We start from the raw sequence: 47,159 nt of genomic DNA, 5'->3' as shown, positions 1-47,159 counted from the left end.
ATAGTGGGACATTTTGATTTGTGTTCTCTTGAGACATTATCATTTACGTTTAACAGTGAATTATGATGAAATTAACTACTAATCTTAAATATCTCGTTACTAAAACTATTAAAATAGGTGCTAAGCTAAAAAATTTATGCTAAACTATGGTGGACAACAAAAAGGAGGTACTTTATGGCTATTAATATCCAAACTCCAAATGGAGAGATATCCTTAGAAAATGAAGTGATTGCAACCATTGTCGGTGCAGCAGTTACTGACAACTACGGTGTTGTAGGAATGGTAAGTAAACATTTCTTCCGTGATAATTTAACAGACATTCTTAAGAAAGAAAACTATTCACGTGGTGTTTTAATTTCTCAAGAAGGAGACAATATTTCAGTAGATGTCTATATTGTCGTTTCTTACGGGACAAAAATCTCTGTGATTTGTCAAAATATTCAACAAGCTGTTAAATACAATGTCGAGCAACTCTTGGGCTTTGAATTGGACTTTGTTCATGTCCATGTCCAGGGTGTGACTATCGACTAGGATCGTTTAGGAGGTAAAGTGTGGAACTGAAAACAATCAAAGCATCTGACTTTAAACAGATGTTTATAGCAGGTGCCGAGCGCCTGGCTGAAAATGTTGACTTAGTGAATTCGTTAAATGTCTTTCCCGTGCCTGATGGAGATACAGGAACTAATATGAATATGACTTTCCAATCAGGTGTTGAGAATATGCGTAATTCTACTAGTCATCATGTTGGAGAATTAGCAAATGCCGTGGCCAAAGGACTGTTAATGGGGGCTCGAGGAAATTCAGGCGTTATCTTGTCGCAAGTTTTCCGTGGCTTCTCAATGGCAATTAAAGATTGTGAAGAATTAAATGCCAAAGACTTTGCTAAGGCTTTTATTGGTGGTGTGGAATCAGCTTATAAGGCAGTGATGAAGCCAGTTGAAGGAACTATTTTAACTGTTGCTAGAGAATCTGCTGTAAAAGGTGAACAAGAAGCTAAGCAAACAGAAGACATCATACAAGTGATGCGCACGATCGTAGCAGAGGCAAAAGAATCATTGGATCGAACACCTGAATTACTACCAGTTTTAAAACAGGTGGGTGTAGTCGATTCGGGTGGTAAGGGGCTTTTATGTATCTATGAAGGCTTCCTTGCCAATCTTTCAGGGGAAGTCATTATCGATGAAGTTGAAGACCAATCTAATGACCATGCCCACGCAATCTTCGAAGAAATGAATGAACACCCAATGTCTATGGATGAGATTACCTATGGTTTCTGTACCGAAATTATGGTAAGAATTGGACAAGGACAGACTGTTAAGAAAGCTTTTGATTATGAAGAGTTTAGACAAACGCTTGATAAAAAAGGTGATTCTTTGCTGGTTGTTGCCGATGATGAAATTGTTAAGGTCCACATCCATACGGAAGATCCAGGCGAGATTATGCAATTGGGTCAAGAATTTGGTGAGTTAATTAAAATTAAAGTCGATAATATGCGTGAGCAAGTTAGAGACTTAGAAGACAAAGAGACTACGCTGCGTCAACAAGCTGTCCCTCAAACTCAAGAAGATTACGCAGTGATTGCTGTAGCTTCAGGTAAAGGCTTGACAGAGCTCTTCCATTCTATTGGAGTAAAGGAAGTCCTTTCTGGAGGTCAGACAATGAATCCTTCTACCGAAGACTTCATTAAAGCAATCGAGCGAGTTAACGCCAAAAATATTATCTTGTTACCGAATAATAAGAATATTATTATGGCGGCTCAACAAGCGGCTGAAGTCAGTGAAGTACCAACGGTAGTTGTGGGCACAAAGTCAATCACCCAAGGAATCTCAGCCATGTTGATGTATGATCCTTCAGTTGCCATTGAAGAGAACAGACTAGCTATGGAAGAGTATGCGCTAAGCGTTGCTTCTGGACAAATTACTCATGCTATTCGAGATACAGAAATTAATGGCCTATCCATTAAAGAAAACGATTTTATGGGTATTTTAGATGGCGATATAATCTTAACCCACACTGATTTAAAAGAAACTCTGATCCAATTGGTTAATCGAATGGTGGATGAATCAAGTGAGTTAGTAACGGTTATTATTGGCGAAGAGGGTGATCATTCATTAGCCCAAGAAGTTGCTGACCATTTTGAACAAACTAACTCTGAGATAGAATTTGAACTTATTCAAGGAGACCAACCAGTCTACAATTATTTTGTAACGGTGGATTAGATTGTTAGAAAATAGCTGATCACCACTTAGTTTCTAGGTGGTGATTTATTTTTTTGCTCAAAGAGGAGGAAGAAGATGGGAAAGTCTTGGTTAGATCCTATCGATCAGCTCAAAGGTGTTGGCCCCAAGACCAGTCTTTTATTTAAACAATTAGGAATTGAAACAGTAAAGGATTTAATGTTTCATTTTCCATTTCGTTTTGAGGATATCCAAGCACGCCAGTTAGAAACTATTCTTGACCAGGAAAAAGTTGTCTTGATGGGAAAAGTTGTTAGTCCAGCTGTGGTCAACTATTTTGGTAGAAAGAAAAGTCGCTTAAGTTTTAAATTGGCTGTAGATGGCCATCAAGTGATAACCGTCTCTTTTTTTAACCAGCCCTACTTAAAGAAACAAATTGAATTAGGTCAAACGCGAGCTATCTATGGTAAATGGCAAGAAAGTAACCAGTCGCTAATGGCCATGAAATTAATTAATCCGTCAGCAGGTGAGGACTATGCACCCATTTACCATACTAGCAAGGGACTGAGTCAGGGCCAGATTGTCAAAGCCATCAAGCAAGCCTTTGTTGATTATCAAGAAAGTATTGAAGAAATCATTCCGACTTATTTAAATCAACAATTTAACTTAATAAATCTGAAGGAAGCACTTTGGGCCATGCATTTTCCTAAGCAAGATAATGCGAAAAGACAGGCCCAGCGAAAGATCATCTTCCAGGAGTTCTTTCTTTACCAATGGCGCTTACAAAGCGCCAAATTTAACCGCTTAAAAACTAAGGGTATTCAAATCCACTATCAAGTTGAAGAATTACGACAAATTATCCAAAGCATCCCTTTTGAATTAACGGATTCACAAAAAAAAGCGGTTAATGAAATTTGCCGCGATCTTTTATCACCTTATCCAATGAACCGTTTATTGCAAGGAGATGTAGGTAGCGGTAAGACCTTAGTTGCCTTCTTGACCATGATTGCTAGTGTGCAAGCAGGTTACCAAACAGCCTTGATGGTTCCAACAGAAATATTAGCTCAGCAGCATTATCAATCTTTTAATCAATATTTTGAAAAGAGTGGTTTTCATGCAGAAATATTAACTTCTGAGAGGCAAGTTTCAGAAAAAAAAGCTGTTTTACAAGGTCTAAAAACAGGACGTATCCGATTGATTATCGGTACCCATGCTTTAATTCAAGAGGGAGTAGATTTTAAATCACTCGGCTATATCGTTATAGATGAGCAACACCGCTTTGGTGTTGGCCAAAGACAGAACTTATTAGAAAAAGGTCTGGCTGGTCAAGAAGCTAATGTCCTGCAAATGACAGCAACTCCCATACCCAGAAGTTTGGCTCAGACCCTTTATGCCGACCTTTGCGTCTCAACCATGGAAGGTCTACCGCGTGGAAGGATTGAAATTAAGACACAAGCCGTTAGTGATAAGCACATTGCCACAGTCTATGACCGTATGCAAAAAGAATTAGATAAGGGTCATCAAATCTATTATGTATTGCCTTTAATTGAAGCCAGTGAATTTATGGAACAAGTTGAAAATGTACAAGAGACTTGTCAACGTTTAAGAGAAAAATTTCCACGAGTTACAATCGATAGTTTGCATGGTCAATTGAGTAAAGAAGAACAAAAAGAAGTGATGAAAGCTTTTAAGGCTCAAGCAATTCAAATTTTAGTAGCAACCACTATGGTTGAAGTCGGTGTGGATGTACCGAATGCAACGGTCATGGTCATTCAATCAGCCGAACGTTTTGGTTTAGCCCAGCTCCATCAGTTAAGAGGGCGGGTAGGGCGAAGCCCATTACCCTCTTACTGCTTTTTAATTGCCAACCCAACGACCCAACAAGGAAAAGAACGTCTGATTAAGATGGTCGAAAGTCAAGATGGCTTTGAACTATCAAAAGCGGATATGGAAATTCGTGGCATGGGAGATGTCCTAGGACGAAATCAAAGTGGAATTGCCCAATTTACATATGGACATCCCTTACAAGACGAAGCCATTATGACAGCGGCTTATCAAGCAGTCGACCATTTAATGAGACAACCAGATATAGTGACTGAGAAAGAAACAAAAACAATTGAAAAGTATACCCAATTAATTAAATTAGAAATTTAGGAGTGGAATTTATGATTAAAATAGCGATTGATGCAATGGGTGGCGACAATGCACCACAAGCCGTATTTGACGGAGTTCTAAGAGCCTTAGATGCTTATAAGGACATCGAAATTCATCTTTATGGCGACGAGAAAGCCCTTAAAAATCTTCCGGATATGTTTGATGACCGTTTAATCCGAATACCGACTACTGAGGTTATCAAAGGAGAAGATGAACCGGTAAAAGCTGTTCGTCGCAAGAAAGATGCTTCAATGGTGGTTGCTGCCAAGGCGGTAAGAGAAGGTAAAGCAGATGTACTGCTTTCGGCTGGGAATACAGGCGCCTTATTAACAACCGGCTTATTGGTGGTTGGTAGAATTAAAGGTGTCGATCGACCGGGATTGATGCCGGTCATCCCAACCATTAATGAGAAATCTCCTCATTTAATTTTAATGGATGCCGGAGCCAATGCGGAATCAAAAGCAGAGCACCTCTTACAATATGCTCAACTAGCTAGCTATTATGCTGAGAGTGTTTTAAAAATAGAGCAAGCAAGAGTAGGGCTTGTTAATAATGGAACAGAGGCTGGTAAGGGAGATGAATTACGTAAACAAGCTTACCAACTCCTCAATCAAGCGAGTAGTTTAAATTTTGTAGGCAATATTGAAGCCAAAGATCTTTTAAATGGGCAGGTAGATATTGCGGTGACAGATGGCTTTACCGGTAATGCTATCCTAAAAACATTGGAAGGAAGCCTAAAATCCATCTTCAAATTACTCAAACGAACTCTAAGTGAGAGTAGTATCACCAATAAAATTGGTGGCCTTCTCATTAAACCCTCATTAAAAAAGATGGCTGAAAATTTTGATGATAGCAAGCAAGGAGGAGCGGTCCTTTTAGGGGTTAAAAAGCCAGTAATTAAAGCGCATGGATCAGCAGATGACATCGCCATTTATCATGCTATTCGACAAGCTCGTGAAATCGTTTTATCAGGTTTTTCCGAAGAAATAAGCACTTTTTTTGAAAATAGTGACAAAAATGATAGACAGATTAGAAAATAATCGTTATTATAATATAACCAGCATTGTGGTATAACTTTTTAATTAAGGAGTGGAAAATTTGAAGACAGAAACATTTGAAAAAGTTAAAACTTTATTAGTAGAGCATTTTGATCTTACTGAAGATCAAGTAACTGAAAATCTAACCTTTGAAGACCTAGGCGCCGATTCTTTAGATATGGTGGAATTCGTGATGGGGATTGAGGAAGAATTTGATATAGAATTCGAAGATGAAAAAATTGAAAATCTCTCAGATATTAAGGACGCCGTTTCTTATATCGACCAATTACGATCAGAAAAATAAATGGATGTCATAGTCATTGATAAAGGAGGCCTCAAATGGAATCAAAAGAGATATTATTAGAAGTGAAAGATTTGCACACTGGTTTTCGCATTAAAGACCAGTATTTCGATGCTGTCGATGGGGTTTCTTTTACCCTAGCGCGTAATGAAAAGTTAGCCATTGTTGGGGAGTCAGGCTGTGGAAAATCAACCCTGGCCACTTCAATCATAGGTTTACACAATCGCATGAATACAAAAATTACCGGGGAAATTAATTACAAGGGTGATAATCTCGTTAATTATGATGAATCAGATTATGACAAAATTCGCGGGAATGATATTGGCATGATCTTCCAAGACCCTTTAGCGTCATTAAACCCTTTAATGACAGTAGGTGAGCAGATTGAAGAAGCTTTGTATTATCATACCAAGTTAGATGGACAACAACGAACTCAGCGCGTACTTGAATTACTCGACCAAGTAGGTATTGAAAACCCTCAAAGAATGGCCAAGCAATATCCACATGAATTATCAGGTGGAATGCGTCAGAGAGTAATCATTGCCATTGCATTATCTTGTAAACCACCAATAATTATTGCAGATGAGCCGACAACTGCTTTAGATGTAACTATTCAAGCACAAATTTTGGATCTTTTGAATGAAATTCAAGAGGAAACCGAATCAGGAATTATTTTGATTACTCACGATTTAGGAGTAGTTGCAGAGACGGCTGATCGAGTAGCAGTTATGTATGCAGGACAATTTGTTGAAGTTGCAAGTGTCGAAGAACTCTTCAATGATCCGAGACATCCTTATACCCGCTCACTCTTAAAGTCCATTCCGCAATCCAATGATTTAGTTGATGAAAAGGGCGATCTACATGTAATACATGGGGTTGTACCTCCATTAAACCGTTTAGAACGCAAAGGCTGTCGTTTTGCTCCTCGTATTCCTTGGATTCCTGAAGAACATCATGAAGAGCATCCAGTTCTCCATGAAGTAAAACCAGAACATTGGGTACGTTGTACTTGTCATGAACACTTTTATTTCACTGAGGAGGTGGACTAATGTCAGAATTTCTTACAATTGAAAACTTAAAGGTTCACTATCCAATTCGATCCGGCTTCTTTAACCGTATCACTGACCATGTCTACGCAGTGGATGGTGTGGACTTAAGCTTTGAGGCAGGAAAAACTTATGGCCTGGTGGGTGAATCAGGCTCAGGTAAATCAACTATTGGAAAAGCTATTATCGGTTTAGAAAAATTGACCGAGGGTAAAATTATCTATGAAGGGGAAGACGTTTCGAATGCTGCATCCAGTCGCAGGTCAAATTATCGGCGCAATGTTCAGATGATCTTCCAAGATTCATATTCTTCTTTTAATCCGAAGAAGAGGATTCTAGATATTATGGCGGAGCCCTTGCGTAATTTCACCCATTTAACGATTGAAGAAGAAAAGAGAAAAGCAAGTGAACTCTTAGAAATAGTCGGTTTGACTTCAGAAGCTTTAGTCAAGTATCCGCATGAATTTTCAGGAGGACAAAGACAAAGAATCGGGGTAGCTAGAGCTGTTGCGCTGAACCCTAAATTAGTCATTGCTGACGAACCAGTTTCAGCTTTAGACTTATCGGTTCAAGCTCAAGTCTTAAACTTTATGAAACGTATTCAAGAAGAATTTAATGTTTCTTACTTGTTTATTTCGCATGATTTAGGCGTGGTGAAACACATGTCTGACGAATTGGCCATTATGTATCGTGGAAGATTTACTGAATATGGCTCTAATTATGAAATTTATAAAAATCCTCAACACATATATACTAAAAGGCTTTTATCAGCTATACCGCATGTTGATCCAAACAATCGAAGAGAGCACCATATAGAGCGTCTCCGAGTGGAGAAAGAATATCATGAAAATGCCAGTCAATATTTTGAGGAAAGCGGACGGGTCTATGATCTGAAGAAGATTAATGATCACCACCAAGTGGCTTTAAAAGAAGTCGGCTTTGCTCAAAGAGAGGAAGTGAAATAAATGTGGAAGACGATTTTAAGAAGGGTCATTTTAATGATTCCTCAAATTTTTCTTTTAAGTATCATTGTCTTTGTTTTGGCTGCTTTGATGCCAGGGGATGCGTTGACGGGTTTACAAGATCCAAATGTGGACCCTGCTCAAATAGCAGCCATGCGGGAGCAACTAGGACTAGATAAACCGTGGCCAGAGCGCTATGTTGATTGGATTACTGGTATCTTTCAAGGTGATTGGGGACGGTCTTGGCATCACCGTCAACCGACTCTAAAGATTATTGGTCAAAGAGTTTGGCCCACCTTACAATTATCTTTATTAACAGTGATCATTTCGTACGGAATCGCTTTACCATTAGGTCTGTTTTCTGGTCGTTATCAAAATTCCGTTTTTGATAAAACCGTTAACTTATATACCTTTGTAACTTATGCTATTCCATCTTTCGTATTGGGTTTATTTATGATTTGGTTATTTGGTTATATTCTTGGCTGGTTCCCTACAACTGGAACAGTAGACCCGGGTCTTGAGCCTGGAACGCTTGATTTTGCTTTGTCAAGATTTAAACACATTATTTTACCAGCTATTACAATGGCACTTTTATCAACAACCTCTACTATTCAATACTTAAGAACAGGAGTCATTGATGCTAAAACGGAAGATTATGTTCGCACAGCTAAGGCTAAAGGCGTTCCAGAAAATGTTGTTTATCGCAAGCACATCTTCCGGAATTCAATCCTACCAATTGCTGCCTTTTTAGGCTTTACCATCACTGGTTTGTTAGGCGGATCTGTCTTCACTGAGACAGTCTTTAATTATCCAGGAATGGGAAAATTATTTGTCGAATCAATCGCTTTACGTGATTTTTCTGTAATGATAGCTATTACATTGATCTACGGATTTACAACCCTTTTAGGTTCGTTATTATCAGACATCATTATGGTTTTTGTTGACCCTAGAATTCGAATTAAATAGGAGGTGGAATAATGGCTGAAAATAATACACAGGTAACAGTAAATGAAGAACTATTGCAAGACCAAGTTTCCACTCCACCGATGGGTTGGGAAGTTATTCGTCGAGAGTTTGCACGTGATAAAATTGCTGTTTTATCATTAATTCTTTTATTAATTATTGTCGTAGCGGCGGTCTTATCAGCATTCTTTATTGATTCCGATGCTGCAGGCATAGTTAATATTTTTGACCGCTTTACACCGCCAGGAGAAAAAGGCTATCTTTTAGGTACCGATGAGGGTGGAAAAGGCATTTTTGAACAGCTTTTACTAGGAACAAAAAATTCCTTAATTATCGCTTGGGCTGTCACTATATTAACAGCAGGTTTTGGGACGATTATTGGTTTGATTGCCGGTTATTATGGGGGTCGAGTGGATGATTTTATTATGCGTGTGGTAGACTTTTTAATCGTTTTACCGAGAATCATGATTATTATTGCGGTCGTAACAATCGTTAAACGCTTCGACCCTTGGACTTTGATTTGGATTATATCTTTATTTGGTTGGATGGGGCAGACCCGTTTGATTCGAACGGCTTCTTTATCAGAAGCATCCAAGGATTATATCAAGGCATCAAAAACCATGGGGACTAGAGATTGGAAAATTATGCTCGGCTCCTTATTACCGAATCTTTCTTCGCTAATGATCACCAACTTAACTCTATCCTTTGCTGGTAATATCGGTTTAGAAACAGGACTTTCTTTCTTGGGCTTTGGTTTGCCTGTTGGAACGCCTTCTTTAGGAACGCTAATTGGTTACGCTAGAACACCAGATATTATTGAAAATAAATGGTGGGTTTGGTTGCCAGCTGCCTTGTTAGTATTGATCATGATGTTATCAATTAACTATATCGGACAGGCTTTCCAACGTGTAGCAGATTCAAAACAAAGAAGAGGATAAAAATTTTAAGAGCTTTACCCTTTATTTACTTTAGCGTTAAGCGATGAGTAAGAAGTGGGGCTCTTTTTTTATGAGAAAATTTTAATCTTACAGAAAAGTTTTCGTTTTGAAATTTTATTATATCTTGTAAGTGCTAAATAAAAATCAAAAGATTTTTCTGCTAGAAATTACTAGTTGGGTCATAAGCTTTAAAATAATGAAAAGACATTTTCATGAAAAACCTTTAAGACAAGTGAGCTTTGGAAACTTTTCATAAATAAACCCCTAATAAAGCTTGTTTTTATTAGAAAAAGATAAAAATATTAAAAAAAAATTAGAAAAGACTTGATTTAATCATATAATTTCTATATGATAGGATTATCACATTTAGAGGAGGCTTAGTATGAGAAAATCATTAGAAAAACATCTTATACAGTTTATGACAACAATGACAATCGGTTCCTTGGTATTGAGTTCCCTACCTATGGTCCAAGCTGAGGAAGCAGATGGAGAAGGAGCCCCCGCACCGGACATTTCGACTTCTGTAGAGCATGAAGGTGAAGTCATGGAGGGTGGAACACTTAAGGTAGCCTTTGTTTCCGATACCGCATTTGCAGGTGTCTTCAATAATATGTTTTACACAGGAAACCCAGATGCAACCGTAATTGGTTACTTTAACCCTGGCCTATACGGCTACGACAATAACTTCAAGATCGATGATTCCGGTTTTGCCAAAGTGGAAATGGATGTTGAAAATAAACAAGTAACTATCACAATCCCAGAAGGAGTTAAGTGGGATGATGGCGAACCGATTACGATAGATGACGTTATTTTTCCTTACTATGTAGTAGGACACCCTGATTATACCGGCATTCGTTATGGTAGCGATTTTGAGAATGTGGTAGGAATGGACGAGTATCATAACGGCGAAGCCGAGGAAATTTCTGGGTTGGAACGTGTCGATGATTATACCCTAACCGTTACATATAAGGCTTTTCCGAACTCAATGGTTCAAGCTGGTGGAGGAATTTCTTCTTATATCGAACCTGAGCATGTCTTTGAAGGTATCGAAGTAGCTGATATGGAAGACTCTGCACCTGTACGTGAGAAACCAGTAGGCTTTGGACCTTTTAAGGTGGAATCAATGACACCAGGTGAAGCAGTCACTTATACTGTAAATGAAAATTATTATAAGGGGCGTCCTAAATTAGATGGAATGACGATGAATGTCATCAACCCTAATTCAATTGTTGCTGAATTAAAGGCTGGTAATTTTGATATTGCAACCTTACCAACTGATAAGTATGATACTTATAAAGATGCAACGAACTTTACTACCATTGGTTATGAGCAGAATGCTTATACATACATTGGCTTCAAGATGGGTAAATGGAATGAAGAAGAAGGTAAAAACGAATTTGATCCTGAATTAGTTACATCCAATAAAGCTCTTCGTCAAGCGATGGCTTATGCCATGGATAATGATTCAGTCGGCCGTGAATTCTATCAAGGATTGCGTCGTGCTGCAGACTCAATGATTACACCGAACTTTGTAGAATACTTAAATCCTGACGTTAAGGCCTATGAATACAATCCAGAAAAAGCTAAGGAAATTTTAGCAGAAGCTGGCTTTAAGGATGTGGATGGTGATGGTCTAGTGGAAGATCCTAATGGCGAGAAATTCACCTTGAACTTCGCTTCAATGTCAGGTGGTGAAACAGCTGCTCCATTGGCTCAGTACTATGTACAAGCATGGAACGCAGTCGGTATTCCTGTAGAGCTATTAGATGGACAATTACTAGAGTTTAATTCTTTCTATGAACGTATTAAGAAGGATGATCCAGAAATACATATTTTCCAAGCTGCTTTTGGTACTGGTGGCGATCCAAATCCAAATGGATTATTTGGTGAACGAGCACAATTCAACTACAGTCGCTATGTGAATGAAGAACATAACCAATTATTAGCGGATATTGAATCAGACGAATCGTTTGATGATGACTACCGTCAAAAAGCCTTCTACGCTTGGCAAGAATTTATGCATGAAGAGCTTCCTGTTATTCCAACGCTTTGGAGATATGAATTAACAGCCGTTAATAAGCGTGTGACGAATTGGGATGTTGAAATTGGAGCAAATCTTGATTGGACACAAGTAGGCTTAACTGCTGAAAGTCCAATTGCTGAATAATTTAAAATTTTAAAAGATGAAGATCAAGCATAGCTTTGCTTGATCTTTTTATTTATATACGGTATTTCATTTTTGTATTGCTGAATGACTTTGTGTAATCAAGGGATTTTTGGTAAAATCAGTGTATATTTGATAGGAGTCGAAGCCATGCATCAGTTAATAGAACACATCGAAAAAGAATTAAAAATTAAAGTTACTAACCAGAAGATTATTCAGCAAGCTTTCTACCATCGGTCATATATTAATGAGCAAGGTGAGAACTTAATTCAGTCCAATGAACGATTAGAATTTTTAGGCGATGCTGTGCTTGAGATTCTGGTTAGTCAATTTTTATATGGACAATACCCCCATAAGCCTGAAGGAGATCTTTCACGCATGCGAGCTCAGCTCGTCAGGGAACCAAGCCTGGCTTATTTAGCTAGACAAGTAGACTTTCCTCAATTTATCCAATTAGGTAAGGGGGAAAGATTGTCGGGAGGTAAAGAAAGAGATTCCATTTTAGCAGATACATTTGAAGCCTTTTTGGGGGCAGTTTATTTGGATACTGGTATGGATATGGTTGAAAACTTTCTGAGTAGAGTCCTCTTTGATCACCATCAAGAAATTTTGACACTAACCGTGCAAGATTATAAGACCAAGTTCCAAGAAATGGTTCAAGTCAAGGGAACAGTTAAGATTGAATACCGTCTCCTAGCAACCCAAGGACCTTCTCATGCACAAACCTTTACCATTGGGCTGTATTTAGAAAACGACTTAATAGCTAAGGCCAGTGGCAAAAGTAAAAAAGAAGCAGAAATGAAGGCCGCTAAAAAAGCCATTCACCATCTTCAAAAAGGAGTGTAGCTGTTTGTATTTAGAAAGAATCGAAATGACTGGTTTCAAATCTTTTGCTGATAAAACAGTCATTAATTTTGATCAGGGCATGACAGCAATAGTCGGTCCCAACGGTTCAGGCAAATCGAATTTATCTGAAGCCATTCGTTGGGTCTTAGGAGAACAATCGGCTAAATCCTTGCGTGGTAACAAGATGGAAGATGTTATCTTTAATGGTTCACTCGATCGAAAGCCAGTCAATATTGCTAAAGTATCCTTGGTTTTAAATAATGAGGATCGTTATATTGATATGGACCCCAAAACGATTACGATAACGCGTCAATATAACCGTAATGGTGAGAGTTATTTTTTTATCAATCAAAAAAATGTTCGCTTAAAAGATATCACTGATTTGCTGTTGGATACAGGCTTAGGTAAAAATTCTTTCGCCATGATTTCCCAAGGTAAAGTCGAGTCCATCTTTTTAAGTAAACCAGAAGAAAGACGAGGAATTTTTGAAGAAGCAGCTGGTGTACAAAAATATCAATACCGCAAACAAGAAGCTCAAAGAAAATTGCTGCGGTCACAAGACCATTTGAACCGTGTCAGGGATATTTTACATGAATTAAAAAATCAACTGCAGCCACTTAAAGAACAAAGAGAAAAGGCTTTGACCTACCAAGAGAAAGCGGCCCAATTGAAAGAAGAAGAAATATCCTTATATACCTTTCAAATACAAGACTTTAAAGCTAAATGGCAACAAGCCAAGGACCACTACCAACAAATAAAAGCTGAATTAGACCGAGTTAAGAATGATCAAAAAACTTTTTCGCAATCAATCGATGATAAACAGAACCAATTAGACTTGATAAATCAAAGCATTGATCAAGAAGAGATGGAAAGTCGAAAACTTATCCAATTGATTGAGAGATTAAAGGGCCAAATTGAAGTGTTTCAGCAAAAAACGCTTTATGCCAATCAATCCAGTCAAGAAAGAAAACTAAATCAAGATCGCTACCAAAATCAATGGGTTGACCACCAAAAACAACAAGAGGCCCTTAATCAAAATTTAAACTCATTAGAAGAAGGTATTCGAAAAGCAAAAGAAGAAGTAAAAGCATATAATCAACAACTTAATGACTTTCAAGCGCTAAAGAATGAAGAGTTAGATCAGTTAAGGGGAGAATTGATTGACTATTATCGTCAAGAGTCGGCTATAAAGAATCGCTTGCAACAATTTGATAAATTTAGCCAACAATTCGATCAACGCAAGGAAAGCTATCAAGACCAAATCAAGGAAAATCAAATTCAAATCCAAGCTCTTGAAGACCAAGAAGTTAGCTATCACGATCAAATAAAACAAGTGAAAGCAGACTTAGAAAGCCTTCAAACTGAAGGGGAAAAGGCCCACCAAGCATTGGATCAAGCCCAAGCCAATCGTGATCAATTAAGGAAAGTAATCTACCAAGCAGACCACCAAATCCAAATGCTCCACTCCAAGTATCAAAGCTTGCTACAAATGCAAGTGGAATATGCCGGCTATTACCAAGGAGTCCGAGTCGTGATGAACCACCGTGATCAACTACAAGGAATCATTGGAACGGTAGCCGAATTAATCGAAGTTGAAAAAAACGATCAAGTTGCTATCGACATTGCTTTAGGAGCTGGTTTGCAAAATATTGTTGTAGAAAATGACCAAGCTGCTAAGCAAGCTATATCACTTTTAAAAAACAAAAGAGCCGGACGAGCCACCTTTTTACCAAGAAGTAATATGAAAGCTCGGACCCTAAAGGCCCATCACCAAGAGCTACTCCAACAAAACCAAGGTGTGGTGGGGATTGCTAGTGAACGAGTTTCTTATAAAGCAGAAAATCAGTTAGTGATTCAGCAGTTATTAGGGTCTACAGTGATTGTTGATACACTTGAAAATGCCCAGTCACTTGCTAAGGCTAGCCATCAACAGTTAAAAATCGTAACACTTGAAGGCGACTTGATCCTTCCTGGAGGCTCTGTTACAGGGGGAAAAAATAAGCATAAGTCACAATCTGTAATGGGGCGCTCTCAAGAGATTGCAAGCCTTGAAAAAGAGTTGAAAGAACTAAAAAAGAGTCAAAAAGAACAAGTGGCAACTTTTGAAAGGTGTGATCAGAAGGTTTCGCAATTTCAAACGGCTTATCAAAAAGCTTTATCAGATCACCAACAACTTAGTCAAGACCACCAAAAATTGCTGAATTTAATTGAAAATATACAGTCACAGCGAGATCAAAAAAATAAACATCTATTGATTTTAACCGATGAATTCAAGCAAATGACTCAAGATTTTGAGGCTTCTCACCAAGATTTTCAAGCAGCTGAGCAAGACTTACAAGCTCTAAAGGCTAAAATTGAAGAAGTCCATCAAACCATTCAATCCATGCAATTGTCTCAATCGGAAAAACAAATGAAGATTGGACAACTTCAAGCCGACTTGAATGAAAGCAAAACCAATTTAGCGCTTTTGGAAATGGAAACCAAACAAAAAAGAGAAAGCCTGCAAAATGAAATTAAGCAAGCACAAAATTTAGAAGAATTAATTGCTTCCAGTCAACAGTTAGAAGAAAGTGACTGGAATGAAGTTCAAAACTTAGAAAATTCAATCAGTCAATTTAAAGTGGATTTAAGCCAAGCAGAAGGCGATTTAGACCAAGTCAACGCTGATTTAAGCGTTCTACGCCAAGACCGCCAGAGTTTAAATGAAAGTTTAAGGAGTCATCAGCAGGCCTTAAAAAATAGCGAAGATCAACTTCAATATCAATACCAAGCAGAGGCCAAATGCCAAGCTAAGATTGAAAGATATGAAGATCAGATGGATCAAGATTTACTCTATCTTAATGAAACCTACGCCTTGTCGTTCGAAGCAGCTACTCAATTAGCCCAGCCTGTAGAATCTGTTGCTCAAGTAAAAGAAGTGGTTAAAAAGTTGCGTAAGGAAATTGATCAATTAGGACCTATCAACTTAGCAGCAATTCAAGACTATCAAGAAGTGGATGAACGTTATCAATTGTTATTTGAGCAAGAAAATGACCTGTTAACAGCTATGGAGCAGCTAAATAATACCATTGATGAAATGGATTCAGAAGTGGGTAGTCGCTTTAAAGAAGCCTTTCAAGCTATTAACCATCAATTTCAAAAGACCTTCACTCGTTTATTTGCTGGCGGTAAGGCTAAGTTAGAATTAACCGACCCGACCGATTTATTAACTACCGGTGTCGATATTATTGCTCAACCACCCGGTAAGCGTAAGCAAAACTTAGCCCTCTTATCAGGAGGCGAAAGAGCTTTAACGGCCATTGCTTTATTATTTGCTATTTTGGAAACAAAGACCGTTCCATTTGTGGTTCTAGACGAAGTGGAGGCAGCTTTAGATGATGCCAATGTTTACCGTTATGGGGAATACATTCAAAACTTTACCCAAGAAACGCAATTTATTGTCATTACCCACCGCAAAGGGACCATGGAATATGCCGATATTCTATATGGAGTGACTATGGAACAAACCGGTATTTCTAAACTAGCAGCGGTGAAAATGAATGATTTTGTAGCATTAGACCATCAGGAGTAGATAAAATGATTCAATTACTAGCCATCGATTTAGATGGAACCTTATTAAATAGTTCCAAAGAAGTTACAGCTAAAAACCTTGAAGCACTTGATTACGCTCAAGAGCGAGGCGTTAAAGTCGTAATATGTACAGGTAGACCTTATTCAACCATGCATCATTTAATCGATCAAATCGGCTTAAAAAGTGAGGATGATTATTTAATTCTATATAACGGTGCCTTTGTTCAAAGAATTAGTGATGGGCAAGTCTTAATACAAGAAGAGTTAAGTAGCCAAGATCTTCACTCATGGTATCGAGAGTTAACAACTTTAAATTTACCTTTAAACGTTCTAGACCAGGATTTAGTTTATGAACCCTTAACTTACCCAAAAGGTTATGAAAGTTTTTATGTGGGCAATGTTTCTACAGCCCCCCATACCAAAATTGATTTTAATGATTTTGATGAAGCCCATCGTTTTATGAAATTTGTGGTCACGATTGATGAAGCCCATTTATCGCGACAAATTCCACTGTTAAATAAAGAACTTGTCAGTCAATATACCCTATCAAGATCCCATCCTTTCCAATTAGAAATTATGAAAGCGGGAGTCAATAAAGGAAATGCTTTAAAAAAGTTGTCTGATCAGTTAAATATTCAACCTTCTGCTATAATGGCAATAGGAGATCAGATGAATGATGAGCGCATGATTGAATTTGCTGGTCTTGGAGTGGTGATGGGAAACGGCGCAGAGACTTTAAAGCAGAGGGCTGATTTCATTACTTTATCCAATGATCAAGAAGGTGTCGCTCATGCAATTTATCAATTTATTCAATAGAATGGAGGAAGTCATATGGGATTATTTGATCGCATCAAACGTGCTTTCACAGGTGAAGATAAGGTTGTAAAAGAAGAAATTTTAGACCAAGAAGAACAGATTGTCTTTGAGAAGTATGATAAGGGGATGGAAAAAACACGTAAATCCTTTTCTGACCGCATCACGGATTTATTTACTTCTTGGCGCGAATTAGATGATGAATTCTACGATGATCTAGAAGAAATCTTAATTTCAGCCGATGTTGGCTTCAAAATGACTCTAGCTTTAACGGATGCTATTCGTGATGCAGTAGAAGCTGAAAATGTTCATAAAGCTCAAGATGTTAAGCGTGTTATGTTAGAACAAATGGTGGCAATTTATGAAAAAGACCAACCAGTCAATCCTGATTTAATTGAAAATCCAAACGGGCCAACCGTAGTCTTATTTGTGGGGGTCAACGGGGTAGGCAAGACGACTTCTGTCGGTAAAATTGCTTATAATTTAAAACAATCCGGACATAAGGTTTTAATGGCTGCTGCCGATACTTTTAGAGCAGGTGCAGTTGAGCAATTAAATGTTTGGGGAGAGCGCTTAGGAATACCAGTAGTGACCGGAGCGGACCAAGGAGACCCTGCTTCTGTAGTTTTCGACGCTTTAAAAAAAGCCAATGCGGAAGAGTACGATTACCTTTTAGTTGATACAGCAGGGCGTTTACAAACTAAAGCAAATCTCATGGCTGAATTAGCTAAAATGAAACGGATTATCGAAAGAGAAAATCCGAATGGCGTACAAGAAGTTCTCTTGGTTTTAGATGCAACAACCGGACAAAACGCCTTAATTCAAGCGAAACAATTTAATGAAGCAACCGAGATCAGTGGACTAGTCTTAACAAAATTAGATGGGACAGCTAAGGGGGGCGTCATTCTTTCTATTCGCCATGAATTAGATATTCCAGTTAAATATATTGGTTTGGGTGAACAAGCGAGTGACCTACAAGCTTTTGACGCTGAGAAATATATGTATACGCTTATTCGTGACTTACTTGAGAAAGAAGCCAACTAAACTTAATTAGGGACTTTTATCTGACCCAAGGCTTTTAACTGTGCTATAATGTGAATGATAGAGATAGAAGGGGTCATAATTATGAGTGAATTAGGAACAAGATTACGTGAAGCACGCGTAAATAAAGGGTATACACTTAATACCCTGCAACAAATGACTAAAATTCAAAAAAAATATTTACAAGCGATCGAAGAAGGCCAACTGGAAGAACTACCGGGAAACTTCTATGCCCGAGCCTTTGTGAAACAGTATGCCGATATGGTAGGTTTAGATGGAGATACTCTTTTAAAGGAATATGCTAGTGAGTTGGAAGTGCAAAACAATGAAAGCAGTCCGATAAGAGAAGAAGAGGCTGAAATGCCAAGTCGGTTACGTAGCCGTCATTTAAATGATGAATCGAATCGGATGGAGAAAATCCTCTCTTATATTCCCATGGCTATTCTATCAGCAATTATTATCTGTATTATCGGCATCTTAATTTATACCATTCGTCAGATTTCAACGGAAGATAATCAAGTCGCTCAAACCAATAATAATGCTGATGTCTTAGAAATTGTTAAGCCGTCGGCTAATCCAGTCGATGGATCGACAAAAGAGCCAGAGGTGACTGAAAAAGCTAATAACAAAAAAGACTTAGCGGAAAACCAGCTTTTAGTTGGAAAAGAAGTAATTACTGAAATCTCTCAAGCTGGCGAGATTAAAACCTACCAATTAGAAGGTCCAATTGAAAATTATCAATTTGGTGCCAAAGGAAATGCCTTTGTTTGGGTCGGTATTTATGAAGAAGGAAGTATGGTAGTTGACCAAACGATTTCTAAAGATGAAGTTTTAGAACATCAAGCCAATGATACAACCAAGACTGTGCGGATGGAATTAGGTTATCCAGAAGGGGCTCAATTTATAGTCAACGGTAAAACAGTTGAGCCTGATCCGAGTGTTCCTGGCGTTATTATCTTTAAAGTTAAAGATGAAACTGCCTCTTCAACTGAAGAGCTAGCCATTGATGAGCTAGGAGAAAAGAATGAAGAAACTTCTTATGAAGGTCCAGCGGTATTAGACCCCAATTATTCATCAGGAGAGTAAATTATGAACATTGCTAATCGTTTAACTGTTTTTAGAATATTCTTAATCCCTATCTTTGTTTGTCTTTTAACTTTACCTTTGGATTGGGGCAATCTAACACTGTTAGGAACGACTCTTGCTACCCCTTACTTTATTGGGGGGCTCGTATTTGCCATAGCATCCTTTACGGACTATTTGGATGGTTACTTAGCGCGAAAATTACATTTAGTCACTTCCTTTGGTGTCTTTGCGGATCCAATGGCAGACAAGCTGTTAGTCATTGCAGCACTTATCCTGTTGGTTGAACACCAATTCATCCCAGCTTGGATCGTTATTATTATTATTAGTCGTGAGTTATTAGTGACCGGTTTAAGAGTTCTACTCGCTCAATCTAATGGTAAAGTAATGGCAGCGGCCTGGCCTGGAAAAGTTAAAACCTTCAGTCAAATGTTTGCCATTTTGTTCTTTCTTTGGAAGAATGCTGGCTTTACATGGTTGCCTTTCTCATTGGCACATTTTTTAATGGGAGTTGCTTTATTCTTTACTGTATATTCAGGTGTAGAATATTTTTATAAAGCGAGACATCTTTTTACCGATATTAAGTAGATTATTTTCATTAAAAGTCATCGTTTTGATGGCTTTTTTTTAAAGAAAACACCTTTTTTAATTTTAATAGGTATATATAAAATGGAGGGCCTGCAATGAAGTTAGAAATTATCACAGTGGGGACCGAATTGGTTCAAGGACAGACCATTAATACCAACGCAGCACTACTAGCTCAAGCATTTGCTTCAATAGGTATTTTGTCTTTCAACCAACAAGTGGTAGACGACAATCCAACGCGACTTGAAGAAGCAATTAGAATCGCTGCGACTAGAGCAGAACTAATTGTTTTAGCTGGTGGGATAGGGCCGACCCATGATGATTTAACCAAAGAAAGTTTAGCCCACTTTCTTGGTCAAGAATTAATTGTTGATTTTCAACAATGGCAATACATTCAAGATTATTTTAAAAAACAAAATCGTCAACTTTCACCCTTAGAGTATAAACAAGCTTTAACCTTTAAAGAGGGGTATTGTTTTCATACAGAAGATGGCTTAGCCTGTGGCAGCTTATATTTTGCTGCTGATGCTAATCAATATTACCTATGTTTACCAGGCCCACCTAGTGAGTTAAAGGCCATGCTTGAAAAAGAAGTTTTACCTTATTTTAAAGAAAAAATTGACCAGACCATAGCAATTAAATCCATCTATTTAAATTTTTATGGGATTGGCGAGTCGCAAGTGGCCCATATATTAGATCCAATTATTAAAAAAACAAAAGAGCTGGAAATCGCGATTTATGCTAAGCCTAGACATATTCGCCTAGTCTTGAATCAAAAGCAAGAAAAAACAGCTGACAATAACCAATTATTAGATAAAACAGCCCAGCAAATAATCGCTAAATTAAAAGACTATTACATAGGTGAAGGAAGAGAACATACTATAGAAGCTTATTTGATTGATCGATTGAAGCAGCTGAATCTCACTCTTTCTGGTGCTGAGAGTTTAACAGGAGGTAAAATGCTCAGTCGCCTCACTCAGATTCCAGGTGCTTCAACAGTCATAAAGGGTGGCTTTGTGGTCTATCAAGCGCAAACCAAGGTAGATTTGTTATCGGTTGATCCTATGATAATTGAAGAATATTCAGTCTATAGTGAGCAATGCGCTTGTGCTATGGCCGAACAATGCTTAAAATTAAGTGGCAGTGACCTCGCTCTGGCTTTAAGCGGAGTAGCGGGTCCGGGCTCTGATCAAGGACATCCAGCTGGAGAAGTCTATCTGGCTTGTGCAAGTAAAAATCGTCCGACCGAATGGCAGAAACTCATGCTTCCCAATCGAGGGCGCGACTATGTACGGGACCTGGCCACTAATTATGGTTATGAATTAATTAAGAGAGTAGTCGAACAAAAGTTCGCAAAAAACTTGAGTTTGGACTAAGAAATTGTTAAGATAAGATTACCTTGATGAACGGAGGAAATAATATGGTAGATGCCAACAGACAAAAAGCCTTAGATCAAGCGCTAAAAAATATAGAAAAAAGTTATGGAAAAGGTGCAATCATGCGTTTGGGTGATCGAACAAGCGTTGAAATTGATACAGTTCCTTCAGGCTCCCTCGCCCTAGATGTGGCCCTTGGAATTGGCGGTTATCCACGAGGACGGGTCATTGAATGTTATGGACCGGAATCTTCTGGTAAGACTACTGTTGCCCTACATGCCATTGCATCTGTCCAAAAGAAGGGGGGCTTGGCTGCCTTTATCGATGCTGAGCATGCTTTAGATCCTGTTTATGCTGAGAAATTAGGAGTTGATATTAACGAATTATTACTCTCTCAACCAGATACAGGAGAACAAGCTTTAGAAATAGCAGATGCCTTGGTCTCATCAGGAGCAGTCGATATTGTAGTGGTTGACTCTGTAGCAGCCTTAGTACCACGAGCTGAGATTGAAGGAGAGATGGGAGATTCGCACATTGGTTTGCAAGCGCGTTTGATGTCGCAAGCCATGCGTAAATTGTCCGGCTCAATTAATAAAACCAATACGATTGCTTTCTTTATTAACCAGATTCGTGAAAAGGTGGGTGTAATGTTCGGTAACCCAGAAGTAACCCCTGGTGGTCGTGCCTTGAAGTTTTATTCTTCTATTCGTCTTGAAGTCAGAAGAACTGAAAGCCTTAAGCAAGGCGGTGATGTGTATGGTAACCGGACACGAATTAAAGTCGTTAAAAATAAACTGGCACCACCGTTTAAAGAAGCCATGGTCGACATTGTTTATGGTTACGGTATTTCGCAAATTGGAGAGCTTGTAGACATGGCATCTGATTTGGATATTATTAACAAGGCAGGTTCTTGGTATTCATATAAAGAAGAAAGAATTGGTCAAGGACGCGAAAGTGCTAAACAATTCTTAGAAGATAACCCACACATCTTTGAAGAGATTGATCAACAAGTTAGACAGCATTATCAAATTGGTGGACATTCGGCAGTAACTTCTGAAGAAGCCGATGAAGAAGCACTAGAAAAAATTAAAGAAATTAAAAAATAATTTTTTGAGATATTTTTTTAAAACTAGCAAAACGCAAATTATAAAGCTTAAAAAGGCCCCTCAATCCAATGAGGGTCTTCTTTTTTATAAAAAAGCGTCAGAAAAATTTGAGGCTAAATAGTCATAATGATCCTTTGAATTATTTGACTATGGCTGCGATTAAAAGTATTATAAAAGTTGTGGAAAGCCACGATTAATTTTTACACCATATTAATTAATGAAAAAACTAAATAGATACGGAGGTGACTCTTATGGAAATTTTGATTCCACTCGCCTTCGCTATCGTTGCTTTAATTGCTGGTTTTGTTATTGGTTATATCGTTAAACAAAAATCAGATGAAAAAAATATTGCGGGTGCAAAAGCAAATGCCGAAGCAATTATTGATGATGCGATAAATCAAGCCCAAACTTTAAAACGCGAAGCGCTTTTTGAAGCGAAGGAAGAAAATATCAAATACCGTAATGAGATTGAAAACGAGCTGAAAGATCGTCGCCAAGAAGCGACAAAATTTGAAAATCGTTTAATTCAAAAAGAAGAAAACCTGGATAAGAAAAGCAATACTTTAGATAATCGTGAATCTCTATTAGAAAATAAAGAAGCAGATTATTTAAAACGTAAAGATGAATTGGTTGAAAAGGAAAGTGAAATTGAACAACTTATCTTAAAAGGCCAAGAAGAATTAGAAAGAATTGCTATGATGTCAAGAGATGATGCAAAAGAAATCATTCTTAAAGAGACAGAAGAGACACTTTCTAACGAAATGGCTGTCATGATACGTGATGCTGATCAAAAAGCTAAAGAAGAAGCGGACCGTAATGCGAAAGAAATCATTCTTCAAGCTATTCAACGTTCGGCAACAGACCTAGTCACAGATAATTCTGTATCGGTTGTGCACTTGCCAAATGATGATATGAAGGGTCGGATTATTGGTCGAGAAGGACGGAATATTCGTACCTTAGAAAGTCTAACAGGTATCGATTTAATTGTAGATGACACACCTGAAACAGTCGTTTTAAGTGGCTTTGATCCAATTCGTCGAGAAATTGCTAAGCTCGCTCTTGAACATTTAATTCAAGATGGCCGAATTCATCCTGCTAGGATTGAAGAAATGGTTGAGCGGGCACGTAAGGAAATGGATGAGCGCATCCGCGAAGTCGGTGAAGAAGCTGTCTTTGATGTTGGTATTCACGCTATTCATCCTGATCTAATTAAAATTATCGGTCGTTTAGCTTACCGGACTTCCTATGGTCAAAATGTCTTAAAACACTCTGTTGAAGTTGCAAAGTTAGCAGGGGTAATGGCCGGTGAATTGAATGAAGATGTAGTCTTAGCCAAAAGAGCGGGCTTACTTCATGATATTGGTAAAGCATTAGACCAAGAAATTGAAGGTTCTCACGTTGAAATTGGTGCAGAAATTGCTAATCGTTATAAAGAAAATGAGGTAGTTATTAATGCAATTGCTTCTCACCATGGCGATACTAAAGCAACTTCTGTTATTTCAGAACTAGTCGCAGCGGCTGATGCCTTATCTGCTGCAAGACCAGGTGCACGAAGTGAATCCTTAGAAAACTACATTCGTCGCTTGAAACAATTGGAAGAAATCGCCAATGAAAATGAAGGCGTTACTCAATCCTATGCTATTCAAGCAGGTCGAGAAGTACGTGTGATTGTCGCTCCAGACAAGATCAATGATGCTAAAGCGGCTGCTTTAGCAAGGAGCGTGAAACAACGCATTGAAAATGAAATGAAATATCCAGGAAATATTAAAGTAACGGTGATACGCGAAATACGAGCCGTAGAGTATGCGAAATAAAGACAAGGCACAACCCCTTTTGGAGTTGTGCTTTTTATATCATGATAATGATGAGAGCTTTTGCTAAAATAGAGCTAGTCAAAACCTTTACTTCTAAGAGAACCTTTGCTTAAATCTCAAATTGTTATTAATTAATTATTAACAAGCAAGTAGAAAGAAAGCTTATTTGGCTTATGTCATTATTATGATATCAATTCAAAACCAATCAACGATTAAATGAACTAGAGGATGAGTAGCCATGTCAAGTAAAGAAACCCCTATGATGCAACAATATCTATCCATTAAAGCCAAGCATCAAGATTCCATCTTGTTTTTTCGTTTAGGCGATTTTTATGAAATGTTTTATGAAGATGCTATTACTGCTGCAAGAGTATTAGAAATCACGCTGACTTCCCGTAATAAAAAAGCCCAAGATCCAGTGCCCATGTGTGGGGTTCCTTATCATTCAGCCACCGAATATATCCGTCGTTTAATCCAAGAAGGCTATAAAGTGGCTATTTGTGAACAATTAGAAGATCCACGACTCACCAAAGGGATGGTCAAAAGAGATGTTGTTCAAATTATTACACCAGGAACCATTTTGGTCGACCAAGCACTCAAACACAAAGAAAATAATTACCTAGCCGCTTTTTTAAAAGCAAAAAACACTTACCATTTGGTTTATGTTGATATTTCAACGGGTCAAAGTCGGATGACTCAAACAGAAGATTGGAATCAATTTGTCAGTGAAATTCAAACGGTTAAACCCAGTGAGTGGATTATCGATGAGGAAGGAAGATCAGGTTTTAGCCAAGAAGAACTGAGCCTACTGCAAGAAAGGATTACGGCTTTTAAATCAACCTTTACACCTGCCGCTTTAACAGAAAATTTCTTTAAGCTAAAAGAGGCAAGCCCTGTTCAAACAGAACTTTTAAAATACTTATCAGCTTATCTCCAATCGATACAACCCCATGCTTTTGATTATTTAAAAGAGGTAGAAGAATACACCCTATCTGCCTATTTACAGATGAATCAATACACTAAGGTGCAATTAGAATTAACCGAATCTTTAAGAACTCAAAAGCGAAAAGGGTCTTTATTGTGGCTGATAGACCGCACGCAAACGGCCATGGGAGGAAGACTATTACATCAGTGGTTGGATAAACCCTTATTACAAAAACAAGCTTTAATTAGCCGCCATCAAAAGGTAGCCGGTTTAATTAATCATTACTTTCTTCGCCTTGAATTAATCAATATTTTAAAAAATATCTATGACCTTGAACGCTTGGTAACAAAACTATCTTTACAGACTGCCAATGCTAGAGAAGTTGACCAATTGCGCCAGTCTTTAAAACAAATACCTCTTCTTAATCAGTATCTCCAACAATTGAACGAAAGCATGGATTCAGTGGATCAATTTCAAGCCTTGCCTGAATTTAATGAGCTTTTGGCTATTATTAATGAAGCCTTGGTCGACAATCCACCGATTTCATTAACAGAAGGTAGAATCATTAAAGACCGCTATCATAAGCAGTTGGATGGTTATCGTGATGCTTTAGATAATGGTGAAAGTTGGCTAATTGATTATCAAGAGCGTGAACGTCAAAGAACCGGCCTAAAAACCCTGAAAGTAGGCTATAATAAAGTCTTTGGCTATTACTTAGAGATGAGCCGTCTGCAAGCACAAGACTTTGACGATCCGACTTATGTCCGCAAGCAAACGTTAGCTAACAATGAACGCTATATTACAGACGAACTTAAACAAATAGAAAGTACCATTCTGGGGGCCCAGGAAAAGGCTGAAAAGTTAGAGTACCATCTCTTTATTGAATTACGCAATCGTTTAAATACCTATTCTAGCCAACTGCAAGAATTGGCACAAGCGGTAGCCACTCTAGATGTTTTATGTTCTTTTGCTGAATTAAGTGAGGAAGAAAACTTCACCCAAGCTCATCTGTCTGATCAAAGAAAAGATTTTGAAATAAAAGAAAGTCGTCATCCCGTTTTGGAGAAGTTAATCGGACGCGCTAAGTTTATCGCCAATGACTTTGACTTAGACCAAGATCAATTTGTTCTACTATTAACCGGACCTAATATGTCGGGCAAGTCGACTTATATGCGTCAAATCGCCTACAGTGTGATTCTTAATCAAATCGGTTGTTTTGTCCCTGCTAAAGAGGCGAGACTGCCCTTAGTCGATCAAATCTTTACTCGGATTGGATCTTCTGATGATTTAACCAGTGGGCAATCCACCTTTATGGTAGAAATGATAGAGACCAATTATGCCTTACAAAACGCCACAGACCGCAGTCTTATCCTCTTTGATGAGATTGGTAGAGGAACCGCCACCTTCGACGGTATTGCCCTAGCGGAAGCGATTCTTTACCATATTGCTCAAAAAGTGGGGGCTGCTACCATCTTCTCTACCCATTATCATGAATTAACGGACCTTGACCAAACACTTTCTCAAATAAAAAACATTCATGTTGGAGCAGTGGAAGAAGCCGGTCATTTAGTCTTTCTCTATAAGATCTTAGCTGGACCAGCGGATAAGTCCTACGGCATTCATGTAGGACGCTTAGCAGGCCTGCCGGAATCAGTCTTGCGACAAAGTCAAGTGGTGTTGGATGAGTTAGAAGCTAATGCCAAGCATTTACGCAACCATCAAGTTGATCCAATAGATCTCTTGCCAATCCCTGAAGAAGAGCAAACTAAAGAAAGCTCTTCGAAGATTGAAACGGCTCTTGAAGCAGTAGATGTTAATCAAATGACCCCCCTAGATGCTTTAAATTTCTTAGCCCAATTAAAACAAGAATTGAAATAAAGAAAGGAGGCCACAATGGGAATTATTAAACAAATGGATATCGCTCTAGCCAATCAGATTGCAGCCGGAGAAGTGGTTGAAAGACCGGCTTCAGTCGTTAAAGAATTGTGTGAAAACGCCATTGATGCCAAAGCAGATCAGATTCAAGTGGAAGTAAAAGAAGCGGGTATTCAACAAATTATAGTGATTGATAATGGTCAAGGAATGGTGGAAGAAGATCTTCACCAATCCGTTTTAGCTCATGCGACCAGTAAAATATATTCCCTACCAGACCTTTTTCAGATTACTTCTTTAGGATTTAGAGGAGAGGCCCTAGCTTCTATAGCTTCAGTAGCCAAAATCAGGATTGAGTCGACTTGGAATGAAGCAAACCAAGCCAGTCAAAGTGGTCATTTTATTGAAGTTGAAAATTCAAAAATAATCAATCAAGGTTCTTGCCCGCCCCGTAATGGGACTACCGTGCAAGTGGATTCAATTTTTTATAATACACCAGCCCGACTCAAGCATTTAGCCAGTCTGCAAACTGAAATGCGCCATATTCTTAAGGTAATCCAGAATTTAGCTATAGCCTATCCAAGTATTTCTTTTACTTTAATTTCAGATGGAGATCGTTTGCTACAAACGGTCGGTAAGGGGGATTTGAAGCAAACCATTGCTCAACTGTACTCACCCCAGCAAGCAAGAGAAATGCTAGCCTTCAAGCAATCGGACATAGAGTTTGACCTAGAAGGATTGATCTCACCACCCACTTTGACTCGAACTAGTCGCAATTATATTCACTGGATGGTCAATGGTCGAACAGTCAAGAGTCCTTTTCTTAATAATGTGTTGATCAAGGCTTATGGCAAGCAGTTAATGATCGGTCGTTTTCCTTTGAGTTTTATTCAAATAACAACGGATCCTCGCTTGGTAGATGTCAATGTGCATCCTACCAAACAGACTATTCGCTTAAGTAAGGAAGCGGAACTGGCTAAACTATTAACTCAAGCCGTTCAAGCAAGCTTATTACAAAACCGCGCCATTCCTGAAGCAGGAGACAGCCTATTTAGACCTACTCGTTTCTACCAACAAAATAAGGGGCAATTAGACTGGATCAGCCAAACATCCCATCTAGCAGAAGATAAGCAAGCTATAGAGCTGTCTCGTCCTGATTCTAACCAGATAAAAATGGATGAGTACACAAAAGTCAGTGACTTCCCAACTGAAAAGACTCAAGGGATGATGGAAGCATTAAGCTCTCAAGCAGTAGAAAAAGAGGCATTGAATCAACAAGAAAAACCAAAGATGATTGATTTTAGTCAGCTACGCTATGTAGGTCAGATTCATGGCACCTATTTAATTGCTGAAGGTCCTTCTTCTTTCTACTTAATTGATCAACACGCTGCCCAAGAGAGAGTCCGTTATGAAAAATTAATGGCTGACCAAGTGGATGTTGACCAGCAGCAGGATTTTTTGATGCCCAAGTTATTTAGTTTTGATTTAAAAACGGCGCAAATGGCAGAAGAATACAGCGACCGTTTGGCCGAAATAGGGATTCACTTACAAGCTTTTGGTCCTAAATCCTATCAAATGCAAAGTCATCCCACCTGGTTAGAAGCCGATGAATTGGACCAGATAGTGCCAGACTTATTAGACCGTTTGAGCCGGCAAGAAGATCTTTCAGTTAATCAATTGAAAGAAGCGAGCATTATCATGCAGTCTTGTCGTGGTGCTATTAAGGCCAACCATCGCCTAGCAGACAGTGAGGCCATTCATCTACTTGCTGAAATGAACGATTTGCAAGATCCATTGCATTGTCCCCATGGTCGTCCAGTATTTATCGAATTCGATCCGACCACTATTGAAAAACTGTTTAAACGTATTCAAGATCATCATTTAGGAGGAAGAGAAAATGACTAAAAAAGATTATCAAGATAAAATTAAAAAATTAGACCCCATTCAATACCATGTGACACAAGAAGCAGGTACTGAAAGACCTTTTAGCGGTAAATATGACCAGTTTGACCAAAAAGGCATTTACGTTGATATTGTGTCAGGAGAACCCTTATTTTCGAGTAAGGATAAGTTTGATGCTGGCTGTGGCTGGCCATCCTTTACTCAACCAGTTAAGGGAACTGAATTGCAAGAATTAGAAGACCATAAATTATCCAGACCTCGAACAGAAGTTCGCTCCAAGCAAGCGGATTCTCATTTGGGCCATGTCTTTAATGATGGGCCAAAGGATAAAGGAGGCTTGAGATATTGTATTAACTCAGCCGCTTTACGCTTTATTCCTTATGAGGAGATGGACCAAGCAGGTTATAGCGATTATAAGAAATGGGTGGAATAGTTAATGTATCAATACATTCAAGGACAAGTTAAGCAGATTCAACCCACTTACTTAGTTCTAGAAGCTAATGGTATAGGTTACCAAATCTGGTGTGCTAATCCTTTCCGTTGGCAAGAAAAGATGCAAGAAAGCATCACACTCTTTATCGAATTAGTAGTCAGAGAAGATGCAATGCTCCTATATGGTTTTATGGACGAGGCTGAAAAGAACCTCTTTTTACAATTGAATAAGGTTTCCGGTATTGGCCCCAAGTCGGCTCTATCCATTCTAGCGTTAGATGATCAAGTGGGCTTGGTGCAAGCTATTGAATCGGCTGATGCCAAGTATTTAATGAAGTTCCCAGGGGTGGGTAAAAAAACAGCCCAGCAAATGATTTTAGACTTACAAGGTAAGCTTGATTTGAGTCAAATGAAAGAAAGTGAAGACTTACCAACAGCTAAAAATAGTTATTTAGAAGAAGTAAAACAAGCCTTAGATGGTTTAGGCTATTCTAAGCGTGAGATTGAGCGCATCATGCCAAAAATAGAAAAAGAAGCCATCCAATCAACCCAAGAAGGTTTGAGTTTAGCCTTTAAGCTCTTAATAAAATAAGCAAGAGAAAGGAATCAATATGGATCAAGAAAGATTTGTATCAAGTGAAAGCTTGAGTGAAGATGATCAACAGCTTACCACTTTGAGACCCCAATTATTAAAAGATTATATCGGTCAATCGAAGGTTAAAAACGAATTGAATGTCTATATTCAAGCAGCCTTGAAGCGATCAGAAGCGCTCGATCATGTCTTGCTCTATGGGCCTCCTGGCTTAGGTAAAACCACTCTTGCCATGGTGATTGCCAATGAGTTAGACGTTAAAATTCAAACAACTTCAGGCCCAGCTATTGAGCGACCGGGTGATTTATTAGCCATTCTTAATGAACTGGATGCTGGCGATATTCTTTTTATTGATGAAATTCACCGCTTACCTCGCATTGTTGAAGAAGTACTTTACTCAGCCATGGAAGATTATTATGTCGATATTGTTATTGGACAAGGAGCTAGTTCCCAGCCCATTCATTTTGAATTGCCACCCTTTACTTTAATAGGAGCAACCACACGGGCGGGGATGCTTACTCAACCCCTGCGTGATCGCTTTGGCATTATGGCCCACATGCAGTACTATGAGGTCAAAGATTTAGAAAAAATCGTTAAACGGTCTGCCAGAGTCTTTCAAATCGACATCGATGATCAAGCCAGTAAAGAATTGGCCGTAAGAAGTCGTGGCACGCCAAGAATAGTTAACCGTATGTTAAGACGGGTGCGTGATTTTGCACAAGTTCATGGCGATGGCAATATTCATATCAAAGATACCAAAGAAGCTTTAAAAGTCTTACAAATTGATGCTTTAGGCTTAGACCCGCTTGATCGTAAACTTTTAAAGACGATGATTGAATTTTATGGTGGAGGACCGGTTGGAATTGCCACCCTTGCTGCCAACATTGGAGAAGATATCGTGACCCTGGAAGATATGTATGAACCTTATCTTGTCCAACAAGGCTTTATTAAACGTACGCCTCGAGGACGGATGGTTACCGAATTAACATATCGCCATTTAAATTATCCCCTGAAAGAAAAATAGAAAGAAGAAAACGATGACTTATACAACTAAAGATTTTGATTATCATTTGCCAGAAGAATTGATTGCTCAAACTCCCTTAAAGGACCGCTCATCATCGCGTATGTTGGTCTTAGACCGTCAAAGTCAGCAAACAATCGATACAGACTTTAAACATATGCTTGATTATTTAAAGCCTGGGGATGGCTTAGTAATTAATGAAACCAGAGTTATTCCCGCGCGTTTATTTGGTGTTAAACCGGATACCGGGGGACATATTGAGGTCCTTTTATTAAAAAACACCCAAGGTGACCAATGGGAATGTCTAGTTAAACCAGGTAAAAGAGCTCGTTTAGGGACCGTCTTACATTTTGGCGACCAAGCCCAATTAGTGGGAACAATTATCGAACATAAGGAAGACGGAGGAAGAGTTATTGAGTTTTCTTATCAAGGTGTTTTCCTAGAAGTGTTAGAATCCCTAGGTCAAATGCCTTTACCACCTTATATAAAGGAAAAATTGGATGATCCAGATCGCTATCAAACGGTCTATGCCAAGCAAAATGGTTCGGCCGCTGCTCCAACAGCTGGCTTGCACTTTACTCAAGAACTAATGCAAGAGGCAATAAATAAAGGCATTGAGATTATTCCGATTGTGCTGCATGTTGGCTTGGGAACCTTCCGACCTGTTTTTGTAGAAAAGATTGACCAACACCAAATGCACGCTGAATATTATCAAATCAGCCCAGAATCGGCTGAAAAAATTCAAAACATTCGTAAAAGAGGTGGCAAGATCACAGCAGTCGGTACAACCTCTGTGCGCACCTTGGAAACAATTGCACGTGACCATCAAGGGCAAATTGTGCCAGCTTCTGGTTGGACGGATATTTTTATCACGCCAGGTTTTAAATTTCAAGCAGTTGACCATTTAATTACTAATTTCCACTTACCACAATCAACCTTAGTTATGTTGGTTTCAGCCTTTTATGATCGCGATAAAATTTTACAAGCCTATCAACACGCAGTGGATCATAAATATCGTTTCTTTAGTTTTGGAGATGCGATGTTCATTCTCTAAATAAACACAGTGGAAGGTGAGAAAAGCAAATGCTATTCAATGTTCGTAGCTCTTATTCTTTATTGCAATCCACCCTTGATTTAAATCAATATGTAGCTAAAGCTAAGTCCCTAGGCTACACGCATCTTGGCTTAGCCGATCAAGGAGTCTTACATGCTAGTCTTAAGTTTTACCTAGCCTGCCAAAAAGCAGACCTTCATGCCATGATAGGGCTTAGCTTGAACTTGCCGGGACGCCTGGACCAAAGTCAAAGCTATCCTATAATTCTTTATGCCCTGAATTACCAGGGCTATTTAGCTTTGATTCAACTTTCTAAATTAATCAACCAAAGCCATCCAGATTATCAGCAAATCGATCATCTGATGAAAGAAGCTAGCCAATCATTGGTTATCATTACTGCCGGCAAGAAGGGAGAATTAGAACAAGCCCTTCTACATGAGAATTTTGAAGCAGGACAAGCGATTCTTCAGTCTTGGCTTCATATTTTTCCGCAAGACAATTTTTATCTAGGACTTTCGATTTATCCCTTCAATGAATTAGAAGTTTCATGGCTATCTCAATTTGCTCGTAACCACCAATTAAAGATGGTTTGTAACCAAGCAGTCGAAAGTCTCACCAGTGAAGAAGGTTTTGCTATAAGGATTTTACAAGCGATTGATCGCGGTGAAAGCTTGGATCCTTCAATTATGACCTATCGGACGTCTCATTATTTATACGGCCGTAATGAATTAGAAGACTTGTATTTACAAAAGGGACTGGAGCAGGTAGTTACCAATAGTCATGCTTTGGAAGAACGTATGCAAGTGCAGCTGCCCATTAATCAGTCGCTCCTACCTAAATTTAAAACACCAAATAATATAGCTGCTAAAGACTATTTAAAACACCTATGTCAAAACAAGCTAGCAGAGTTAAAAGTTGATCAAGTGCCCATTTATCAAGAACGCTTAGACCATGAATTAACTACCATCGATCAAATGGGTTTCAATGATTATTTCTTAATTGTTTGGGAAATTATGGCCTTTTGTTATGAATATAATATCCGAACGGGTCCTGGGCGAGGGTCTGCTGCTGGCTCTTTAGTAGCCTATCTATTAGGAATTACTAAGATAGACCCGATAGAATATGATTTACTCTTTGAACGCTTCTTAAATCCTGAACGCTACAATATGCCCGATATTGATATCGATATTCCAGATGATAAAAGAGACCAAGTGCTTCGTTATGTCGCCCAAAAATATGGCAGCCAGCAGGTAGCTCAATTGGTGACTTTCGGTAGTTTTGGGGCCAAGCAATCACTACGCGACACCCTCAGAGTCTTGTCCTATCCTAAAATGGTGCAAGATCGCTGGTCCAAGACCATACCAACTGAAGTGTCCATCCGCTTGCAGGATGCTTATCAAAAGTCTAGCGCTTTAAGACAGTTAATTGCTGAAGATTCTTTAAATGAACAAATTTTTAAAACTGCTCTCACCATTGAGGGCTTGCCACGACATACTTCTACCCATGCTTCAGGAGTTGTGATTGCCGATCAAGATTTGAGTCGCTGGGTGCCCGTTACAACAAGAGAAGGCCAAATACAGCTTACGCAATTTGATATGGAAGATGTCGAACGAGTAGGTTTGTTAAAAATGGACTTTCTGGGCTTGAAAAACTTACAAATCCTAGATACTATTTTGAATTTAATTAAGCAAAATCAAGGCTTAGCCATTGACATCGATGCCATTGATCGTGAGGATTCAGCCACTTTAAGACTTTTCCAAGAAGCTAACACCCAAGGAGTCTTCCAGTTTGAATCTGAAGGAATTCGCCAAGTTTTAAGAAGATTAAAACCGGAAAGTTTTGAAGATATTATCGCAGTCAATGCTTTATACCGACCGGGGCCTATGCAACAAATTTCTCATTTTATCAACCGCAAGCATGGTAAGGAAAAAATTGATTATATCCATCCACTTTTAGAAGGAATTTTACAAAAAACCTACGGAATTATCGTTTATCAAGAGCAAGTTATGCAAATCTGCCAAAAGTTGGCTGGTTTTAGTTTAGGGCAAGCCGACCTCTTGAGAAGAGCCATGGGTAAAAAAGAGATGGACCTAATGAAAGACCAACAAGTTGCTTTTCTAAAGGGTTGTCAAGAGCGTGGACTGGATAGTCAAACCAGTCAGCAAGTTTTCCATTATATTTATCAATTTGCCAATTATGGTTTTAATCGGGCGCACGCTGCTGTTTATTCGACTTTGGCCTACCAACTAGCTTATTTAAAGGTTCACTATCCATTAGAGTTCTTTACAGCCCTCTTAAACCATGGGCGATCAATTCATCAAAGTTTGGATGAATACCTATTAGATGCCAAACGTACGGTAGGACCCTTTTTAATGGTGGATATCAATCGCTCACATACTAATTTTAAAATTGAAAAAGGGGCTATTCGAATTGGTTTAATGGCTATCAATGGACTCAGACATGATTTTTGTCAAGTCATTTTAGATGAGCGCAATTTAGCTGGGCCTTTTACCGATTTCCAAAACTTTCTATCACGGATGCCCCTTAAATTTCTAAAGACCAATTTAATTCAAGCGCTAATAGATGCCGGTGCACTCGACACCTTTGGCTACACACGAGCGACCTTGACCGAGAACTTAGAACATTTTATTCAATTTCGCAAGATTTCAGGCAATCATATTAACTTATTAAAAGAGATTGAACCTAAAATTAATTTGGTCAGAGAGTGGCCTAAAGCCCATTTACTCAAGCGTCAACGTGAAGTACTAGGCTTGCAATTAGCTGGCCATCCTATTGATGAGTTTTTAAAACTGATTGAAGGAGATCAAAGCTTTCTATCTATTGGAGCTTTAAAATCCTTAAAAATGCCTAAAGGTAAAAAAGTAAAAGTTCTAGCCTATATCGAGCACATGAAAGTCATTGAAACTAAGAAAAAAGACCAGATGGCTTTTTACCGTCTCAATGATGGCAGTCAAAATATTTCTCTGGTTAGTTTTCCTGAAAGTTATCAACGATTTGGCCACCAGCTCAAAGAGGGTCAAGTGGTGGCTTTGCAAGGCCAACTAAGCATAGATCGACAAGGTCAGCCACAAATTGTTTTGGATAAATTACTGCCCTTACCAGAAGATGAAAAGCAATCCCATTCATCACCGATTCGTCAAGTATTTATTAAATTACTAGCCGGGGCTTCTAGTCAGCAATTAGTGGAAAAATTAAAAGCTTTAGCGGTAGAAAACCCAGGTCCTTTAGAAATAATCATGGTCGATGCCAACCGCAATGCTTGGAAATTAGAGGCTCTATATAATATTTCTATGGCAGATCGGGTGGTGGATGAGTTAAAAGCTCTTTTTGGAGAAAATAATGTCTATTTTAAATAATGAATCTGACTGATAATCATATCAACGGACAGGCTTTTTAATTCATGTTAAAATATTATTAAGAGAGTTAATGAATAAGAAGAGGTGACTTATGAGACGTTTAGCAGTGCTAACAAGTGGAGGTGACGCTCCCGGAATGAACGCCGCTATTCGAGCTGTTGTTGAACAGGGCCTCCATCATCAAATTGAGGTAGTAGGTGTTCAACACGGTTTTAAAGGTTTAGTGGAAGGTGAATATAGGAAAATAGGGATCAACGACCTCACTCATGCCATTCGTAGAGGAGGAACCATCCTTTATTCAGCCAGGTACCCTGAATTTAAACAGTTAGAAGTACAAAAAAAAGCCATTCAACAAATGGAATCCCTAGGAATTGAAGGCTTAATTGTTATTGGAGGAGATGGCTCCTTCCAAGGAGCTCTAGCTCTTACTAAATTAGGTTTTCCAGCTATTGGTATTCCAGGAACCATTGATAATGATATTCCAGGGACCGAATATACGATAGGGTTTGACTCTGCCATGTCGGCAGCGATTGAAGCCATCGATAAAATTTCTGACACAGCGGCCTCACATAACCGTACCTTTGTAGTCGAAGTGATGGGACGTAACGCGGGGGATATTGCTATATGGGCCGGAGTGGCTGTGGGAGCCGATGCCATTGTTATTCCTGAAGAAGATTTCTTTATCGGTGACATTGCTCGCAGAGTCAATACGGCTCTTAGTCATGGAAAAGACCATGCTTTAATCGTATTAGCCGAAGGTGTCATGGGCGTGGAAGAATTTATCAAAGAATACAAAAAAGAAGCCCCTGATCAAAGTGTTCGTGGGGTTAACCTCTCCCACATTCAAAGAGGGGGTAATCCAACAGGTCGTGATCGTGTTTTTGCTACATTAATGGGTGCTAAGGCAGTGGATTTAATTCTTCACGGACAATCGGGTATTTTCGTCGGCATTACCAATGAAGAATTATCCGTTTGTGACATCGTTGAAACCTTAACCAAATCCAAGCACAAAGTAAGAGATGATTTGTACGAAATTAATCGTAGCTTAACGGATCGCTATTGAGCATGAAAAGGAGTTAATATGAAGAAAACAAAGATCGTTGGCACAATGGGGCCGGCAACCCAATCAAAGAAAGTAATGGTCGATCTGCTTCACGCAGGAATGAATGTAGCCCGTTTTAATTTTTCTCACGGTGATCAAGCATCGCAATTAAACCATATCAACTTATTTAAAGAGGCCCGTCAAGAAGCCGGTGTTATAGCTGGTATCTTATTAGATACCAAGGGACCTGAAATAAGAACGCATAAGATGGAAAATAATGGCATTCTATTAGAAAAAGGTCATAAAATCCGGATAGCGATGACTGAGGTTTTAGGTAGTGCTGATAAGTTTTCTATCACCTATGAAGGCTTAATTGATGATGTGACTATCGGTTCGCTTATTCTAATCGATGACGGTTTAATTGAATTGGAAGTCGAAGCCATTGATGATCAAGCCAAGGAAATTGCTTGTGTGGTAGTCAATTCAGGTGTCTTAAAATCACAAAAGGGTATTAATGTACCAGGTATTTCTTTAAATATTGCGGGTATCACTGAAAAAGACAAGCAAGATATTCGTTTTGGCGCGCGTCAAGATGTTGACTTTATAGCGGCCTCCTTTGTGCGCCGTCAAAATGATGTGATGGAAATACGTGCTATTCTAGAAGAAGAAAACAAGACCAATATTAAGATTATCTCTAAAATTGAAAACCGGCAGGGTGTCGATAATATTGATGAAATTATAGAAGTATCGGATGGGATTATGGTTGCCCGCGGAGATTTAGGGGTCGAAGTGCCAACAGAAGACGTGCCCCTTATTCAAAAAATGATTATTAAGAAATGTAATCGAGCAGGTATTCCAGTCGTGACAGCTACACAAATGTTAGATTCTATGCAAAGAAACCCTAGACCTACACGAGCCGAAGCAGGAGACGTGGCCAATGCTATTTTTGACGGAACGGATGCTGTCATGCTTTCTGGAGAAACAGCGGCAGGGGATTATCCTTTAGAAGCTGTGAAAATGATGGCTAAGATATGTGAACGGACTGAATCACAATTATTAGGTCAGGATGCCTTTACCTTGAAGAAATTCAATCAGTCAGACTTGACTGAAGCTATTGGTCAAGCGGTGGGACATACTGCTCGTAATCTGGGGATTCAAACCATCGTGGCAGCAACCTCTTCTGGCTATACGGCACGCATGATTGCTAAATACCGGCCGTCTTCTAATATCTTAGCAGCTACCTTTGAGGAAGAAGCACAACGTTCACTCACACTGGTGTGGGGGGTTCAACCTTTCGTTATTGGTAAGCCTGATTCAACCGATGAGATGTTAGATTCTGCTTCAGCCATGGCAGTAAGGCAAGGTTTTGCTAAAGAAGGCGACTTGATTATCATTACTGCGGGCGTTCCAGTTGGTGAAAAAGGCACGACCAACATTATGAAGATTCAATTAATTGGAACCAAGTTAGCTGAAGGACAAGGTGTTGGCAGTGGTAACTTCATTGGTAAGGCAGTGATTGCTCATACCGCTGAAGAGGCTAATGCTTATGTCAAAGAAGATACTGTATTAGTCACTAGCCAGACCGACCGTGATTACACTCCAGCCTTAGAAAGGGTGGGCGCTATTATCTGTGAAAGCGGAGGTATTACTTCCCATGCCGCTATTCTTGGCTTAGAAAGAGGCATACCGGTAGTAGTAGCAGTAGAAGGTGCTATGGAAGCTATTAAACAAAATGAACTGATTACTGTGGATGCTCGTCGTGGAATTATCTATCGCGGAGCAACGGTATCCATCTAGTATAGCAGAGTTCTATCTAAGACACTTATTTTAAGACATTTCTTGGCTTATTTATTGATGGGCTGAAGAAATGTCTTTTTGCTTGCCATCTTTTCTCTTTGCTTACAGAATGTGTTAAAATTGTTAATAGAAGACTAAGCGACTAGAATTAATTGTCTTTTGCTTAGGATAGAGTCGGTCTTTACTTTAGGATAGCTCAATCAGCTTGAAGAGAGTTTGATCAGATAGGAGAATGAAAGATGAAATTAGGAAGAATTACCGAATGTAAGATAAGTGACGAGAATGAAAACAGTTATTTTGCGCAAGTGGAAGGGACAACCTTTCGCTTAGACAAGGATCAAATCCAAGGTCAAAGTTATCACTTAGGCGACCAAATTAAAGGGCTTATTTATGAGGATATGAATCGTGAGGCCCGTATTCAATTAGACATCCCTAAGGCAGCTAGTGGTCACTATGATTGGGGCACAGTAACTCAAGTGCGTAAAGACTTGGGTGTGTTTGTGGATATTGGTCTTTATCAAAAGGACCTAGTAGTTTCTTTGGATAATTTACCAGATGATAAAAGTCAATGGCCTCAAAAAGGGGACCAGCTCTACTTGACAATGACTGTGGATAATAAGAACCGTTTTTGGGGCGAATTAGCAAGTTTTGACCAGATGGAAGAATTATTTATCAAGGCAGCTGACCGTTTGATGAATCAAGATTTAGAAGTAACCATTTTTCAATTGAAATTAGTAGGAGCTTTGGCAATTTCTAAAGAGAACTTCCGCAGCTTTATACATGAGAGCGAATGGATGTTACCCCCGCGTTTGGGTCAAAAAATCAAGGGACGGGTAGTCAAGGTACAAAGTGATGGGTCTTTAAACTTGTCCTTAAAACCAAGAGCCCATGAAGCCATTAGCGATGATGCGACTATGTTAATACGTCTATTAGAAAAGACGCCCAATCATTTCTTACCTTATCACGACAAGTCTGATCCTGAAGCTATTAAGCGAGAATTTGGTATTTCTAAGGGACAATTTAAGCGCGCGGTCGGTTCCTTAATGAAGAATAAGCAAATTCGTCAAGAGGCTAATCAGGGGATTTACTTGGTGACGTCAGAAAATGAATAAGGCGGTCAATCAACAGTTACAAAATTATTTAGCGGATTTTAAGCGCTATTTACAAATTGATCAAGTCAAATCAAAAAATACAATCCAAGCCTATGTAAGAGATTTAAAAAAATTTATAAACTACCATCAAGACCATGCTACACAAAGCTTAGACCAAATCGATTATAGCTACATGCAAGGGTTTTTAGCCCATTTACACCAGCAAAATTATGCCACATCTTCTACTTCACGGCTTTTATCAGCTATGAAACAGTTTTTTCATTATTTGTTAAAAGAAGGGGTTATCCAGCAAAACCCCTTGCAATTAGTTCAAGGACCCAAGCAAGCCAAAAGCCTACCTAAAGTTCTATCAATGGAAGAAGTGGAAGCCATTATTCAAGCACCGAATATAGCCACTTTAACCGGTTTAAGAGACCGAGCCATCTTAGAAGTCCTTTATGCTTGTGGCCTACGTGTGAGTGAATTAACTCAGCTTCAGTTAGCTGACTTACACTTAGACTTGGGTTTTGTTCAAACTTTAGGTAAGGGCAATAAGGAAAGAATCATTCCCTTAGGGGATGAAGCCATCTATTGGGTTGATCAATACTTACAAGATGCCCGAGGTGTTTTTGCTAGTAAAAAGACTGCTCAAGCAGGCCAGATTCTCTTCTTAACAGAAAGAGGAAAGGCCTTCACCCGCCAAGGCATCTGGAAAAATCTTAATAAGTATGTTCAACAAGCAGGAGTCAATCAAAGAGTTTCACCACACATGTTGAGGCACTCTTTTGCCACTCATTTGTTAGAAAATGGTGCCGATTTACGCATGGTTCAAGAACTGTTGGGTCATGCAGACATATCGACCACTCAAATATATACACATATTTCACATCACCGCTTACAGGAAGTTTACCGTAAGAACTTTCCACGCGCTTGATGCGATTAAAGGAGGAAATAAAATGTTTAAAAGAATACACTTAATCGTTATGGACTCTGTCGGAATTGGACAAGCACCCGATGCAGAAGAATTTGGAGACTCTAACGTTCACACCTTAGGCCACATTGCCGAAAACTTTGATTTAAACTTAAAAAATATGGCTCAAATGGGTCTGGGTAAAATTGACACCATCAAAGGGGTAGAAGCCGTCGATCAAACTTCCGCCTACTGGACTAAATTACAAGAACGTTCAGCTGGTAAAGACACCATGACTGGCCACTGGGAAATGATGGGTCTTTATATCGACCAGCCCTTTAGAGTTTTTCCAGCTGGTTTCCCACAAGAGTTGATTGAAAAATTAGAAAAATTTGCTAAGCGTAAGGTAATTGGGAATAAGGTGGCTTCTGGAACCGAAATTATTAAAGAATTAGGACCCGAGCAATTAGAAACGGGGGCATTAATTGTATATACATCAGCCGATTCTGTTTTACAGATTGCTGCCCACGAAGAAGTCATTCCTTTAGAAGAACTTTACAAGGTCTGTGAATATGCCCGTGAGATTACTTTGGAAGATCCTTACATGATTGGTCGGATTATTGCCCGACCTTATGTCGGTCAAATAGGTAATTTCGAAAGAACCAGCAATCGTCATGACTATGCCTTGGATCCCTTTGGCAAAACGACCCTTGATTTCTTAAAAGATGACGGCAAATCGGTCATTGCAGTGGGCAAAATTAATGACATCTTTAATGGAGCGGGTATTACTCAAGCGATTCGCACTAAGTCCAATATGGACGGTGTCGATCAATTACTCAAGGTCATGGGGCAAGATTTTGAAGGTCTATCCTTCACCAACTTAGTGGACTTCGATGCCAAATATGGTCACCGTCGTGACCCTCAAGGCTATGGTCAAGCCTTAGAAGACTTCGACGCCCGCATTCCTGAACTAATTCAAGCCATGAATGAAGAGGACTTGTTATTAATCACAGCCGACCATGGTAATGATCCGACTTATAAGGGAACCGATCATACCCGTGAATATGTGCCTTTATTGGCCTATTCTAAAAAGTTTAAAGCGGCAAGTGAACTACAAGCGCAGCACTTTGCTGATATCGCGGCCACTATTTCTGATAACTTTGGTGTTAAACAGACAGATCAAGGACAGTCGTTTTTAGCACAATTAAAATAGGAGAAGATTATGTATCAAAAAACCTTAGAATATTTAAAAGACCACGGTATGGTAGCCCCTCGAATTGGTTTAATTCTAGGCTCTGGTTTAGGAGATTTGGCAGATGAAATTAAAAATCCGGTTAAAATCCCTTATGAAGCTATCCCAAGTTTTCCAGTATCAACTGTTGAAGGTCATGCTGGTCAATTGGTCTATGGCAGCCTAGCTGGACAAAAAGTAATAGCATTACAAGGACGTTTTCACTATTACGAAGGCTATGACCTTGAAACAATCACCTTTCCGATTCGGATTTTTAAAGAATTAGGGGTCGAAAGTTTGATTCTTACAAATGCAGCCGGTGGGGTTAATAATAGTTTTAAACCTGGCGATCTAATGGTCATCAAGGATCAACTTAATTTTACAGGCGAAAATCCTTTGATTGGTAAAAACAATCCACAAGGTCCGCGCTTTGTTGATATGAGTCAAACTTATAGTAAAAGAGGCATTCAATTGCTACATCAAACAGCTAAAAGTTTAGGTTTTAGTTTACAAGAGGGAGTTTATGCATGGATGACCGGTCCTTCTTATGAGACCCCAGCTGAAATTAGAGCCATTCGTTTGATGGGGGGCGATGCAGTGGGAATGTCTACTGTTCCCGAAGCTATTGTAGCAAGACATGCTGGGCTGGAAGTCTTGGGAGTGTCTTGTATTACCAACTATGCAGCCGGTATGCAGGAGACACTTAACCACCAAGAAGTGATGGCTGTTTCTAGAGAAGTGAAACCACGATTTAAGCAATTAATTTATCAAGTGATTGAACAAATATAGGACTTTGTAAAGCTTTAAGTTGAAATTTCAGTCTTTGCATGGTAATATCTCAAGGAAATCTAATTAGAGATAGGAGGTCGCAAAAATGCTAGTTCATTCAACGCATAAGAATGAAAAAGTTGTCTTAGGACTCTTAAGTTTAACTTGCGAAGGTGAAGATCAAATGGCTCAAGCAGGCGAAATTTTAACTAAATATCGCGACCAAGAAGGTTTCGACCTTTACTTATATAAAGATCCTGAAACAAGCAACTTCGTTGGTTTAATCGGTATTGAGCAGCGTAAAGTTGAAACGGATCCCCAAGAAAATCTTTCGACAATAATCGTTCACCTTATATCGGTTATTCCTTCCTTTGAAGGAGAGTCCGTGGATTATCAATTGTTCAAAGAACTTAAAGATATGTTTCCACAAATTCAAATCTCAGGTTCCATTCAATCAGAAACCCAAGATATGATTGCCCAGTTTGCTGAGAAATATCGTCAGCAGATAAAAGCAAATAGTGAAGGGGAAGCCAACTAATGCAAGAGGATCGAACCAATCAAGACTTAACCCTTAAATTAACGGCCTTTCAAGGGCCGTTTGATTTGCTTTTACACCTAATTAAAGAGTTAGAAGTCGATATTAACGATATACCCATGACGGAAATTACTGACCAATATTTGGCTTATATTGACCAGATGCAGGAATTAGACCTCGATAAGGTCGGAGAATATTTAGTGATGGCGGCCACTCTATTAGAGATCAAGAGTCGTCTCTTAATTCCCATTGAACCGGATGAATTGGATGGTGATTTAGAAGACCAAGATCCGCGGAGTGGTCTGGTTCAGCAACTGCTCATTTATCAACAATTTCAGCTAGTAGCGGACACCTTAGAAGATATGCAAGTGGATCGTAGTAAGCACTATTCAAGACCAGCGGCAGATCTTTCAAACTTTATAGCTTTTATTCCCTTAGAAGAAGGTGAGCTTTCGCTAGAGCAATTACAAACCAGTTTGAAGAGCGTCTTGCAAGCGCAAGAACAAAGACAACCTAAAGAAAAAGAAATTCATCATGATCAAGTTTCAGTGACGGACAAAATGCAATTCATTCGGCAACAATTTCAATCCATTAAGCCTAATCAATCCATTGCTTTTTCGTCTCTTTTATCGAATGGCTCTCGACCAGAAATTATTGCCACATTTATTGCTGTTTTAGAAATGGTCCGTAAGCAAGTTCTGGTTTTTCAACAAGAAAGTTATCTAGATAGCATTGAACTGCGTTTGAGGGAGGAAGGCTATGCTTAGAAAAATAGCAGGCATTATTTTTGTTGCCGGGGAAGAAGGCGTGACCTTGAATGAGTTAGCCACTCTTTTAAATCTCTCACCAACAGAAATTAAGCCTATGATTGAAGAAGTCCAGCAAACTTTAAAAGACCATCCACTATCGCCAATTGATTTGGTCCAATTTGGCGAACGCTTCTTGTATGTAACCCAAGCAGACTTAGACCCCTTGATTGAAAATTTTGCTCAATCGCCACTGCAACAAAAGTTAAGTCGACCGGCTATTGAGACCTTGGCTATCGTAGCTTACCGTCAACCGATTACACGCATGACCATTGATGAAATTCGGGGCGTTTCTTCCCAAGCCATGCTACAAAAATTAGTCAGCCGAGACCTCATTAAGGAGGTAGGTAAGTTAGAAGCGCCTGGTAGACCCATACTTTATGGAGTCACCGATTACTTCCTCAATTACTTTGCGCTATCTTCCTTAGAGGATCTACCACCTATTGAAGATTTAGCCCTCAACAGTCAAACCGCTTCAGAAGAACTTTTTTCATTAAAAAGATGGGAAATTAATTTATTTGATCAAGAAGAATAAGGAGGAACTATGGAAAGACTACAAAAAGTTATGGCTCACGCAGGGGTTGCCAGTCGACGCAAATGTGAAGACATGATTAAAGAAGGTCGCGTCAAAGTAAATGGACAAGTGGTTCGTGAATTAGGAACCAAAGTCACCAGCAATGACCGTATTGAAGTAGACGAGGTGCCTATTTATAAGGAAGAACCGCGCTATATCTTACTTTACAAGCCAAAAAACTATATTTCAGCTGTGGCTGATGACAAGGGCCGTCCGGTGGTTACCGATTTAATCCATGGTATTGAAGAACGTATCTATCCGATTGGCAGATTAGACTTTGATACGACAGGCTTACTCTTATTAACCAATGATGGTGACTTTGCCAATCAGATGATGCATCCTAAGCATCAGATTGATAAGACATATATTGCGAAATTGGGTGGCATTCCTACAGCTAAGGAATTAAGACAATTAGAAAAGGGCGTAATGATTGATGGTCAAAAGACCTCCAAAGCTAGAGCTCGTCTCATTTCTAGCAATCAAGATAATCGTACAGCCGTTGTCCAATTAACCATCCATGAAGGCTGGAACCATCAAGTTAAGAAAATGTTTGAAGCCATTGGATATCCCGTCTTCAAATTGAAGCGCGAATCTTTTGCTTTTCTTGGCTTAGATAATTTGAAACCGGGTATGTGGCGAGAGCTAACTGCCTTTGAAGTGGATAAATTAAGTAAGATGGCTTTAGATAGTGAATAAGAGCTTGCTTAAATCCGAGATAAATGCTATAATTCATTTAAATTAAATAACGTCTTCGGGGCAGGGTGAAATTCCCGACCGGCGGTAGAGTCCGCGAACTTAGCTGTGGCTAGGTTGAACTGGTGTAATTCCAGTACCGACAGTAAAGTCTGGATGGTAGAAGATAAGATATTGATAAGTTTATGCTTATTTAGGCTACCATCCTCTCAGTTTGAGTGGATGGTTTTTTTATCAATGGACCCTCCTAAAGACGTAAAAAAAAGGAGAATCGTTATGAAGAATCGAAAAGTTCAGAAAGTCACACTTTTAGCCATTTTAGGAGCTTGGGCAGTCGTTCTACGTTTTTTTGACTTCCCAATCTTGCCATTTGCACCTTTTCTTAAGGTTGATTTTTCGGATCTTATGGCCTTAATTGGTATGTTAATTTACGGACCACAAGGCCTAGTTGCCGTGGCCTTCATTCGTGATTTGGTTAATTATATCCTTAAGGGAGGGGAAGCTGGCATTCCGATTGGGATGTTAATGAGTATGACAGCGACCTTAGCCATGTTTTTACCAAGCCACTTCATTTTGAAGTATTTAAAAGAAAAAGGGCAAGCTATTAAATTTTCTTTAATCTCTCTTAGTCTTGTCTTTAGTTTAACTCTCTCCATGGCTTGCTTTAATTACTATCTGGCTTTACCTATTTATGTCAAAGTCATGAACTTTCCCATTGATGATTATATGACTTATATCCTATCTGTCATTGTGCCATTCAATTTAATCAAGGGCTTAATCATGGTTGTCGGTCAAATTTTTGTCATTAAATCAATGAAGACCATATTGGGTCGCCGCATTAACTTCTATGATGGTTACATAGGAAAAGGTTACCGTTCTGCTACTAGAATATTACAACAGCAATAAGTAATTTACTTTTTTAGGTCAATTGTGTTTGCATCAAGTTTAGAGTTTGCTATAATATAAGAAATTGGACTCATATGCTAACCTAGCCTTTTTAGGTTTGTTGCTATGAATAGATATCTTAATATCGATTAGTGTAGGAGGAAGCTTGATGGCAAAGGATAACGAACGCTTTGATCAACCTGAAGATAAGGATCAAGGTTTAAATGAAAAAGCAAAAACCAAAAAATTTACTGCCCCATGGAACAATAAGTTTGGTGAGGATGAAAATTTCAAGAATCGTCAATTTTCACGCTCGGCTAGAAATCAACCGAAGCAGGAAGCAACCGTTTTATCAAACGCTTTGCTATTCTTCTTAATTTTCACTTTGATTTTCCCGTTTGCATTGTATGCTTATATCGACTCACAAAAGAGTGATAAGCCTTTAGAAAGTAAAACGGCTGAACAGGTTGTTCTAAGTAAGAGCACAACTGAAGAAGCAACGACAACCAAAGAAGAGAAGACAACAACTACTGAAGCTGTTACGCGTGAAATCGAAGCAACAACTACGACTCAAGCGCCTGTACCGACTCAACCAGCAGTTGAGACTTCTGCTCAACCACAAGCAGCGTCAACTTACCATACCGTAAGTGCGGGTGAATCATGGTGGTCAATCTCTCAAGCTTATGGTGTTGATGTTTATGACTTAGCTGCTGCCAACGGAACTACAATTGACGGTACTTTGATGCCAGGCTCACAAATCGTCATTCCATAAAAGAATAAGAAAGTTAAGGCTGAGTTAATTCTCAGCCTTTTTATGAGAAAGGAATTAACCAATGTTTTCAATTGCAATCGATGGCCCAGCGGCTTCTGGTAAGTCAACCGTCGCTAAACTTATCGCAAAAAAATACCAACTGACATATATCGATACTGGCGCTATGTATCGCGCAATCACTCTAGCTTGTTTGCTAAATAAAATAAATATTAATGATCCCCATCGTTTAGGAGAAATTTTACAAGCAGTCAAAATTTCTTTTGAAATGGATGGTGACCAACAAAAAGTTTTAATCAATGGGCATGATGTCAGTCAAGAAATTCGTTCGGTGGAAGTGACACAAAATGTTTCTAAGGTTTCTGCTAATCTAAGGGTCAGACAAGCCTTAGTCAAGCAGCAACAAGCTATAGCTAGTGAAGAAGCAGTGGTGATGGACGGACGAGATATTGGCACGGTAGTTCTACCAGATGCCAGTCTTAAGTTTTATCTTGTAGCTTCCAGTCTAGTAAGAGCTCAAAGACGCTATGAAGAAAATCTAACTAAGGGCATGGAGACCCAATCCCTAGAAGAGATTGAAGCTGAGATTATTAAACGCGACCACTACGATAGCAATCGTCAACACAGTCCTTTGCAAAAAGCAGAAGATGCTATTGAAATGGATACTTCAGACTTATCCATTGATCAAGTAGTTGAAAAATTAAGTGACTATATCGATTTTATAAAATAATTTTAAAAAGGAGGCTGATGAGCCTTTTTTTATTTTGATAAAACTAGATAATCAGATCTCGTTTAAATGAATAAAAGTCAGCAATAATAAAATTATTGATAATATCGGCCTTATTCGCAATATTGTTAGACGATAATACATATGTGACATAAAACAAATAAAAATAGGGAGCTTCTG

39 protein-coding genes and 1 riboswitch are annotated in these 47,159 nt (G+C 38.9%); all 39 genes read left to right on the top strand.

What is annotated here, in order from left to right; translation table 11 throughout:
* The first annotated feature begins 174 nt into the window (after positions 1–174).
* The 39 genes from ACQV2G_RS06170 to cmk all read left to right on the top strand — a co-directional run bounded on the left by ACQV2G_RS06170 (position 175) and on the right by cmk (position 46,982).
* Positions 175–531 (top strand): Asp23/Gls24 family envelope stress response protein, encoded by a 357-nt coding sequence (locus ACQV2G_RS06170; protein WP_428873752.1) that lies wholly within the window; start codon positions 175–177, stop codon positions 529–531.
* A gap of 20 nt (positions 532–551) precedes the next feature.
* Entirely contained in the window at positions 552–2,219 is a 1,668-nt protein-coding gene (locus ACQV2G_RS06165; protein ID WP_428873751.1) for a DAK2 domain-containing protein, read from the top strand.
* A gap of 75 nt (positions 2,220–2,294) precedes the next feature.
* Entirely contained in the window at positions 2,295–4,331 is a 2,037-nt protein-coding gene (recG, locus tag ACQV2G_RS06160; RefSeq protein WP_428876374.1) for an ATP-dependent DNA helicase RecG, read from the top strand.
* An 11-nt stretch (positions 4,332–4,342) separates the two neighbouring features.
* Entirely contained in the window at positions 4,343–5,371 is a 1,029-nt protein-coding gene (plsX, locus tag ACQV2G_RS06155) for a phosphate acyltransferase PlsX (protein WP_428876373.1), read from the top strand.
* A 58-nt stretch (positions 5,372–5,429) separates the two neighbouring features.
* Positions 5,430–5,672: an acyl carrier protein gene (gene acpP / locus ACQV2G_RS06150; protein WP_428876372.1), complete on the top strand. Its 243-nt coding sequence runs from the start codon at positions 5,430–5,432 to the stop codon at positions 5,670–5,672.
* Positions 5,673–5,707: 35 nt separating this feature from the next.
* Entirely contained in the window at positions 5,708–6,718 is a 1,011-nt protein-coding gene (locus ACQV2G_RS06145) for an ABC transporter ATP-binding protein (RefSeq protein WP_428873748.1), read from the top strand.
* Positions 6,718–7,680 carry an ATP-binding cassette domain-containing protein gene (locus ACQV2G_RS06140; protein ID WP_428873747.1) on the top strand — a complete coding sequence of 321 codons (963 nt, stop codon included), beginning with the start codon at positions 6,718–6,720 and terminating at the stop codon, positions 7,678–7,680. Before ACQV2G_RS06145 ends, ACQV2G_RS06140 begins: the two co-directional genes overlap by 1 nt.
* Positions 7,681–8,643: an oligopeptide ABC transporter permease gene (opp4B, locus tag ACQV2G_RS06135; protein ID WP_428873745.1), complete on the top strand. Its 963-nt coding sequence runs from the start codon at positions 7,681–7,683 to the stop codon at positions 8,641–8,643.
* Between the two features lie 11 nt (positions 8,644–8,654).
* Positions 8,655–9,578 carry an ABC transporter permease gene (locus ACQV2G_RS06130; protein WP_428873744.1) on the top strand — a complete coding sequence of 308 codons (924 nt, stop codon included), beginning with the start codon at positions 8,655–8,657 and terminating at the stop codon, positions 9,576–9,578.
* 382 nt (positions 9,579–9,960) lie between these two features.
* Complete coding sequence (locus tag ACQV2G_RS06125) at positions 9,961–11,745, top strand: oligopeptide ABC transporter substrate-binding protein (RefSeq protein WP_428876371.1); 1,785 nt, start codon at positions 9,961–9,963, stop codon at positions 11,743–11,745.
* Between the two features lie 147 nt (positions 11,746–11,892).
* On the top strand, positions 11,893–12,588 hold the full coding sequence (gene rnc / locus ACQV2G_RS06120) for a ribonuclease III (RefSeq protein ID WP_428876370.1): 696 nt from the start codon (positions 11,893–11,895) through the stop codon (positions 12,586–12,588).
* Between the two features lie 4 nt (positions 12,589–12,592).
* The gene (gene smc / locus ACQV2G_RS06115) at positions 12,593–16,159 is read left to right on the top strand and encodes a chromosome segregation protein SMC (RefSeq protein ID WP_428876369.1); all 3,567 of its coding nucleotides are present in this window, start codon (positions 12,593–12,595) and stop codon (positions 16,157–16,159) included.
* 5 nt (positions 16,160–16,164) lie between these two features.
* A complete protein-coding gene (locus ACQV2G_RS06110; protein WP_428873740.1) occupies positions 16,165–16,974 on the top strand; it encodes a Cof-type HAD-IIB family hydrolase in 810 nt (269 codons plus the stop codon).
* A gap of 15 nt (positions 16,975–16,989) precedes the next feature.
* The gene (ftsY, locus tag ACQV2G_RS06105; RefSeq protein ID WP_428876368.1) at positions 16,990–18,015 is read left to right on the top strand and encodes a signal recognition particle-docking protein FtsY; all 1,026 of its coding nucleotides are present in this window, start codon (positions 16,990–16,992) and stop codon (positions 18,013–18,015) included.
* An 81-nt stretch (positions 18,016–18,096) separates the two neighbouring features.
* Positions 18,097–19,098 carry a helix-turn-helix domain-containing protein gene (locus ACQV2G_RS06100; protein WP_428876367.1) on the top strand — a complete coding sequence of 334 codons (1,002 nt, stop codon included), beginning with the start codon at positions 18,097–18,099 and terminating at the stop codon, positions 19,096–19,098.
* A 3-nt stretch (positions 19,099–19,101) separates the two neighbouring features.
* Complete coding sequence (gene pgsA / locus ACQV2G_RS06095; protein WP_428876366.1) at positions 19,102–19,683, top strand: CDP-diacylglycerol--glycerol-3-phosphate 3-phosphatidyltransferase; 582 nt, start codon at positions 19,102–19,104, stop codon at positions 19,681–19,683.
* A 95-nt stretch (positions 19,684–19,778) separates the two neighbouring features.
* A complete protein-coding gene (locus ACQV2G_RS06090; RefSeq protein WP_428874805.1) occupies positions 19,779–21,056 on the top strand; it encodes a competence/damage-inducible protein A in 1,278 nt (425 codons plus the stop codon).
* A 44-nt stretch (positions 21,057–21,100) separates the two neighbouring features.
* Entirely contained in the window at positions 21,101–22,162 is a 1,062-nt protein-coding gene (gene recA / locus ACQV2G_RS06085; protein ID WP_428874803.1) for a recombinase RecA, read from the top strand.
* A gap of 251 nt (positions 22,163–22,413) precedes the next feature.
* Positions 22,414–23,976, top strand: coding sequence for a ribonuclease Y (rny, locus tag ACQV2G_RS06080; protein WP_428873734.1), 1,563 nt, complete (start codon positions 22,414–22,416; stop codon positions 23,974–23,976).
* A 238-nt stretch (positions 23,977–24,214) separates the two neighbouring features.
* Positions 24,215–26,779 carry a DNA mismatch repair protein MutS gene (mutS, locus tag ACQV2G_RS06075; RefSeq protein WP_428876365.1) on the top strand — a complete coding sequence of 855 codons (2,565 nt, stop codon included), beginning with the start codon at positions 24,215–24,217 and terminating at the stop codon, positions 26,777–26,779.
* Positions 26,780–26,794: 15 nt separating this feature from the next.
* The gene (gene mutL, locus ACQV2G_RS06070) at positions 26,795–28,678 is read left to right on the top strand and encodes a DNA mismatch repair endonuclease MutL (protein WP_428873732.1); all 1,884 of its coding nucleotides are present in this window, start codon (positions 26,795–26,797) and stop codon (positions 28,676–28,678) included.
* Positions 28,671–29,108, top strand: a complete 438-nt coding sequence (msrB, locus tag ACQV2G_RS06065) for a peptide-methionine (R)-S-oxide reductase MsrB (protein ID WP_428876364.1) — start codon at positions 28,671–28,673, stop codon at positions 29,106–29,108. The genes mutL and msrB overlap by 8 nt, the downstream gene beginning before the upstream one ends.
* 3 nt (positions 29,109–29,111) lie before the next feature.
* The gene (gene ruvA, locus ACQV2G_RS06060; protein ID WP_428873730.1) at positions 29,112–29,699 is read left to right on the top strand and encodes a Holliday junction branch migration protein RuvA; all 588 of its coding nucleotides are present in this window, start codon (positions 29,112–29,114) and stop codon (positions 29,697–29,699) included.
* 19 nt (positions 29,700–29,718) lie between these two features.
* Entirely contained in the window at positions 29,719–30,723 is a 1,005-nt protein-coding gene (ruvB, locus tag ACQV2G_RS06055) for a Holliday junction branch migration DNA helicase RuvB (RefSeq protein WP_428873729.1), read from the top strand.
* Between the two features lie 13 nt (positions 30,724–30,736).
* Positions 30,737–31,774, top strand: a complete 1,038-nt coding sequence (gene queA, locus ACQV2G_RS06050) for a tRNA preQ1(34) S-adenosylmethionine ribosyltransferase-isomerase QueA (protein WP_428873728.1) — start codon at positions 30,737–30,739, stop codon at positions 31,772–31,774.
* 29 nt (positions 31,775–31,803) lie between these two features.
* Positions 31,804–35,151: a DNA polymerase III subunit alpha gene (dnaE, locus tag ACQV2G_RS06045; RefSeq protein WP_428876363.1), complete on the top strand. Its 3,348-nt coding sequence runs from the start codon at positions 31,804–31,806 to the stop codon at positions 35,149–35,151.
* A gap of 91 nt (positions 35,152–35,242) precedes the next feature.
* Positions 35,243–36,214, top strand: coding sequence for an ATP-dependent 6-phosphofructokinase (locus tag ACQV2G_RS06040; protein ID WP_428873726.1), 972 nt, complete (start codon positions 35,243–35,245; stop codon positions 36,212–36,214).
* 18 nt (positions 36,215–36,232) lie between these two features.
* Positions 36,233–37,990 (top strand): pyruvate kinase, encoded by a 1,758-nt coding sequence (gene pyk, locus ACQV2G_RS06035; protein WP_428873725.1) that lies wholly within the window; start codon positions 36,233–36,235, stop codon positions 37,988–37,990.
* Positions 37,991–38,229: 239 nt separating this feature from the next.
* Positions 38,230–39,102, top strand: coding sequence for a CvfB family protein (locus tag ACQV2G_RS06030; protein ID WP_428873724.1), 873 nt, complete (start codon positions 38,230–38,232; stop codon positions 39,100–39,102).
* Complete coding sequence (gene xerD, locus ACQV2G_RS06025; RefSeq protein ID WP_428873723.1) at positions 39,095–40,015, top strand: site-specific tyrosine recombinase XerD; 921 nt, start codon at positions 39,095–39,097, stop codon at positions 40,013–40,015. The genes ACQV2G_RS06030 and xerD overlap by 8 nt, the downstream gene beginning before the upstream one ends.
* A 22-nt stretch (positions 40,016–40,037) precedes the next feature.
* Positions 40,038–41,204 carry a phosphopentomutase gene (deoB, locus tag ACQV2G_RS06020; protein ID WP_428876362.1) on the top strand — a complete coding sequence of 389 codons (1,167 nt, stop codon included), beginning with the start codon at positions 40,038–40,040 and terminating at the stop codon, positions 41,202–41,204.
* A gap of 9 nt (positions 41,205–41,213) precedes the next feature.
* The gene (locus ACQV2G_RS06015; protein ID WP_428874794.1) at positions 41,214–42,011 is read left to right on the top strand and encodes a purine-nucleoside phosphorylase; all 798 of its coding nucleotides are present in this window, start codon (positions 41,214–41,216) and stop codon (positions 42,009–42,011) included.
* An 85-nt stretch (positions 42,012–42,096) separates the two neighbouring features.
* Positions 42,097–42,528, top strand: coding sequence for a hypothetical protein (locus tag ACQV2G_RS06010; protein ID WP_428873719.1), 432 nt, complete (start codon positions 42,097–42,099; stop codon positions 42,526–42,528).
* A complete protein-coding gene (locus ACQV2G_RS06005) occupies positions 42,528–43,292 on the top strand; it encodes a segregation and condensation protein A (protein WP_428873718.1) in 765 nt (254 codons plus the stop codon). Before ACQV2G_RS06010 ends, ACQV2G_RS06005 begins: the two co-directional genes overlap by 1 nt.
* The gene (scpB, locus tag ACQV2G_RS06000; RefSeq protein WP_428876361.1) at positions 43,285–43,866 is read left to right on the top strand and encodes an SMC-Scp complex subunit ScpB; all 582 of its coding nucleotides are present in this window, start codon (positions 43,285–43,287) and stop codon (positions 43,864–43,866) included. Before ACQV2G_RS06005 ends, scpB begins: the two co-directional genes overlap by 8 nt.
* A 9-nt stretch (positions 43,867–43,875) precedes the next feature.
* Positions 43,876–44,601, top strand: a complete 726-nt coding sequence (locus ACQV2G_RS05995; protein WP_428873716.1) for a pseudouridine synthase — start codon at positions 43,876–43,878, stop codon at positions 44,599–44,601.
* 47 nt (positions 44,602–44,648) lie between these two features.
* Positions 44,649–44,770: riboswitch (FMN riboswitch) on the top strand.
* Between the two features lie 104 nt (positions 44,771–44,874).
* Positions 44,875–45,504 (top strand): ECF transporter S component, encoded by a 630-nt coding sequence (locus ACQV2G_RS05990; protein WP_428876360.1) that lies wholly within the window; start codon positions 44,875–44,877, stop codon positions 45,502–45,504.
* Between the two features lie 148 nt (positions 45,505–45,652).
* Complete coding sequence (locus tag ACQV2G_RS05985) at positions 45,653–46,255, top strand: LysM peptidoglycan-binding domain-containing protein (protein ID WP_428873713.1); 603 nt, start codon at positions 45,653–45,655, stop codon at positions 46,253–46,255.
* Positions 46,256–46,316: 61 nt separating this feature from the next.
* Positions 46,317–46,982 carry a (d)CMP kinase gene (gene cmk / locus ACQV2G_RS05980; RefSeq protein WP_428876359.1) on the top strand — a complete coding sequence of 222 codons (666 nt, stop codon included), beginning with the start codon at positions 46,317–46,319 and terminating at the stop codon, positions 46,980–46,982.
* Positions 46,983–47,159: the final 177 nt, after the last annotated feature.

The organism is Facklamia sp. P12955 (assembly GCF_050409565.1).
Lineage (GTDB): Bacteria > Bacillota > Bacilli > Lactobacillales > Aerococcaceae > Facklamia.
This window is presented reverse-complemented; position numbering and strand designations above follow the sequence as displayed.

Bases quoted from the DNA above. Each gene is read 5' to 3' on its own strand.
- ruvA (WP_428873730.1), top strand. From the start codon at position 29,112: ATGTATCAATACATTCAAGGACAAGTTAAGCAGATTCAACCCACTTAC.
- ACQV2G_RS06145 (WP_428873748.1), top strand. From the start codon at position 5,708: ATGGAATCAAAAGAGATATTATTAGAAGTGAAAGATTTGCACACTGGT.
- rnc (WP_428876370.1), top strand. From the start codon at position 11,893: ATGCATCAGTTAATAGAACACATCGAAAAAGAATTAAAAATTAAAGTT.
- mutL (WP_428873732.1), top strand. From the start codon at position 26,795: ATGGGAATTATTAAACAAATGGATATCGCTCTAGCCAATCAGATTGCA.
- msrB (WP_428876364.1), top strand. From the start codon at position 28,671: ATGACTAAAAAAGATTATCAAGATAAAATTAAAAAATTAGACCCCATT.
- ACQV2G_RS06030 (WP_428873724.1), top strand. From the start codon at position 38,230: ATGAAATTAGGAAGAATTACCGAATGTAAGATAAGTGACGAGAATGAA.
- ACQV2G_RS06110 (WP_428873740.1), top strand. From the start codon at position 16,165: ATGATTCAATTACTAGCCATCGATTTAGATGGAACCTTATTAAATAGT.
- ACQV2G_RS06125 (WP_428876371.1), top strand. From the start codon at position 9,961: ATGAGAAAATCATTAGAAAAACATCTTATACAGTTTATGACAACAATG.
- pyk (WP_428873725.1), top strand. From the start codon at position 36,233: ATGAAGAAAACAAAGATCGTTGGCACAATGGGGCCGGCAACCCAATCA.
- xerD (WP_428873723.1), top strand. From the start codon at position 39,095: ATGAATAAGGCGGTCAATCAACAGTTACAAAATTATTTAGCGGATTTT.
- recG (WP_428876374.1), top strand. From the start codon at position 2,295: ATGGGAAAGTCTTGGTTAGATCCTATCGATCAGCTCAAAGGTGTTGGC.
- ACQV2G_RS06170 (WP_428873752.1), top strand. From the start codon at position 175: ATGGCTATTAATATCCAAACTCCAAATGGAGAGATATCCTTAGAAAAT.
- dnaE (WP_428876363.1), top strand. From the start codon at position 31,804: ATGCTATTCAATGTTCGTAGCTCTTATTCTTTATTGCAATCCACCCTT.
- cmk (WP_428876359.1), top strand. From the start codon at position 46,317: ATGTTTTCAATTGCAATCGATGGCCCAGCGGCTTCTGGTAAGTCAACC.
- ACQV2G_RS06130 (WP_428873744.1), top strand. From the start codon at position 8,655: ATGGCTGAAAATAATACACAGGTAACAGTAAATGAAGAACTATTGCAA.
- ACQV2G_RS06010 (WP_428873719.1), top strand. From the start codon at position 42,097: ATGCTAGTTCATTCAACGCATAAGAATGAAAAAGTTGTCTTAGGACTC.
- ACQV2G_RS06040 (WP_428873726.1), top strand. From the start codon at position 35,243: ATGAGACGTTTAGCAGTGCTAACAAGTGGAGGTGACGCTCCCGGAATG.
- pgsA (WP_428876366.1), top strand. From the start codon at position 19,102: ATGAACATTGCTAATCGTTTAACTGTTTTTAGAATATTCTTAATCCCT.
- deoB (WP_428876362.1), top strand. From the start codon at position 40,038: ATGTTTAAAAGAATACACTTAATCGTTATGGACTCTGTCGGAATTGGA.
- ACQV2G_RS06090 (WP_428874805.1), top strand. From the start codon at position 19,779: ATGAAGTTAGAAATTATCACAGTGGGGACCGAATTGGTTCAAGGACAG.
- queA (WP_428873728.1), top strand. From the start codon at position 30,737: ATGACTTATACAACTAAAGATTTTGATTATCATTTGCCAGAAGAATTG.
- plsX (WP_428876373.1), top strand. From the start codon at position 4,343: ATGATTAAAATAGCGATTGATGCAATGGGTGGCGACAATGCACCACAA.
- ACQV2G_RS06100 (WP_428876367.1), top strand. From the start codon at position 18,097: ATGAGTGAATTAGGAACAAGATTACGTGAAGCACGCGTAAATAAAGGG.
- ACQV2G_RS06005 (WP_428873718.1), top strand. From the start codon at position 42,528: ATGCAAGAGGATCGAACCAATCAAGACTTAACCCTTAAATTAACGGCC.
- mutS (WP_428876365.1), top strand. From the start codon at position 24,215: ATGTCAAGTAAAGAAACCCCTATGATGCAACAATATCTATCCATTAAA.
- ACQV2G_RS05995 (WP_428873716.1), top strand. From the start codon at position 43,876: ATGGAAAGACTACAAAAAGTTATGGCTCACGCAGGGGTTGCCAGTCGA.
- recA (WP_428874803.1), top strand. From the start codon at position 21,101: ATGGTAGATGCCAACAGACAAAAAGCCTTAGATCAAGCGCTAAAAAAT.
- rny (WP_428873734.1), top strand. From the start codon at position 22,414: ATGGAAATTTTGATTCCACTCGCCTTCGCTATCGTTGCTTTAATTGCT.
- ACQV2G_RS06015 (WP_428874794.1), top strand. From the start codon at position 41,214: ATGTATCAAAAAACCTTAGAATATTTAAAAGACCACGGTATGGTAGCC.
- ACQV2G_RS05990 (WP_428876360.1), top strand. From the start codon at position 44,875: ATGAAGAATCGAAAAGTTCAGAAAGTCACACTTTTAGCCATTTTAGGA.
- ruvB (WP_428873729.1), top strand. From the start codon at position 29,719: ATGGATCAAGAAAGATTTGTATCAAGTGAAAGCTTGAGTGAAGATGAT.
- ACQV2G_RS05985 (WP_428873713.1), top strand. From the start codon at position 45,653: ATGGCAAAGGATAACGAACGCTTTGATCAACCTGAAGATAAGGATCAA.
- scpB (WP_428876361.1), top strand. From the start codon at position 43,285: ATGCTTAGAAAAATAGCAGGCATTATTTTTGTTGCCGGGGAAGAAGGC.
- opp4B (WP_428873745.1), top strand. From the start codon at position 7,681: ATGTGGAAGACGATTTTAAGAAGGGTCATTTTAATGATTCCTCAAATT.
- ACQV2G_RS06140 (WP_428873747.1), top strand. From the start codon at position 6,718: ATGTCAGAATTTCTTACAATTGAAAACTTAAAGGTTCACTATCCAATT.
- ftsY (WP_428876368.1), top strand. From the start codon at position 16,990: ATGGGATTATTTGATCGCATCAAACGTGCTTTCACAGGTGAAGATAAG.